This window comes from Lactobacillus acidophilus (assembly GCF_034298135.1).
Lineage (GTDB): Bacteria > Bacillota > Bacilli > Lactobacillales > Lactobacillaceae > Lactobacillus > Lactobacillus acidophilus.
In genome coordinates this window covers 692,057-749,727 of sequence record NZ_CP139575.1, presented here as the reverse complement: position 1 = coordinate 749,727, position 57,671 = coordinate 692,057, and the positions used below count along the sequence as shown (strand labels likewise).

Sequence of the window (57,671 nt, the reverse complement as noted above, 5' to 3'; positions counted from 1 at the left end):
CACCTGTATATGGCATCTGCGCACCAATTTCCGCAATCGTTAAACCGGCAGCTAAAGTAATGACACCACCGAAAATCCACGCAGAAATTGCCATGCTAGATGATCCGGCACTATCCAAGATAGAAGCTTGCTTAAAGAAAATTCCTGATCCGATGATAGTTCCGATTACAATTGAGATTGCTGAACCAAAACCTAACGACCGCTTCAGTTCATTGTTTTCTTTGCCCATATAAACCTCCTTAAAAAGCAAAAACCGAATTCATTTATTCAATAAGTTAATCAAATAAAGTGAATTCGGTTTCATTGTTTTTATTTTGTTAAACATACCAAAATCACTCAAGTAGATGGGAACAACTTGAGGAGAAACTTGATTCTAAAAAATAAAAGTATTCAGTATGCATAATAATTCCTCACTTAAATAAAATATTATTTTAATTAGAATATCATTTACATAACGATTCTACAAGAGTTAAGCAAAAAATAAATTACTAATCTTTTATTAACATCTTAATTTTGATTAGTTAAGATGTATTCAAATCGATCAAGGAGGAATATCAAATGTTCAACAAGCAATTTACTAACATGAATACTTGTTGTTGCGGAACGCGTCAATTACGTCCCGCTATTTGGTGTACATTAATTAGTTAAGATAAATTTAATTAATTAAAATCACTTTATTCAGGCATAATTGGCGCTGATTCATTTATTTGAATCTGGCGCCTTTTTTTCTACCTAAAAATCGATTTATTTTGAAAGGAGAATGAAAGTTTGTTAGTAAAAAATGTTTCTGAACTAATTGGGCATACACCACTACTAGAGTTACCCATCAAGATTCCTAATCATAATAAAATTTATGCCAAATTAGAAATGAATAATCCATGTGATAGTATTAAAGATCGCTTAGGTCAATTTTTAATTGAAGATGCTATTAACAAAGGAAAGATAAATAAAAAGACAACGATAGTAGAACCAACAGCCAGAAACACTGGTATAGGGTTAGCTTTAGCTGCACAAAAATATCATTTAAGAACTATCCTAGTAGTACCTGAAAAATTCAGTTTCGAAAAGCAAACTTTGATGCGAGCTCTAGGTGCCGACATTATAAATATTCCAGGCGAGCTAGGAATGATGGGGGCTTTAAAGAAAAGTTATGAAATCGCATCAGAACTTGCTAATGCTTATGTGCCAAATCAATTTGATAATTTGGCTAACCCTGAAGCTTACCGTAAAACAATCGTACCTAAAATAATACCAGATTTAAATGAAGTTAAAGTTGATGCATTCGTTGCAGGACCCGGAACTGGTGGGACCTTTGCTGGAATAGCTCAAGGTTTACATGATTTTTTCCAGATATAAAAAACATAGCGGTACAGCCAGAAGGATCAATTTTAGATGGAAAAACAGCTCATCCTCACAAGACTTAAGGAATTGGCGTTGAAAAAATCCCATCTTTTTTTAAAGAAACTAAAATTGCAGAAATACAAACAATTAGTGACACATCAGCCTTTGCACAAATTCGCTTTGCTGCTAAAAATATAGGCTTATTTATTGGAAGTTCTTCAGGAGCCGCTTTAGCAGCTAGTTTAAATATGGCCCAAAAATTACCCCAAAATTCAAAAATTGTGACGATCTTTCCTGACGCAAGTGATCGATATTTAAGTGAAGGTATTTATGATGAAGAGGAGATGATTAACTGTTAGCAAAAGTATAGGAATATTTGTCATAATATTTATTAGAAAGCTAAACATGGAAGTGAATATTATGGCAATTTTGAAAATTAAAAATGTCGCAGATCCTTTAGGAATAAACCACTAGAACTCTGTAAACATTAAAAAAGGTTAAGGCTAAGTACTTTACTACTTTATATAGCAGAATAAAAAAATGAAATTCAATACAACATTAATTCACGGTGGCTATAGTGAAGATGAGGTAACTGGTGCAGTTTCAACACCGATTTATCGTGCTTCAACATTTCATCAGCATAAACTAGGAAGTAAAGTTAAATGGGAATATTCTAGAATGGGTAATCCTACTAGAGCATCATTAGAAAAATTAATTGCTCAACTTGAACACAGTATAGCTGGTTTTGCATTTAGTTCCGGTTTAGCCGCAATTGCAACGGTTTTTGCACTATATTAAAAAGGTGATCATTTTATTGTAGGAAATGACGTTTATGGTGGAACTTTCCGGTTAATTAACCAAGTTTTAAAACGCTTTGGTATGGAATTTACCGTTGTAGATACTCAAAATCCACAAAACGTTGAAGAAGCAATTCAAGATAATACTGTAGCAATTTATTTTGAAACACCTACTAATCCATTAATGCGTATTACTGACATTCATACAATTGCCGATATTGCTAAAAAGCACCATCTTAGAACTATTATTGACAATACTTTTGCTACTCCTTATAATCAACAACCACTTACTTTAGGGGCAGACATTGTCATTCATTCTGCTACTAAATATTTAGGTGGACATAGTGATGTTGTAGCAGGCTTAGCTGTTACTAATGATCCTAAACTTGCTGAACAATTAGCATTTTTACAAAATTCAATCGGTAGTACTTTGGGACCTGATGATAGCTGGCTATTGCAACGTGGAATTAAGACACTTAATGCACGAATGCGTGTTCACCAAGAAAATGCAAATGCAGTAATTGATTTCTTACAAAATAATCCATATATTGCCAAAATTTATTATCCTGACTTAAAGAATTTTCCAGGTCACGAAATTGCTGCTAAACAAATGAAGAACTTTGGTGCTATGATTTCGTTTGAATTACAATCGGGTTTAGATGTCAAAAAATTTGTTGAGAATTTAGAGCTAATTGAGCTGGCAGAAAGCTTAGGTGGAATCGAAAGTTTAATTGAAGTTCCCGCTATCATGACTCACGGTTCAATTCCACGATCAATTCGCTTAAAAAATGGTATTAAGGATGAATTAATTCGTCTATCAGTGGGGATTGAAGATCCAGTAGACATTATTGACGATTTGAAACAAGCTTTAATAAATTTAGATAAGTAGGTGAAGGTAAATTATGGTAAAAGTTGAAAGTTTTACATTAGACCACACCAAAGTAAAAGCACCTTATGTTCGCTTGATTACCGTTGAATAGGGATATAAGGGTGATAAGATTTCTAATTATGATTTACGTTTAGTTCAACCTAACGAGAATGCTATTCTAACAGGGGTTTACATACAATTGAACATTTACTAGCCAGTTTGCTACGGGACAGAATAGACGATGTAATTGATTGCTCACCATTTGGCTGTCGGACTGGTTTTCACTTAATTATGTGGGGTGAACATTCAATGACCGAAGTAGCTAGGGCATTAAAATCATCTCTTGAAGAAATTCGCGATATGATTACTTGGGAAGATGTGCCTGGAACTACAATTAAGACTTGTGGTAACTATAAAGATCATTCCTTGTTCTCTGCGAAAGAATAGTCAAAAAAGATTTTGAGCGAAGGCATCTCTAATGATCCTTTTATCCGCAATGTTGTAGAGTAATTTAATATTTATAAAACACAAAAAAAGCAAAATTCATATTAAAGAATTTTGCTTTTTTATTTTATAGTTAAAAACTATTTTAACCCGAATTACGTAGGCCTGAAGCTACACCGTTAATAGTAATTGGAATAATGCTTTGGTAAACGCCTTGAATTTCATCTTCACGTCCACGCTTGATCATTTCAATTTGGATGTAGTTCAAGATATTAAAGTAAGGCATTCTATAATCTAAACTTTGTTTCAAAATAGGAGCTTCAGCTAAAAGGTCATCATGATCTTCAATTTGTAAGATAACTTTCTTAGTTAATTTCCATTCTTGATAAATAATATCAAAGACTTTCTTTGTCTCCTCATCATCGCAAAGACTAGCATATTCTCTAGCAATTTCCATATTTGATTTAGACAAAACCATATCAACATTTGAAAGTAATGAGTGGAAAAATGGCCAACCCTTATACATTTCCTGTAATTCTTTCAAATGAGTTGGATCGGCATTAATAAAGTTTGCAAAAGCTGAACCAACACCATACCAGCCAGGGAACATGATTCTACTTTGTGACCAGGAGAATACCCAAGGAATAGCTCTTAAACCTGAAAAGTCAGTTAATTTCTTTCTTGAAGCAGGGCGAGAACCAATATTTAAATTAGATATTTCTTTGATTGGAGTAGCTTGGAAAAAGTAATCAAGAAAGGCAGGATTTTCAAAGACAAGTTTACGGTAAATCTTATTGCTTTCTTCAACTATTTTATCCATCGAAGAACGGAAATCTGTGATGCGTTCTTCACTGACTGCTTGTTTTGAAACCATACGATCGATTGCAGCAGATGCAAGCATTTCCAAGTTGTAATAAGCAGTGTCCTTATTACCATACTTATTTTGAATTATTTCACCTTGCTCAGTCATACGAATACGATCATTAATTGATTTAAAAGGTTGAGCAGTAATTGCTTCATATGAAGGACCACCACCACGACCGACAGTACCGCCACGGCCGTGCATATAAGTAATCTTTACGCCTAGCTTTTCACCAATTGCAGTTAAATCTTTTTGTGCCTTGTAAAGATTCCAACACGATGCAAGATATCCACCATCCTTATTAGAATCAGAGTAACCAAGCATGATTTCTTGATAATTATTTTGAGAAACGAGCCATTTCTTGACGATAGGGAAGCTTAAGTATTGGGTGATAATCTCACGTGCATTAAGCAAATCTTCGACAGTTTCAAACAATGGTACCACTTGAATACGAGCTTTTTCACTATCTACAAGATTATATTCTTTTAACATAATTGCTTGTTCAAGCATGTCAGAAACACTTTCAGTGTGAGAAATGATGTGTTGTTTAATGACATCTTCACCTAAGCGATCCTTTAATTGACGTGCAGTTTTGTAGATTTTCAATTCTTTTTGCAATAATTCAGACTTTGGTTTGTTATTAGCATGCAAGTTACGTGGATCGTTTTCAAGTTCACTGAGCAAAAGCTCAACTTTTTCTTTTTCACTCAAGTCGCTGTAATTGTCACAAATACCGGCACTCTTAAGAAGCTCTGCAACACAAGATTCATTAACACTAGAATCTTGACGCATATCAATGGTTGCCAAATGGAAACCAAAGACATCAATTGCTTCCAAAATTTGTGTAAAGAAGCTATGAGTTACAGCTTGATCATGATCTTCGTCTAATGAAGCCTTGATAGTTTCCAAATCAGACTTAAATTCTTGAGGATTATTGTAAACAGGAATATTGTCTAGATTTTCAAGATCATGTGGTTTAATAAAGATATTTTTATCAATTATACCCAAAAGCTCTTTTTCTGTATGAACTAAACGACTTTCAATGTAATAGAAGGCTCGACGATACGGTTCGTCTGTTCTAAACGGTGAATCATCGTTAGAAAGTTTAGAAAGCTTTTCAACTGCTGCAGAGGGTTGCATATAGGAAGTTGATAAAGAAATAGCTCTATATAACTTCTTCAATTCCTTCATATAGTATTCAAAGATTACTTGACTTTGTAAAGTAGCACTTAATTCCAAAGTATCAGCAGTTACATATGGGTTACCATCACGGTCTCCACCGATCCACATTCCCATAGTAATAGGAGTGGCCTGATCAAGAGTTAAATTATGTTCTTTAGCAAGTTCTTTATAACGAGTAGTGAATTTAGTAATTGCAGGAATCAAAGCTTTAGGATAATAGGCTAGAACATTGGTAATTTCATTAGATACTTTTAACTTGTGTCCTCGAATAATATCTGTTTGCATTAAAATTTCGATGCAGGCACGAAGCTGCTCAGTCCATTCTCTTTGGTTAATGGTACCGTTCTTAACATCACGGTAACTGCGTAAAAGATGATGAATTTTATCAGTTAATTCAAGAACTGTCTTTCTTTGAATTTGAGTAGGGTGAGCCGTTAAAACAGGTACAACATTAACATTTTCAAGGATTCTTTTTGCATCATCTTTTTGAGCAACAAGATCAATAGTATCACTCAGTTTTCCTAAGTAATCTTGATCTGTGTTGTTAAAGACGTTAACCTTACTTGCTAATTCTACGTCTTCTGAGATGTTAATTAATAAAGGCAATGTAGCAAAATATCTAGCAACGACAATCATTTCACGGTTATTTAAACTAGAAATTTTTGATTCTAGTTGCTTTTGATCTTTACTGGCTGAGGTGTCGATTAGATCCTGAATCTTAGCGAATGCATCGTCACCGATTAATTGACGAGTAGATTCGTTAAGTAATTTGGTCAGGATTTTTACTTCTTCAGCGACAACAGCTTGATCGCTGCTGTTTTCTAATTTTGTAAAAGTCATAGGATCTTCCTTTCGTATTTGGTTAAGTCAACAATACCATAAACTCGATAGGAAAATAAATGAAAAAATATAGAGTTATAAAAAATGTATTAAATGCACTCGTATTACTGTATTTATACTAATTTTATTTTTTATAAAACATATGTTCTTTGAACACATATTCTGATATAATCAATTCAGAGTATAGCGAACAAATGATCAAATGTCTATATTTGTTGCTAAATTAAAAGTACAAGGAGAAAAATCATGAGAAAAGATAATGAAGTTTACACGGTCTTAAAGAATATAAGTGATGAAAATTATAGACCAGGACTGGTTCTATTTCAGGGTGCACCGGGATCTGGGAAAAGTCACAGTTTGGCACAAGTCATCGCAGAAGATATTCAAAAAGATGAAAAAGAACCTAAAACTTGGATTTATCTAACTACCGATAAAAAGAATCGTGATAATGAATATGAGCGAATTCAACAAATTGCTCCTGATTGTGCTGATAAGATCTTACTTCTTAAATCCAATCAAGATTTTCTCCTGAATTACTTTTCTCGAGAAACTAACAAAGCAAAAATTCCATGGAATAGACCTCAACAAGAAAAGGAATATATACTAGATAGTTTTGTTGGACAAATAGATCCAATAAAATGTCAGAATACTCATAAACTGATGACTAAAGTCGTTAGAGATTTTTATGATACAAAATCAGCAGCCCTCTATAATCGACAAGTAGTCGAAGCGGATCAAAACATTTCCATTCCAGTAAGTGATGAGTTTGTTACAAATGTAAACAGAATTAGTCATGCAATGTCTCAAGACTTAGGAGTTAAATTGAGTCAGGAAAGAAGAGATCGTAAAAAGAAGGATATTCCAACCACTATTTCACCAGAAGAAAAAAGCAAATTCTTTGCGGCACTTTTCCCTTGGTATAAAGAAGTTTTTCCTTCACTATCTATTCATAACGATCATTATCGTTGCATTATTATGACAGCTCATAAATATTTTTATCCCATTAAAACAATGGATGATAAAAGTAGAACTATTTTTGAGCTTTTAGCAAATCAGAAAGTTAACTTAGTTTTAGATGAGGCAGACCAAACAAAACAAATTTGGCTTGATGAAATAATTAATTCAATTGCTCCTCAAAATGGTGAAAATTATTTACATGAAGATATTTTTGTTTTGTTCCGGCGAATTTTTCAAAGCCTGAATAATAAAACTAACCAACTTCCTAGCGATTTAATCAATGATCGAGAAAGTCGAAGGAAGATTAGAAATCTTATCAAGAGATTTACCAAGCTTTCTAATAAGTATCATTTGAATTGTAATGTACAAATTGATCCTGAACTTGATAACAATACAAGTCACTTCATTTTTAATTACGGTGAACACAACGTAACTATCAACTTGAGTTATGAAAATGAACATTTAACGTTTGAATATGATCCTAAGCGAAAAATTAATGTCATTAAAAAACATAAAGAATCAGATGAAAAAGTTGTTTATTTAGACAATGTACTTGCTCAAACTAAAGGTGCTATATATTTCTTTATGAAAATAACAAGCGAATTAGCAGATAAATATCACAACTTTAAGAAAAAGCAAAATAAGAAATTAAAATATCAACGCTATTTGCTCTTGGATCTTCAAGATGAGCATTTATTTATTTTAAGGACATTAATCCCTGGCTCATATCGAGAAGAAAATTATTTACATGAATATCTATTGAATACATTTTTTGAGAATAGATTTGTTAAAGGAACCAAAATTAAACTAGGTGATAAGTTTTCTGACGATAACTCAATGTTTAATAAAGGATTTACATACTACAACATCATCAGTAATCCTGAAAAAGAAGCAATGTCTCATGTTTACTTATTCTCACAGCTTAAAACACCAGAAAAAATGTTAGCTCAAGCCACAATTAATTGGCGTGTTTTTATGATTAGTGCAACGGTTAATAATGATTCTTCATTTTCGAACTTTGATTATCATTGGCTAACTGATAAAGTACCAAGTATTCGCAGACTTAGTGACTCAGAAAATAAGTTGCTTAATGATGCAAATAATCTTCGCGTGTCTTTATATCAAAAAAAAGTTCAAGCTAAGATTAAAACAATAGATCTAGATCAATTGCAGGGAACTATTGAGAGTGCTTTTAAGAATTGGATACAGCAATGGCTTGATAAACCATTAAACCCTGTTACGCTTAATAAATTATTGCGAAGTTATTTAAAAGTGAATCCTGAAATTGATTTGTTGAGTAATTTAAATGAAGATGATCAAGCATTTATATTTTTGCGTCATTTAAAGACCTTAACTGCAATCATTAAGATGATTCAGCTCAATAAAGAAGATCCTACTCAACAATCCTTTGTAATTTATCGAAATGCTAAAACTGATACAAGTACTTTAAATTGGTTCAAAGAAGTGTTGGTAGAACTTGGGTTTGAAGATTATCAAGACGATATAGTTCCACTTGATGCAAGTTCTAAAAATCATAATTTACGATTGGTAAAAGATGCCTGGGAAAAAGGCAAGTTCAAAGTATTGTTAACTACTTTTGCTAGTTTAGATCGTGGGGCAAATCTTCAATATAGAATTTATTCTAAGTTTTGGCAAAAACAACGAGATAATTATGCTGTTTTAGATGACAGATTTATAAATAAAGAAAAACCTGTTAAGGATTTGGATGGTATTTACATTGAAAAACCAACACATATTTTTGCTTATGCTACACCAGGGCAATTGTTAACTAACCAAATATTGCACTTTATATTTGAACAGGATGAATTATTTTATGATGGTGAGCTATCTTACGAACAAAAGAGATTACGAATTGAGCATTTCTTTAATAAAAAGGTTAATAAGAGTTCGGATCTATCTTCTGTTCAAATTGCTTCTCTAGTAAGAATCGAACAAGCATTAGGAAGAATTAGTAGAGTAGACATCAAGAATAAAGTCCAAAATATTTTCTTTGATAAATCATTAGTTCCTCTGTTTGCAAAATTTGATCGTCAAAAAAGAGTTAATGGTCTTATGACTACTGTACTTAAGGAAATGCCTGATATGAAAAAATCTACTGCTAAAATTAGCAAAGAGAAAAGAATAAAACTTAATCAATGCTCACAAAAAATGCGATTCATAGTTAAAAAACGAGCATATGTCATTCGTCAATTATCTGAAGAAGCACAACAAGAATGGGTTCATTTTAGAGAATTAGTTGGGCAACATCCATTTTTGGATTCTGGAGATGACATTGATAATCCCGAAGATAAGCGTTTATTGACTAAATGTTACTGGGAATTCTCCAATCCTACTAATAATTATTACTTTGATCAAAGAGAAGATTATCTTTTGTTAAAGAATATTAGTGAAACTCGAGAAAATGACGATATGAAATTATTGAATTATACATACTATGATAGGGCATTACAAAAGATACTCGCCAAAAATTCTTGGATTAAAGACAAACTTATTGAAGAAGGGTATGAAACTAATCTGAGTGGCAAGCACCATTTCTTATTAACACCAGGAATCTTTAATAACTTCTATAAGGCAGCAATTAGTGAAAAAATCTTTGAATTAGTTGCTCAACATTTTGATTTAGATATTCATCCAATGGAAGAACTTGACCCTAATGAATTCGAAATGATGGATGGGTATTTAGTATCAAGAACAGGTAAGAAACTTTACTATGATATGAAGAATTATGATGATACTCGTTCCTCCGAATATCAAAATAAGACAGACTTTTTGAAGAAGGAGACTAATAAATTATCACAAATGAAGGGCAATAGTGCAGTCATTATTAATTTTTACAATTGGTCAGGGAACGATTATATTGCTCAGAAGATTAGTGATGATACCCAAGACGGAGCCATTTATATTTATCCAGCTTTGTTTAAAAACGACGGTAAATTAGATTTTAACGTTATTAATGATTTAAAGAATTTAGGAGACAGACAATAATGAATAAAATCACTGTTAATCAGCTAAAGCCTGTTGAGAAAATAAATGCAGATAAAATTTTGCAGGACTTTGATTTGTTTGCAATTAAAGTCGAAAAAGATACTTATCCCATTAGAGAAACATTCCTTAGTGTAAATAAAAGTAAAGACAAAATTTTACAAAGAATCGTTGCATTAGATTACTCAGAACAAGATAACAAAAAAATAGTATATTGTTTATGCCGAAAAAACACAGTTGATGTGGATAAACTAAACAAGGCATTGGTCGAATACAATAAGGATATATTTTATCCTCACAAACTAAATAAAGACGAGATTAAGCAAATGCCTCAAATTGCTCTTTTGCAACTTTTCTTCAATCAAATTATTGATCAAAACGTTTTAGAAGGTTCTAGTTTAACAGGTACACTTTATCTTCTTGGTAGCTCAAACTCACATAACGAAGGTAAAACACTAAATATTGATGAGTTCTCGCTGAACGACGATTTAGTTGCTAGAATCTCTACTCGCTGCTTTTCACAGATTAGAGTAATAGATTCTGATCGACTTGAAAATATGGTAGGTAAACCAAGATTAAAAATAAATAGAAAAACTAAACAAATAAGATTAGCGGGTAGAGGTTGGAAAAACGATGAAAATAAAAATTATTATCTTATTACGCCTCCAGTTAAAAATAGCAAACCAACAATAACTAAGTTTTTAAAACTAGCTGCACGAAATCACTATGCTACTTTCGTAAAATCAAAATCAGGGATGTTATATAGATTGCTAGATGTTTTCAATCAACAATTTGGACAATATTTTTCTCCATTAGCATTTAAAGAAATTGAAGTTCAAAGTCAGCAACTCAGTAAGTCTCAAGATACAGAAACCAAGAAGCTTAAAAAGAAAATAGAAGATTTTTCTGATGAACATCCTATAACGATAGTTGACGTAGACGGGGATAATCGGGATGCAGTTGAATACTTAACTAAGTCTTTAAAGAAAATAAATATAAAAGTAGTTAATTCTTCAGAAACTTCTTTAAAACTAAACATTATTCATAATACTGAACACTATGCTAAAAATAATTTAACTGATCTGTACCATCCTTCAGTAGATACTCAACACATAACTGTTGAAAATTTACTAATCGAATCTTTAAATGCCACTCTTTATTCAGCAGTTAAAGAATTGATAATTAAAAATGATCTAAAAGAAAAAAGCATTAGTTTGATAGATAATCAAGAAATGCCAACTCAGTTTACTTTCTTCAAACAATTCAGAAAAGATAACGACAAAAAGGTTCTTCAATTTAATTTTCTGCCTGATAATCGATTTGAAATAAAAGAACTTAAAAATGAAGATTTTGATAATAATCCGTTCTGTAGTTTATCTGATGAAGAAGTTAGATCAATTGAATTAGTGATAAAAGACGAAATAAATAAAAACTACTTCAAGGTTGAAAGAACCGATAAAAATACGTTGCCTAACGTAGAGTTTTATGAAGATATGATTGAATTTACCAATCATACTATAACACCAGCATTAGACAAGAAAGATTTATTAGAAGCAAGTCAAAGCTTAAATGATCAAAAATATGATCATTTTATTAAATTAGTAGAATCAGGTCATCAAGACCAATACTCCGCTTCTGATGTTGTTAGCTTATTAGAAAAAGCTAAGATTAGTAAAAAGACTAGATCCGAATTAGTGGCTATTCTAACAGAACAATATCATTTTATTATATCCGTAGACAGCAGAAGTGCTTGGGCACGTGATCACTATCTGAATGGTTTAACTGACATTAATTATTACCAAGAAAAAAGTTCTCTTTATTATAATGTTGGAGTAATTGGTAAAGGAATGAATATGTCAATAAATAAAGGAAGTATTGTTCGCAAAATTTCTCCAATTGATCTCTTAAATGATGAAGACGGCTTATCAAGTAAGGATATTTTTGATCTTATTGATACAATGTTGGTAACTTTTGTTAAATATACCGATTTAACTGTGCTACCATTTCCAGAGAAGTATCTAAATGAGTATTATCGTTTATTTGTAAAAAATTCAGATGAATAAAGTTGCAAAATAGACCGGATCGCCGCAGTAATGTTTTCATTAGCAAAAGGATCTCATATTGCTTGAGACATAATCCTGGTAAATATGGCTTAAAGTTAGATGAATATGGTTTTGTTGATTTACAAGATTTTTTAAATACAATGAATAAAATGCATCACTGAATTAATGATTCGCGGTCGTGGTGGTCAACACAGCAGACTCCACAATAACGCTCAAGTTAACCGTGCATTGGCAAACTTTATTTGGAGATAAAACAATATATTAGAAAAGAACTATTGTCGAAGTGGCAATAGTTCTTTTCTTTATCTATTCATACATATTAATGATTTTCTTCAGTTCTTTTAAATATGCATCCCTTAATTCAATAGGATGATTAATCCTTACATTTGATCCTAAACCAATTAAATAATTTACTAAATAATATAACTCGGAAGGATTATAGGATCCAGTGAGCAATGTTTTGCCGTTTTCTTCCGTAATTCTCATGGTAGGGTATAGATCAAGAGATGCTGCTTCCTTACCATTTTTCGTAAGTTCGCATGAATAAGGAATAGAGTAATATTTTTTGTAAAAAGAATCATGTAACACTTTTAGTTCTTTTTTGCTTTTACCAATTTTGGTTGTAACTTTGCAATAAGAAATTTGATCACAGCGGGCAATAAACCATTTTTGTTGATTCAAATTATATAAATTACAAAACCAATTGCCTTGCTGATAGAATATTTCGCTTATTTGAACATATTCTGATTGTTTAAAATATTGTTTTGAAGATAGTTTTAAAACAGTATTTTCACTAGCTGCAGAAATCAATATTTTGAAATAATTAACATTATGTAAAGTAGGTTGCTGATGATAAGATACTACGTTTTGCTGTTTTAAAATATTTTCTTGCCTACTTGTCGGTAATGATTTCATCAGTTTATGGTAAATTTGGTTATAAGCATTGCTAAAAGGAGTTGTTGTCATCTTATTTAAAGCCTTTAAGGCAAAGAAAATAGCATTGATTTCTTCTAACTCAAAATTAATTGGAACCCAAAGCCTATTTTGAGTTAGATGATATGCACCATAGCGCCCTTTTTCAACGTAAAAATTAAGACCGAGTTCTTCTAAGTTAGCAATATCACGTAATGCAGTTCGTTCAGAAATGTTGAACTCATTTTCTAGTTCTTTTAAATGAAACTCTTTGCGATAACTTAGATAAATTAACTCTTTATTTAATCGTTCACTTTTCTTCATATTTTTTCAATCCTATCATATTTTGTCAGATTTAAATCATATAATGATATTGAAACACGTCAAATAATATATTTAAAGGAGTTAACTATGAGATTTTTAAATGATGATAGTACAAATAATGATTTTTTAGACTTCGTAACTGATGATATTCATAATGCAGTTGTATCTACAGTCGATAAGTATGACCATCCATATGCTCAAGTTTGTGACATGTTATATCACACAGACGGAAAATTATATTTAATGACTAAAGAAGGAAATGAACTTTTCAATTGTATTAAACGTGCACCTGAGTTAGTTATCACTGCTTCTAAAGGAGATGGCACAATGGGAAGCGTTGGTATTGCGTTGAAAGGTAAAGCATACATTGTAGATCACAAATATCAATCTGAAATTTTTGCTACGAATCCATACCTCAATCAAATTTATGCTAGTCACTTGGAAGAGGCTAAAGAATACATGCATACAATCGAAGTTCAACTTGAAAGTGGTAGTATTTATGACATTAGATTGAATCCTATTTATCAACGAAAATTTCAATTTTAAAAGATATTGAAATTCTTGTATTCACTTTACGTATAGCTTCATGCATAAAAAGCAATTCTTTCTAACTCAAAATCAGATTATAGTATTAACTGAAATGAAACGAAAACAAAATAAAAGAAGAGAGGATTTATTAATATGGTATATTCAGAACTTAAAAATAGAGTTGCTGTAGTTACTGGTGGTTCAAAAGGTATTGGTACTGCAATCAGTGAACGCTTTGGTAAAGAAGGCATGAAAGTAGTTATTAACTACCACTCAGATGAAAAGGGTGCGCAAGAAGCTGCCGATGCTGTTAAGAAGAACGGCGGGGATGCAGTTATTGTTCAAGCTGATATTGGTTCAGAAGAAGGTGCACAAAAGTTAATTGATGCTGCGGTTAATAACTTTGGTGGTCTTGATATCTGGGTAAACAATGCTGGTATGGAAAACCAAGTTGCAACTAAAGACATGTCACTTGAAGATTGGAATAGAGTTATTAATGTTAACTTAACTGGTGTATTCTTGGGTACTAAGATGGCTCTTCGTTACTTCACTGATCATAACAAGAAGGGTAACATCATTAACATGTCTAGTGTTCACGAGCAAATTCCATGGCCAACCTTTGCTCACTATGCAGCAAGTAAAGGTGGTGTAAAGCTCTTTACTGAAACGGTTGCTATGGAATATGCTAAGCAAAACATCCGTGTTAATGCTATTGGGCCTGGTGCTATTAACACTCCAATTAATGCTAAGAAGTTTGCTGATCCTGAGCAAAAGGCAACTACTACTTCAATGATTCCAATGGGTAGAATTGGTGATCCAGAAGAAGTAGCTGCTGCAGCCGCATGGCTTGCATCAGATGAATCAAGTTACGTAACTGGTATTACCATGTTCGTTGATGGTGGTATGACTTTGTATCCATCATTCCAAGGCGGTCGTGGATAAAAAGCAAAACCTCATAATAAATTTCCCTAGTTAAATTAAAATCTAAAAGCTCGCATATTTGTGCGGGCTTTTCTTGTTTATTAAGTGCTGAGAAGACAATTCTATGTTCTTTAAAATAATTATTGACCAAAATATATATCAATTAATTAAAATCTACGTCCTAAAATATCCAAACTATATTTCTTTTCATCCATTAATGTAACGTTAGGCAAATGCCTCCATTGTTCAAAGCACTTGAACTTAAACAATTTTGGGCTCGGTAAATTATGACTAAAAATATAAGCCATGATAGCGGTAATTTTCATGCTGGACATTTTTATCAATATAAATACTAATTTCTGCAGTACGTTCATAAGCTAGACGTCCGTAAAAAGGTTCCAAAGCTACCCAGCCAATGATATTATTTTCATTTTTTATTACCCAAATAGGGTGAGTAGGAGTAAATGAATGAAACCATGATTTTCGTGATTCAACACTTACAGGTTCTAAATCTGCTGTAGCTAATCTTGACGGAATAATTTGATTATAAATATCAACAATGTTAGGAAGATCTTTTTCCTCTGCTTTAATGAACTTAACCATATATATTTCACCTCAAATTATTGCTAAATAAATATTAATTGCAATTATAATACTTTTCTCATGTACTTAATATGCTATACACTTTTCGTATAGTGGCTATAGACTTTTAGTAATTTTAATCTTTCTTCAATACCTATAAACTTGTTATTGCTTAATGACAAAACAATTTATAAAAACAGACGAGGTGTTTTATGGAAACTCGAATTTTAGGAGACGACTTAAAAGTTTCAGCTATTGGTTTAGGTTGCATGGGCTTTTCACACGCTTATGGTGCACCGATGGATGAAGAAGAAGCTATCAAAACAATTCAAGCAGCATATAATGCTGGTGAAAGATTCTTTGACACTGCTGAGATTTATCAAGGGGTTAACCCAGATGGATCAACTAATTACAATGAAGAATTGGTAGGAAAGGTTCTGCATGATGTACGAGACAACGTAGTAATCGCTACTAAGTTTGGTATTCACAATATTGAAGGTAAGAGTTCTACTCAAGAAATTGCTGTAGATTCTAGTCCTGAAGCAATTCGGAAATCAGTAGAAGGTTCTTTAAAGAGATTAAATACTGACCATATCGATTTATATTATCAACATCGTATTGATCCTAAGTTTTCTCCAGAAGAAGTAGCCCAAGTTATGGGTGAATTAATTAAAGAAGGGAAAATTACTCACTGGGGAATTTCGGAAGCTACACCAGATTACTTACGTCGTGCTAACAAAGTAACTAAAGTAACTGCTATTCAAAACAGATATTCAATGATGTATCGTGAATATGAAGAAATGTTTCCATTGTTGGAAGAATTGAATGTCGGATAAGTAGCATTTTCTCCATTGGCTAATAGATTACTTACTGGTGAATTCATGCAAAGTAAATTTCCAAAGGGAGATTTGCGTGCTAGAATGCCACAATTTACTGAGGAAGCAATTAAGAAAAATCAAGAATTAATTGAATTAGTAACCCGTATTGCTAATAAGCATAATGCAACTCCAGCACAAATCTCTTTGGCTTGGATGATTAATAAGAAACCTTACATTGTGCCAATTCCAGGTAGTCGTCATTTAAATAGAATAAAGGATAATTTAGCTGCCGGTGAAATTAAAATGACAGCTGAAGAAGTCAATGAAATTGATAAATTGTTAGATACTATTCCAATGTCTGATGTCTTTGGTGGTTCTAAGATTAAGAAATAATTTATTACCCAAACACGATTCTGCTTTGTAGAATCGTGTTTTGTTTTAATGAAATTATGTAACCATTTTCGCGCATTAGCAGTATTTCATCAATAAGGACATAAATCACTTCAAAGATCAACAGTTGCTTTTGTTAACCGCTTTCTTTATAATGGTTTCTTATTACGCCAAAAATTTATATTTTTGGATAGTATTCACTTTGTTTATAGCGATATAGATACTTAGTAATTTTTTTATGGTTATTATCGCAATATACTAAGAACATCGAGTTTACAAATAAAGAATACTAAAAAATTATTAATAAGGAGAATACGAGATATGAATATTATTATTGCATTGCTTCCAGCAATTGGTTGGGGAATTATTCCATTGATTGTAAGTAAGGTTAAAAATAGTCATCCAACTAATCAAATTTTAGGAGTAGGTGTCGGAGCAACTATCTTTGGAATTTTTGTTACAGTGCTTCAAAGACCTTCAATGAATTTATCAATTTTTTTACTTTCAATGATTTCTGGAGCATTCTGGGCCATTGGTCAAATTGGTCAATTTGTTTCATTTACTAAAATGGGTGTAAGTAAGACAATGCCAATTTCAACTGGTTTACAATTGATTGGTAACACAATTATCGGTGCACTCATTTTTGGTGAATGGAGTACTATTAATCAATATGTATTGGGAACACTTGCATTGATCTTGATTATAATTGGTGTTGTATTAACTACAGTTACTAGAAAAGCTTCATCACAAAAGACTAATAGTAAAGATTTATTATTCTTACTTTTAACTACTATTGGTTACTGGGTTTATTCAGCATTTCCAAAAGCAGTTTCAGCTAGTGCCCAATCAATGTTTTTACCACAAATGATTGGTATCTTAATTGGAGCAAGCTTATATGTAATCTTTACTAAGAGAGCCGTAGCTTTTAAACAAAAAGCGACTTGGTTTGATGTACTTGCAGGTTTTGCTTTTGGTATTGGTGCATATACTTATATCATTTCAGCTCAAATGAATGGTGTAACTAATGCGTTTATTTATAGTCAATTGAGTGTAATTATTTCGACCTTAGGCGGTATGACAATCTTGGGTGAACACAAATATGGTCGTGAACTTGTTTCAACTTTAATTGGTTTAGCATTGATCGTCGTTGGCGCAGTTTTATAAAAAAGAAAAATTAATTCAGTTAATAGCGTTAAGAAAAACAAGCCTTGACGCTATTTTTTGTTTATGCAATCTAGATATTAACAATATAATTATTATGTAAAGTATTATTTGGTAATCATTTTTACTATAACTTATACGTATAGCCCCATAGATATTTGGTAATTTTTTTATCGGTAATATCGAAATATACTAAGATCATCCAATCGATAACGAGAAAGAAAAAGAGGAGAAACAATAAATGGGACTAAAAGTTTTAATTGCATATTATTCATGGTTAGGCAACACTAAGAAATTAGCAGATCAAATCGCTGGAACAATTCCAGTTAACACAGAATTGGAATTAAGGGTTCCTGAAGGAACTTTTAATAATGATATGTATCAAACCTTTGATATTGCTGAGAAGCAATATCCGACAATTCAAAACCTTGATCTAGATCCTAATCAATACGATTTAATATTGGTAGGAAGTCCTGTATGGGGAGGAATACCCGCAACACCAATCATACATTCCTAGATAAAATCCAAGGTTTCAAAGGTAAGGTGGCAACTTTTTATACTGATGCTGGAACTGTTGGCAATTATGAACAAGTCTTCAAAGAATGGGCTCAAGGCCTTAAATGTTGTCAAAGTATTAAATAGGGCAGCAGATGTAGAAGATCTAATTAGAAAGTAGGTAAGTAAAAATGAAATTATGGAAGAAGGCTCTTTTAACAATAGGTTTAGTTTTTTCAGTAATTAGCTTAGCCGCATGTGCTAACTCTAATTCATCAAGTTCAAATAATTCTCAATCTAACGGCAAAGCTAAAACTACTAAAGTAGGAAAAGCAAGCAAAAGTAATACTTTGATTGTATATTTTTCATTAACGGGAACTACTCAAGATGCTGCTAAATACATTCAAAAACAAACTGGTACTAAAATGATTCGCTTGCAACCAGAAAAAGCATATGGTGATTATGATTCTGCTGCAAGACGTGGTGATCGTGAACGTAGAAACAATATTCACCCAACTTTAGCAACAAACATTCCTAACTTTTCTAAATACAAAACAGTGTTCATTGGTTACCCAACTTGGTGGCAGCGTCCGCCAATGCTTATTCATACCTTATTTGATAAGTACAATTTCCAAGGTAAGACTGTCGTTCCATTCACAACAAGTATGAGTACACCAATTGGACCTTCACAAGCTGTAATTAAACAATTAGCTCAAAAAGATGGTGCCACTTTCAAAAATGGGATTCGCTATGATAATAACAATAAGCAAGTTCGTTCATGGCTTAAGGGATTAGGCTACTAATTCTTTTATGCGGAGGATAAACACTATGAAAAAGAAAAAGGTATCTATATTAATGACATTATTAGCTACTACATCACTTCTTGCCGCATGTGGTCAAGTCGCATCCAATTCAAATGAAAATGGACAAAGCCGAGCTGTAGTGAGAAAATCAACCGATAGTCAATCAGAAATTATTAAGTACACAACTACGTATAATGGGAAGAAATATACTAAACAAGCCGTTGTTTATTTGCCTAAGAATTATAATGCAAAAGAAAAACACAATATACTATACTTTAAGTACTTCGTACCAATGGCAGGTGATTCTTGGACTGTAACCTCAGATGGTGGTAGTGCAGCTCCAAGAAGAACTGCTCAAGTTTTAGCAAATGCTGCTAAGAAGAATAGTAACCTTTCATTCAAAATTTTTGCAGGTGTAGGTTCTGGAGATGGCACCAGTGAATCAATGGAACCACAAATTAGAGCAATGTGGAACCTTCCACAATTTAACAGAAGTAACTTGGAATATTACACTCAACCTGGTGGTAATCACGATGCTCCAACAATGAGTAGAATTATTAACCACTACGGTAAAGAACTATTTAAGTAATTACTTTAATGAAAATTACTCAGCTAATAAAACTGAGTGATTTTTTGTGTTAAAAATAAAAGCATTTATATTGAACTTACTTATAATAAGTGATATTTTAAAATTAAATAATATTGCTATGAGGAAGTTTATCAATGAAAAAATATGATTACATTATTTTAGGTAGTGGCCCTGTCGCAATTCACTTGCTTGCTAAGCTTGAAAGAACGACAAATAAAGTTTTATTAATTGAAAAAGGCTTATGGGGTGGTACTTGCCCAAATACGGGATGCCAACCTAAAATTTTTATGGAAGGTACAGTTCGCCCTGTTTTAAATAGCTATTATTTAGCTGGAAAAGGAATCAAAGAAGCAGCTAAAATTGACTGGCCTACATTAGTGGCTAGAAAAAAGAAGATTTGGACAGCCTTTCACAAAAACGAACGTAAAAGCATGACTAGTGAACATACTGATACTGTTCAAGGAAAAGGTGTGATTACTGGACCACATACAGTAAAAGTTGGCGATCAAGAATATGAAGGTAAAAATATTGTGATTGGAACAGGTTTGGCTCCACGTGATCTTGATGTTCCAGGTAATGAATATGCAATTACCAACAATGAATTCTTTGATTTAGATAAATTACCTAAACGCGCAATCGTTATTGGTGGTGGTTACGTGGCAATGGAATTAGCTACTATTTTGCAAGCAGCTGGTGCAGAAGTAACCATCTTACAACATTCAGATCGATTGCTCCGTCCATTTGATCAAGAAATGGTTGGAACGTTGAAACGTATTATGGAAGACAGGGGTATCAAATTCCATTTGAATGCTCCAGTTAAAGAAATTGCTAAAGATGGTGATCAATACACAGTTACAACTGAGAATGGCGATACTTTTGATACTGATTTAGTCATTAATGCAGCAGGTAGAAAGCCTAATGTTGAAGGAATAGGCTTAGAAGATGTTGGTATCGAATTTGATCCAAATAAAGGTATTAAAGTTAATGAACATATGCAAACTAATATTCCAAGCATCTTTGCGGCAGGAGATGTAGCTGATAACGGTCAACCAAGCTTAACCCCAGTTGCGTGGGTAGATGCATATCATATTATTAATTTTGTTGAAAATGGTATTACTGATCCTATCCAATATCCACCTGTAGCTACTAACGCATTTACTTATCCAGAAATTGCTCAAGTCGGAATTTGTGAAGATGAAATGGAAGAAGGAGACTACATTAAAACCTTAGATTTAAGTGATATGTTCTTCTCAATGGGTGAAGGTGATTCTCATGCTAAGCTAAAGGTAATCCTTAATAAGAATGGTGAAGTACGTGGTGCTTCAGAATTAAGTATTCATGCTGCTGAAGACATCAATAACTTCGTTCCATTAGTTGGTAGAAAAGATCCTAAAAAATTTGTAGAAGAAAATTTAACCTTTGCCTTTCCAACTCCAGCAAATAATTTGGACACATTATTTCGTTAATTAAAGACAAAATAAAAACGAGGAAATCCCTCATTTTTATTTTACTCTTCACTATACGAATTACGTATAGCCTCATACCTAAGTAGCAATTCTCTTTTCTTCATCACCTGCATATACTAAAAGTGTAAACAGTTGAAAGGGAAGGGAAAGAAAAGAGAACAAGAAAATGAAACATAAGACCTTCAAAAAGATCCTTGTTGCAGGATTAGGATTTTTGGCAGCTGCTTCATTATTTAGTTTTGGTAAGCAACCAACCCAAGTGCAAGCTGCTAAAAAGTCATCAAGCAGTTTAATTATTTATTTCTCAAAGACTGGTAATACTGCTCGTGCAACCCGTCAAATTTAAAAAGAGACTGGCGGTAGATTATTAAGAATTACTTCTAAGAAAGCATATCCTAATGACTACGATGCCACTACTCGAGTAGCACAAAGCCAAATTCGTAGAAATATTCACCCAGCAATCAAGACCAAGTTTCCAAGTATTAAGAGATACAGACACATCTACATTGGTTATCCAACTTGGTGGGGTCAACCACCAATGATCATTCATACTTTGTTTGAGCGTTACAATTTCAAAGGTAAGACAATCACCCCATTCACAACTAGTGCTGAATCACCAATGTCAAGTTCAATGCCAGTAATAGGTCGTTTGGCTAAGAAAGACAAAGCTAAATTAACCAAAGGTTACAGATACACTACAAACAGTGGACTTCACAACTTCTTAGTCAACATCGGTGCCGTTAAAAGAAGTAAAAAGGCTAAGAGCTCCAAAGCTCCAACCCAAAGCCGAATTTCAGCTACCAATGTAACTACTCCGAATCCTACTGACAGCAAGAGTTTAGTTGTTTACTTCTCAATGTCTGGTCAAACCCAAAGAGTAGCTGAAGAAATTCAAAGATTGACTAATGCAAACATCTTTAGAATTCAAGCATCTGATCCTTATCCAACCACTTACGATGGTTATGCACAACGTGGTGACAATGAACGCAGAAACAATATTCATCCGGCAATCAGAGGGACCATTCCTAACTGGAATCAATACTTAACCATCTACGTTGGCTTCCCAACTTGGCGGCAGCAACCACCAATAATTATCCACACTTTGTTTGATAATTATTCATTCCGTGGTAAGACCATCGTTCCATTTACAACTAGTATGGAAACACCCATGAGCAGTTCAATGCCATACATCAGAAAAATGGCTAAGTCTAAGAATGCTAAACGTGTAATTAATGGTTTCAGATACGACAACAATAATGCTGAGCTTATAAGCTATCTCAGAAGAAACAAATTAATTAGATAATAAAATTAATAAAGGTACTTAACCTAATTTATATTATGCTGAGTACTTTTTTATATAGCCAAGTACTAAAAGGTATTTGGCCTTTTTGTATGTTACAATAAGAACAGAGGTTTAGGGAGGTGAAGAAAGTGCTAACTCGATCACATAGACTTTTTAGTATTGCTGTAGTAGAACTAGGATTAATTGCAACTGATACCTTTTTGACTAATCCAGTTTCTAATGTTGTCTTATTATTAGCAACTGGAGTTGGTGCTTCTTTGCCAGACATAGATGAATACAATAGTACAACTAGTAGAAAATCACCGATCAACTTTAGTCTTTTTTTACGTCATCGCGGTATTACTCATTCTCTTCTGGGCTGGATTATTTTCTCTACCATTCTATATTTTTGCATGAACCACTTTTCACCAATTGCATTATCAATGTCTAAATCACCTAATTATTGGGAAAGTATCTGGTTAGGACTAGTAATTGGATATTTACTTCATTTAATTGAAGATAGCTTCAGTCGACAAGGAGTTGCATGGTTAATGCCATTTTCTAAAAAGAAAAGGTACAGAAAATTTTTACATTATAAAGTTGGTGGAGCTTTTGAAAAAGCTATAACGCTTCTTGCTACATTAAGCATTGTACTAATGTCTATTTATTGGTTATTAATTCTCTTTAGATTACCTAAAATATAATTTATTGCTATTTTTTAAAGGAATACTAGTATAAATGAAAAGCAATTTTCTAGAAACATCTTATCCTGTATATTGTATTTACCATGATAAATATAAGTAGAGAAAGGAAAAAAGATGCGTAACAGAATAATTGCTTTTTTCAGTGTAATCGTTGTTATAGTTGCCGCAATCATCGGCTTTAACGTTTACCGTAATTCACAAAATCAAAATGAGTCTACATCTAACCCGACTAATAGTTCATCTTCAACTAATGTAAAGAAAAATGGTAAAGTACTAGTAGTTTACCTTTCAAGAACTAAAGGTGTATACGGTGGTGGTTTAACACGTGGGAACACCGCAAGAGTGGCTGACTTTATTCAAGAAAAAACTAAAGGTGATACTTACGAAATTATTCCTAAGTGGCACAAGGTGAACAAAAGCAAAATGCTCGTCCTGCTATCAAGAATGCTTTACCAAATGTAAAGAAGTATCAAACAGTATTTATCGGTGTACCAATTTGGTGGGGAGAATATCCAATGATTGTTCGCACATTCATCGATAATGTTAACTTGAATGGTAAAACTGTCATTCCATTTACTACTGCTGAAGGATCAGGCTTAGGTAACACTACCGATTAATGATTTTGGCAATCTTTTTCCTATCAGGCTGGTTGTCAGATAGATTACATTGGGCAAAACAACTGAAAAGCAGAACCAGTAAGATAGTTAATCACCAAGTTTCTGTTTGGATTCACCGTTTGAACTTTGTAGTCATTGCACTAATTTGGTTACATGTTAACGTAATTCCAAGAATTGCTAATGTCCCGTATTTTACGATTGTTTTTGACATTTACACTGTGATTTTTATAGCAATTTACTTCTACAAAAAATTCATTACTGATGCAGATATGAAAAACAGTGGCGAAGTCATTGTTAACGAATCTTTAACTACCAATATTCAAAAATTATCTTTAAAATTAAACAAATATGCTAAAGTATACAAGGCTGGAGATTTTTACTTTCTTTCATTTAGACAAAAGGGAAAATCGACTGAGTTTCATCCATTTTCTGTAGCTTCTAAACCAAAGAAAGATCAGTTAAATTTTATTGTTCATAAAGTAGGCGATTTTACTAAAAATATCGATCAATATTCTGTAGGGACAAAAGTTTATTTAGAGGGACTATATGGTTTATTCGATCAAGAGGTAAAAGATGCTTCAGGACCAATTATTTTATATACGTTAGGAACTGGAATTGCACCGTTATTAAGTCTAGCTCAAGAATATACTGATCAAAAAAAGCTTCATTTAATTTGGTCAACTAATAATCAAGAAGATTACTTTACTGAAGAAATGAAAACATTACAGAATAAGGGACTAAAAGTTGATAAAAAGCAACACCGTTATTCTATAGATGAACTGAAACAGATAATTTCTAATAGAGAATTATCTTAATGAGTCACCATGAGGATCGTGCAAAATTAGGTCGCGAATTTGGTGCAACTGATATTGTTTCTGAACGTGGCGACGAAGCAATTGAAAAAGTTTTGGAATTAACTAACGGTGTAGGTGTTGATGCAGTTCAAGAATGTGTAGGTGCGGTTAGGGCTATTGAACAGGCTGGTAAGATTGCTCGTCCGGGCGTGGTAATTGGTCGTGTGGGTGTTCCTCAAACAGAACCATCGTCAAATACTTTATTCTGGAAGAATACTGGTCTTCGCGGTGGTATTGCTAATGTTACTACCTATGACAAGAGCATTTTTGTAAAGGCTGTTCTTGAAGGTGATATTAACCCAAGCAAGGTATTTACTAAACGTTTTGACTTAGATCACATTCAAGAAGCATATGAAGCTATGGATAAACGTGAAGCTATTAAGTCACTAATCATTGTTGCTGATAAGTAAAATATTTTTTAAGTCACTATAATATGGCTTTTTTCTTTTTATCTAGTATACAAATTACGTATAGCCTCATGCTAATTTGGTAATTTTATTAAGCCATCAATACCTCTATACTATTTCCTGTAGTTAAGAATTAAAGAATAAAAATGAAAGGAAATAATAATGACAAAAAATGTAGCTATTATCGGAGCAAATGGTCAAATTGCGCGCTTAGTTGAAAAAATCATCGAAAATCGGCTACTTATAGTAAAGAAAGTATTGGCTTCGCGGATCCAGCTACTCAGGGTTCAGATAAACCAGTATATTAAAAATAAAGTTTAGTAGTTTTTTCCTCAATATTCTTGTATACATATCCTAAATATAGACACATCCCTAATAAAATTATAATTAGAGATGTGTTTTTTTATTTTATTGCATAAATACTGCTAAAATAGAGATGGAGGATTATAAGAATCGAGGCTTATCATGAAAAATTCAAATGGAAAACCCAAGAAATTATCCTTCATTTCCATATATTTCTTAGGTATTAATGCAGTAATTGGTTCAGGTACTTTTCTACTTCCTGCGCAAATATACCATGATATGAATCTAATGGCTATATTTGTTTTACTATGTACTGCGGTAACTGTGTCAATGATTGCTTTATGTTATGCTGATTTATCCAGCAGATTTAAAGGTTCAGGAGCTGCTTGGTTATATGCATACCACGCTTTTGGAAGGTTTACAGGCTATGAACTAGGTATATTTACATGGTTCCTAGGTTGCTGTACATTGGGTGCCGAAATCGTTGCACTTTTAACGACACTAAAGAGTTTTTGGCCAGCACTAAATAATTCAATAGTATATTATGCAATTGCTTTAGGGTTACTTTTATTATTCTCAATAATCAACTTTTTTGGTCGTTCTTTAGTAAAAGTGGTAAATAATATCTCAGCAGCTGCCAAAATGGTCACTTTGATTGTATTTATTGTCGTAGGTGCATTCTTTATTCGCCAAGCCAATTTTTCACCTGTTATTCCAGCAGCTGCAACCAAAGGAGCAGTTCCATTTTTACAACACTTTGGAGCTGCCTTTACGCCGATATTTTATTTATTTACAGGATTTTCATTTATTCCAATTGCGGCTCGTCAAATGAATAACCCAGAAAAAAATATTCCTAGAGTTCTAATAGCAGTTATGGTTAGTGTAACTATTCTAGATTGTCTAATGATGATTGTAGCTATTGGTCTTGTTGGTGATAAATTAGGTACATACTCTACACCTTTGGCTAGCGCATTAGAGCATGGTGTTGGTAAATGGGGATATTCATTTATTATTGTTGGTATGCTTATCTCTATATTTGGTGTTGCATTTTCTGCATCATTTAATGCACCATCTTTAATAGCTTCACTTTCAAATGAACATAAGCTTTTACCAGCATGGGTAGGCAAAAAGAATAAACATGATGCTCCATGGGTAGGAATTATAATGACCGCTGTTTTAACAGGGATATTTGTAACTCAATCATATCTTTTTTTAGTATCATGTACTGTTCTGGCTTCATTTATTCAATACGTACCATCTATTTTAGCTGTAATTAAATTTAAGCACAGTAATGAATTTCCTAATCATGGATTTTCATTACCGGGAAAATATACTATTCCAACTATTGCATTAATCGTTTCATGCTATATGGTAACTAATTTTACTCCGTTAACTTTGTTAGTAGGAGTGGTAGTTGCAGCAATTGGTGCTGTATTATACTTCTTTATTGATAGAAGCCCAGCTATGAAGAAAAAAGAAAAAATGCATCAGGAATTTTTGAATGAATTAAGACATAACGAAATTAAATTTTAAAAATAAAAACTATCGAAAAATCTTATTCGATAGTTTTTATTTACTTTGATTTTTAAAATGTAAGGTTAATGATGATATGAGAAAAAATGTTTTTTTAATAGCAGCTCTTATAATTGCACTATTTTTAAATGTGTGTATTAATTCGATACCTACCTTCAATATAAAAACAACTAAAAAAACGTTAATTACGTCAATACCAACTTTATTTTTTCATGGTGGTTCATCTTATCATGCTGAGAAACATATGGTAGAGGCAGCTAAGAAAGCTGTAGATAACATATCTTCTTTATCTCTGAAATATTTGGTAGCTAATCGAGCCAAATATCATCGTGTTGTTGAAATTAAAGGTAGGAATGCTCAGCATTCTAGGTTACACAATAATTCTCAAGTAGATAAAATATTAATCAAATTCTTGTGGGATAAATAATTGTATATCTAAAACCATGCTTTTCTAAACTAGCTACTCCTTGAATTGTAGTACCACCAGGTGAGCAGACTTGATCTCGTAAAATCGCTGGTGCAATTTTAGTCTCATAAGCTAAATTAGCTGAACCTTTTACCATATTTGCTGCTAAAGTGTTAGCCTGATCCCGTGACAATCCATTAAGTACACCTGCATCCCCAAGTGCATCAAGAAAGATATCTACAAAAGCAGGACCATAACCGCTAATCGTTCCCACATTGATCTAAAAAATCTATAATTATTTGACGTTTGCTTTGATTAATTTTTTCAGGCATAAATAGACCAATAGTTCCGGTATTAACTGCGACAGGAATATTAGCAATTAAGTCAGATAAGGTATTAACTAACTCGAAATCTAATTTTTCAGCTAACTTTGACACCCTTGGATTAACTGGATTTTCAGCAATAATATAATTTTCAGGATTATTCTTAAGACCTTTAATAATTGCACTACCCATGTGTCCCACACCAATCACAGCAATCGTTGTCATAGTATTATCTTTCTCCTTTTTAACTCTATCTTGGTATTAAATACTTTTAACTCTAATTAGAAACGTTTGTTTGTATAAATAAAAATATACCAAGCATATGATCAAATTGAAAGATAATCTTATAAAATTGCTGTTTAATCAACCTATGCGATCAATTTATAAGAAGCAGGAATAAACTAATTCATATTTAGTTGAGAAAGATTCGTCAAACTGGTGTGGTAGCTTATATTTTTCCAACCTAAGCAATTAAACAAACGATAAGAATAAGTATCCACTACGCAGTCCATACATATCAGCCGTTTCAAATCCAATACCATGAATAGATGGAATTTCTTTACGTGATTTTTGTTTATCTTGTTCTTGGGCTAATTCTAAATTATAAGCAAAATCATCTTTAAAATAAGTAGCTACATTTTTAATAGTTTGCGTTTTTTCAGTATAAAAACCAGCAGGAGTAATTAGTTTGCTCATCTTTTCACTTTTATATTTAAAATATTTTTAGGTAATAATCAGTACTTGGATAAAGAGAATGAAGAGCTTTATCTACATTTTTTCAATTAGTATTTTGAATTAAAATTATTTGACCAAATAATTTCCCAATCCACTAACCAGTGGGATCCATGTGATCATGTATATTGTCGTAAAGTTGATTTAAAGTTATTTTTTTCATATCTATTACTCATGTCCATATAAAAATTCTTATATTATCTCTAACTAACTTAATTATAGTATTTTTTAAGAAATGTTAAAGAAAGAGACACAATGTCACTAATACGCAAATATTGTGATATTATGAGCAATGTAATCAAACAAAGTTCGGGGACTTTGTAAAGCAACTTTTTACATTTGGAGGTTTTATTATTGGAGATTGTCAAAACTAAATCATTTAGATTAGCTGTTGCTATGACCTTAATGTGTTCTATTGCTGGAATTTATTTAGCAAAATTGCCATATGCTAACATAATTGGGGCATTGGTATTAGCACTTCTGTTAGGTATTCTCATGCAATTAGCACCAGAGAAGATGCGTAAAGAAGCTTCAAGTGGTATGAGTTTTATTTCAAATAAATTCTTAAGATTAGGAATTATCTTACTAGGATTTAGACTTGATTTAGAAAAACTAGCTGCTGCAGGAGTCAAAACCATTTTAGTTGCCGCTCTTGCTGTTGCAGGGACTATTACATTAACTTACTGGCTTAGTCGCAAATTTGGTGCAGAAGATGAATTGGCATTTTTATCAGCATGTGGATGTGGTGTCTGCGGTGCAGCAGCCGTAATGGGGGTTTCTCCTCAAATTACAGCTGCTAGTGAAGAGAGAAAAAGAGAGAATGAAGTTTTAGCAGTAGCGGTTGTCTGTGTGATGGGTACAGTTTTTACTTTATTAGAAATTGGACTTAAGCCAGTTCTTGGTTTAACTGATTCTCAATTCGGCATTGTTGCCGGTGGTTCTTTGCACGAAATTGCTCATGCGGTTGCTTCAGGTGGTGCATTTGGTAATATCAGTTTAGATAGTGCATTAATCATGAAACTATCTCGTGTAATTCTTTTAGCACCTGTGGCATTAATTATCGGCTATTTATACCAACGCCGCACAGCTAAGGTAAGTACAATTGACAGTACTACAAAGACTGGCAAATTGCCAATTCCTTGGTTCTTAGGAGGATTTATTTTAACCAGTGTTTTAGGTACTTACTTACCATTCTCTACTAGTTTATTAGATGCTTTAGTACAAGTAGCCTACATCTTTTTAGGAATGGCTATGGCCGCATTGGGCATTTCTGTAAACTTCAAAGTTATCTTTAAGCGAGGAGGAGCTGTATTTGGTGCTGCCGCAATTAGTTCTACTTGTTTATTGATTTTCATGATTATTATGAGTAAATTATTCTTTTAAATTAAGAATCTAAAATATAAAAAGAGGCGACATGATTATCGCCTCTTTTTATATCACCTAATATCTCTATATCTTAAACTCTCAACTCAACTTTTTTATATTAGTGTTTATTCACTAACATTCTCCCCAAAACATAAAAATTTTAGATATATTCATCACTTTCTAAGACATTTTACCAAAATATGATAGTATATTGTATCTTTTATTTTTAAATATTTTAGTTTACACTTGTATCTGTATTTAAAGTATCATCAAAGAAAATTATTAAATCCTTTGGATCAAATTTTGAATCAGAATATAAAGTCAAAAATTTTTTAATACTTGAACTATATTCAATATTATTTTCATATTTACTAATAGAATATACTTTTTCTAAACTAGTACGTGTAGCAGGGTAAATTGTGTTTTTAACCGGTAACCCTGATGCATTAGTTCTAATATCATTAAAAATATGTGATTCATTTGTATTATTCAATTGAATAAGTAAATTAGCAACCCTTTGAATCTCTTTCTCTTTATTATGTACTATTGGTAAAAGAAGTAAGGAAACTTCAGTAATGTCCATATCAGACTCAGTCCAAAACTTGTAATACAGCTTATTAAAGTTTTCACTTTTTTGTGACAATAACCAATTATAATAGATCTCTAAAATCTTAATAGTTTTTCTTACATTAAAAATATAAAAATTACTATAACTAAATTGCTGAAATTTTCTGGTTATGCCAAAAAACAATTTTCTGCAGCAATCCAAATCTTCAGCAGTTAATTTTTCAAATTGCTGGGTCATCTTTATTACTCCTATCTATATTATTTGTATTGCATTTACATTTATATAATAGATTTATAAGATAATATGATAATAAGATACTTCACATACTTATTATAAAATGATTTGATAATTTGTTAATTAAAATGTTACTTAAGAAGCATTATTCTTTCTTGCGAACTTTTGTTTGCGTATGTATAATAATTTAAGTAACAAAAAAACAACAAGTAACTGATACTTGTTGTTTTTAAATATTACTTTGATTTAGTATGTTTATTTTTTAGCCAATATACTACACCGAAGGGCACCATATTTTCTTGATGTTTTTCAATTCTAGCTATATTACTTCTATGGCTCCAGTAAATTAAGATTACAAGCAATCCACTGATAATGCTTAAGGCAATATCATGGAAGAAAAAAGAAGCAATAAAAATTAAAACTACTGAAATCAAACTGGTTAATGAAACCATACTTGTGATAAATAAAATAGGGATAAAGATTACTGCACAAATCAAAAAGAAGTGTACATTATATCCAAGCAAAAATCCTGCCGATGTTGCTACAGCTTTGCCACCTTTAAATTTTAAAAAGATAGGAAAAGCATGGCCTAAAATAGCAACTAATCCAAAGATCAAGCAAAGATAATGTGGTCCTAGATTAAAGATAACTGGTATTAAAGTTGCCAGCGTACCTTTGAAAAAATCAATTAAAAAAACTATGATTCCAGCAACTGGACCTAATACTCTAAATGTATTAGTTGTTCCGATGTTGCCTGACCCATATTTTCTAATATCTTTATAAAAAAAGATCTTTCCTACTACCACACCAGCCGGAAATGATCCTAGCAAGTATGCTAAAATAAACAACGATGCAAATTTTAAAGCAAACATATTTAACAACTCCTATTAATCTATCGCTATTTTAGCAAAGATTATCTTTTAAATATACGGTAGTTGTTGAATAAATGAACAAGTGGAGGAATTTTAGTGGCAAAAGCTAATACTTATGATGATTCTTCAATTCAAATTTTACATGGACTAGAAGCAGTCCGTAAAAGACCTGGTATGTATATCGGATCAACCGATATACATGGTCTTAATCAACTGGTTTATGAAATCGTCGATAATTCAGTCGATGAAGCTATGGCCGGTTTTGGTAAAGAAATTGATGTAACAATCCATAAAGACAATAGTATAACTATAAGAGACTTCGGGCGCGGTATGCCAACAGGTATGCACAAATCAGGAAAACCCACTATAGAAGTTATTCTGACTGTACTTCATGCCGGAGGTAAATTTACTGAACAAAATTACAAAACTTCAGGTGGTTTACACGGGGTAGGTTCATCTGTAGTTAATGCTTTATCCAGTTATATGAAAGTACGTGTAGTACGTGATGGGAAAGCATATGAAGAAGAATTCCAAAATGGTGGGCATCCAGTAGGTACACTTAAATGTCTAGGAAAAACAAGTGATCCAACTGGTACAACTATTACTTTTAAACCCGATGATACAGTTTTTTCTACAACTAAGTATAAGTACGAAACAATTCAAGAGCGAATTCGTGAATCTGCCTTTTTGCTTAAGGGCGTTAAGTTTGTATTAACGGATGAACGTACTCCTGAACATCATGATGTTTTCCAATACGACGACGGAATAAAATCATTTGTATCATATCTTAATGAAGGCAAAGGAACCATTAGTAATGTTTTCTATTTTGAAGGAAAACAAGACGGAATGGAAATTGAATTTTCTGGTCAATATAGTGATGGATATTCTGAGAATTTAGTATCATTTGTAAACAATGTACGTACTGGTGATGGTGGTACACATGAATCAGGTGCTCGCAGTGGCTTTACTCGTGCCTTTAATGATTATGCTAAAAAACAAGGTCTTCTTGGAAAAAAAGATAAAAACATTGATGGTTCAGACTATCGCGAAGGGTTAAGTGCTGTTTTATCAATTAAAATTCCTGAAGAATTACTTGAATTTGAAGGACAAACAAAAGGAAAATTAGGTACTCCTCAAGCACGTTCTGCAGTAGATTCATTAGTGTATGAAAAGATGTCATATTACTTAATGGAAAATGGTGAATTAGCCCAGGAACTGGTTAAGAAGGCTCAAAGAGCAAGGGATGCACGTGAAGCAGCTAAAAAAGCTAGAGACGAAAGTAGAAATGGTAAAAAGAGACGGAAAAAAGAAGTCCTTTCAGGTAAACTAACCCCTGCACAATCCCGTAACCCTAAGAAAAATGAATTATTCTTAGTCGAAGGTGATTCAGCTGGTGGATCTGCTAAGCAAGGACGTGATAGACGCTTCCAAGCTATCCTGCCACTTCGAGGCAAAGTCCTTAATACACAAAAAGCTAAATTGCAAGACATCTTCAAGAATGAAGAAATTAATACTATGATTTATACCATTGGTGCTGGCGTAGGAACAGAATTTAATGTTGATGATTCTAACTACGATAAAGTTATTATTATGACTGATGCAGATGATGATGGTGCACATATTCAAATCTTGCTTTTAACTTTCTTCTATCGCTACATGCGTCCAATGATTGAACAAGGCAAAGTGTACATTGCTTTACCTCCACTTTATCGTCTACAAAAAGGGCGCGGAAAAAATGTTGAAATTCAATATGCTTGGACAGATGAAGAACTGGCGGAAGACGAAAAGAAGATGGGCCGAGGATATTCTCTTCAAAGATTCAAAGGTTTGGGTGAAATGAACGCTGAACAACTTTGGCAAACTACGATGAATCCTGAATCTAGAATGTTAATCAGAGTAAAAATTGATGATGCAGCTCTTGCGGAACGTCGTGTTACTACTTTAATGGGTGACAAGGTTGCTGCAAGAAGAAAATGGATCGAAGAAAATGTTAAATTTAGAATGGGCGAAGATAGCTCCATTCTAGAATCCGAAGATGAATAATAAATAATAAAAGAAGGGTTTTAATTTAATGGCAATAATAGAACGTATTCGTGAAATGCCACTTGAGCAAGTTATGGGTGAACGTTTTGGACGATATTCAAAATATATTATTCAAGAACGTGCATTACCTGATATCCGTGATGGATTAAAACCTGTTCAACGTCGTATTCTTTATGCGATGTATCAAGATGGAAATACTTATGACAAACCATTTAAAAAAGCAGCTAAGGCCGTAGGTAACATTATGGGTAACTATCACCCACACGGTGATAGTTCTATTTATGGAGCACTAGTCCACTTATCGCAAGACTGGAAAATGCGTGAGCCCTTAGTTGAAATGCACGGTAATAATGGCTCAATGGACGGTGATGGTCCGGCAGCTATGCGTTATACGGAATCTCGTTTAAGCAAAATTTCTAATATGCTTTTACAAGATATCGATAAAGATACTGTCAATATGGTATTAAATTTCGATGATACGGAGTATGAACCTACCGTTTTACCGGCTCGTTTTCCTAATTTATTAGTTAATGGGTCAACAGGAATTTCTTCTGGATATGCTACAGAAATTCCACCTCATAATTTAGGTGAAGTTATTGATGCTACAATTTACTTATTAAAGCATCCTAATGCTTCACTTGAAGACTTAATGAATTATGTTAAAGGTCCTGATTTTCCAACTGGCGCCATTATTATGGGAACCAAAGGAATTAAAGAAGCCTATAAAACTGGTCGTGGCCGTATTCAAGTACGTGCCAAAACTAATATTCAAGACATTCGTGGTCATAGACAAGAAATTGTTGTTACAGAAATACCATTTGAAGTAAATAAATCTCTTTTAGTTAAAAAGATTGATGAAATTCGTTTAAATAAAGAAATTGATGGTATTGCTGAAGTCCGTGATGAAACTGACCGACATGGCTTATCAATTGTAATTGAACTTAAAAAAGATGCCGATTCTCAAAATATTCTAAATTATTTATTTAAAAATACTGATCTTCAAGTATCTTATAACTTCAATATGGTTGCTATAGACCATATGACACCGGTTCAAGTTGGTTTGAAGCGGATATTAGCATCTTACTTGGAACATGAAGAAGCAGTTGTAACTAAGCGAACTAAGTTTGACCTGAATAAGGCTGAAGCTAGATTAGAAATTATTCAAGGCTTAATTCATGCTATGGATATTTTGGATAAAGTAATTAAAACTATTCGTGCTTCTAAAAACAAATCTGATGCTAAAAAGAATTTGATTGCTAGCTATGACTTTACAGAAAATCAAGCAGAAGCTATTGTTTCTTTACAACTTTACAGATTAACTAACACTGATGTTGATGCATTAATTGCTGAACAAACCAAATTAAATAAATTAGCAGAAAAGTATCGCAAACTTTTATCCGATCGTAAGACTCTTGAAAAAGAGATTATCAAGGAACTATCTACAGTTAAAAAAGAATTTGATAATCCTCGCCGCACACAAATTTCAGAACAAAGTGCTAAAGTTGAAATTGATGAAAAAGCATTAGTAGCAGATGAAAAAGTACGTGTATTAATCAGTCGAGATGGTTATTTGAAGCGCTCATCAATTAGATCATATCAATCAACTGATGATGCCGATAATGGGTTACCTGATGGTGACAAGGTAATTTATGAAAACACTTTGTCTACATTAACTAATTTGTATCTGTTTACTAATCGAGGAAATGTGATTTATAGACCAGTTCATGAGTTAGTTGAAACTAAATGGAAAGAAACAGGACAACATCTTTCCCAAGAAATTGGCTTGAGCAGTGATGAGAAAATTATTCGTGTGTTTGCATTTGATGATTTAAATACTAACTCTAATTTCTTACTTGCAACCAATGATGGCTATATTAAACAATTAGAGTTAGCTAACTTACAACCAACTAGAACTTATAGATCTCGTGCAATGAGTGCTATAAATTTAAAATCAAACAACAGTTTACTAGTTGGTGTAGATCTAATTGCTCCAAATGCTGATAAAGAAATAACTTTATTTACCAATCGTGCATATGCAGTTAGATATAATATTAATGAGGTGCCATCTTCTGGAGCTAAAGCTGCTGGTGTTAAATCAGTCAACTTAAAAGATGATGATTACATTGTAGGTTATGTATTAGTAGATAATAAATATGTCGACTTAATTAAGGTCGGATTAATCACACAACGTGGTGCATATAAACAATTCGATCTCAATTTAGTTAATAAAGTTTCCAGAGCTAAACGTGGTGTTCTAGTTTTACGTGAGTTAAAAACTAAGCCACATAGAATTGTGGCAATAATGCCATATGCCCAAAATCATATATTAGATATTACTACTTCAAGTGATCGTCATATTGAAATTAAAACAAATGAACATCCTATGGGTGATCGTTATTCAAATGGTTCATTTGTAGTAGATACAACTACTGATGGTGTTCCTATAAGAATAGAAATGAGTCGACCAATTAGTAATTAATATTTTATAAGTATTTTTATATTTAATAAAAATAAAGGTAGTGTCAAGACGTATGTTTTGACACTATTTATTTTTGGATAGATAATTATTATGTTATGGGACACGGCTAATTATAAAAAGAAAGAAGATAATCATTATGCCTAAAACTGATACTATACTTTCAGCCAAATCCTTGCGTTATTTTTTACAATTAATTGATACTATGAATTATACTCAAGCTGCTCAAATTTTGGGTATAACTCAACCTGCACTAACCCAACAAGTTAAAAAATTAGAACATGCTATTGGTGCTCCATTATTTGGCCAAATGGGAAAGAAACTGTATTTAACTGAAGCAGGAAAAAAAATGGAATCTGCTGCAGTTGAATTACTTAATACTATTAATGGAGTTGTAAGTGATATCCAAGAATATACCCAAGCTGATAAAGGGCACATATCTATTGGTATCTTAAATACATTACAAGTAGATATATTTTACCGTTTTTTGCGCTACTTTAATCAAAAATATCCTGATGTAACTTTTACCGTTGATTGTTATGATCGTAAGGAGTTATGGCGTAGATTAGATACTAATATGATTGACATGGCGCTTATGTATTTGCCTGATAACACTAAAAAAGAGGAGACTAACTTACGTCATCAATATAATCATCAAACTATTTATGATGATCGTCTAGTTGTATTGACACATAAAACAACTGTTGAAGCTGGTAAAAGTTACCCCGTATCTCGTTTTTTAAATAGAAAATGGGTATCTTATCCTGATGATTTCTACTTAACACCATTAATGTATGAATATTTTGGAAAGAAACACAAGCCAAATATTCCAATTAAAATTGCTTCTACTGAAGAGCTTATTAAAATGTCTGAAGAAACAGATTATGATACATTTGTTACCGAATCATATTATGATGCACATCATAATGCTATAGATTTAACACCAGTTTACTTAGACGAAGAACATAAATTCCACATTTCATACGTCTACAGAAAAGGAAAATTAGAGATTCCTAGAATGCAAAATCTACTAAAAGAATGGGAAAAATTCTTGGATAAATACGTTAATTCTAGTAGACTATTAGAAGAAGTAAAACAAAAAGAAAATTAGAAAAAGGGGCAATTTATTTAATGGAAAAAGAATTTGTTTTCGGACACCAAAATCCAGATACTGATGCCATTGGTACTGCTATTGCATTTTCATACTTACAAAACAAATTAGGGTACAATACTGAAGCTGTTGCACTAGGTGAACCTAATGACGAAACTGCATATGCTCTTAAAAAATTTGGTTTTGAAGCACCACGTGTTATTAAAGAAGCTGCACCAGAAGTTGATTCAGTAATGTTAGTTGACCACAATGAACCACAACAAAGCGTATCAGACATTGATAAAGTTAAGGTTACTCATGTTGTGGATCACCACAGAATTATGAACTTTAATACTGCAGATCCTTTGTACTATCGTGCAGAACCTGTGGGTTGTACCTCAACTATTGTTTGGAAAATGTTTAATGAAAATGATATTGAAATTCCTGAAAAAATTGCTGGTATAATGCTTTCAGCTATTATTTCAGATACCTTGCTTCTTAAGTCACCAACAACTACTGATGATGATAAAGAAGCGGTTGAAGCTTTAGCAAAAATTGCAGGCGTAGATTACAAGGATTACGGTTTAGCAATGCTTAAAGCTGGTACTAACATTAATGATAAATCAGAAGAAGAATTAATTGACTTAGATGCTAAGAGCTTCGAATTAAATGGTCATAACGTCCGTGTTGCACAAATTAATGTTGTTGATTTGCCAGAAGCATTAGAACGTAAAGATGCATTCTTAAAAGCCATGGAGAAAGCATCAAATGACAATGATTATGACATGTTTATGCTTTTAATTACTAATATCCTTGACTCAGATTCTGAAGCTCTAGTTGTAGGTTCAGATGAAACTAAGTCATTCTTTGAAAAAGCATTTGATAAGAAACTTGATGATTCAGAAGTTAAGTTACCAGGAGTGGTATCACGTAAGAAGCAAGTTGTTCCACCACTTACTGATGCTTTTAATGCTTAATTATAATCAGCGAATAAGAAGTAGTGTAATTAAACTACTTCTTATTTTTGTTTTCTCCTAATATTAATTGAAATAAACAATATACACTTTATGTTAAAATTAAAAGGTTAATTATATATTTAGAAAAGAGATTATTAATGAATTACCCACAATTAAATTTAGATAAAGTAGATGGGCCTAAGGCGATCCTAAAAACTAGCTATGGTGACATTGAGATTCAATTATTTCCTGAACAAGCACCTATGACTGTCGAAAATTTTGTTCGTTTAGCACAAAAGGGATACTATGATGGAACAACATTTCATCGTGTAATTAGTGATTTTATGATTCAAGGTGGCGATCCCCAGGGCGATGGAACAGGTGGTACAAGTATCTGGAATCATCCTTTTGAAGATGAATTTTCACGCGAATTGTTCAACTTACGTGGAGCATTATCCATGGCAAATTCTGGTCCTAACACTAATGGAAGTCAATTTTTTATTGTTCAAAATAAAAATATGCCTAAGCGCTATATTAAACAAATGGAACCAGCTGGTTATCCTAAAGAAATAATTAACGCATATAAACAGGGTGGAACTCCATGGCTTGATGGACGTCACACAGTTTTCGGTCAAGTAATTTCTGGCATGGATATCGTTGATAAAATTGCTAAAGCTAAGAAAAATAAATTAGATAAGCCGCTTGAAGACATTAAAATCGATAGTATAAAGATTAATAAATCTATTTTTAATGATTAAAGTATAAAAAATAGCTGTTGACTTCTTAATCAACAGCTATTTTATTTTGAATCCATTTCTTTTAAAAGAACAATTAAGGACTTACAAATCCGTTCAGCCTTAACAGTAGGTAACTTGCGTAATTCATTTGTAACTTTTTGAACAAAAATTGGCGTATTATTAGTAGGATTTTCAGATCTAATCTTTTTAACTCGATAAGCGTTATTAACAATATCAGGAGTAGTAGTATTCAAAGCACGTGCAATTGAATCAAGCTTCTGAATACTAATATTTTGATCCTTAGTCCTTTCCAAACGTGAAATAAAGTTCACAGATAAATCACTTAATTCAGCTAGATCTTCTTGCGTAAGTTTTGTTCACGTCTTCTACGAGAAATCTCTTCTCCTAAATTAATATTCACAAAGCATTCGATCCTTTCAAAGTACTTATATTCTTATAATTATAGACTATAAAACATTTTAGGTAAAATGAATAAACTATTTTAATATTATAAACTTGCCATTATATTAAATATTAATATTATTTTATTTTATATACTTATGAAGTGTGATTTACCAGTCTTGTATGCAATTCTACCTCAAAAAATTAAATAATTTGACTATTTATCAAAAAATGATACTAAAACTTTATAAAAATAAAATTAACTATATTTTTTTATAAAGTTTATAATAAATTTGATTGTATATTTTATAAAGATTGGGGATTGAAATGAGTTTAAAAGACATTATTAATAGCAATCGGCCTTCAGAATCACGTCAGTTAGCCTGTGCTTTAACTTTTTGTGGAGGCTTCATTGATGCTTACACATATATTCAAAGGGGGCACACACTGTCTGCTGGACAAACAGGAAATGTTATATTCTTTAGTTCGGCATTAGCAGATCATAATATACCCGGCATGATTAATAGAGCTAGTACATTTATTGCTTTTTCTTTAGGATTACTATTAGTAGGCTTATTTCATAAATATGTAAAAAGTCATTATTGGCGAGTATTCTGTTTATTTCCCATTTTAGTAATTTGCATTGTAGTTGGTTTTTTGCCCAAAAGTGTACCCAATTATTATATTGTTCCAGCAATTGCTTTTGGTTTAGCAGTTCAAAATGCATCTTTTAGTAAAATTGAAGGAATGGGATACAATAATGTTTTTACAACTGGTAATTTAAAAAAATCTGTAGTTGCATGGAGTGCATTTTTCTTTGGGGAAGATAAAAGTAAATATACTGCTGCAGTAAACTATATGATGCTAGTTATTTCATTTGGACTCGGAGCAATTGTATCAGCATTGCTACAAAAAATTTGGGTATTAAAAACTATTTGGATTGCAGTCATATTTTTAGCAATAATTAATTGTATTTATATTATTGCAATAAGAAAACATAAAAAGTTAGACTTATCCGGAAAAAATGATGCTTAAATAAATTCATATTAATCCTAGAACTATTATTTAAATTCTAGGATTTTATTTTTTCTAAATTAAGAAAAAGAGAATAGGTAAAGGTTAACAAATTATTTCTAAATACATCTGCGCATAATTTGTATTATGTAAAGTAAAATGATAAAAATCAACAATAGATGAAATACCTTTAAAATTAGCCCGCAGATTTTGAGCTTTTATTATTTTGATTAATTATGTTTTTAGTTTAAAGATTTACATTCTTAACTTATTCTATTTCGGTTGTTTAACTTTAGCTAGTTGTACTTCCATATTATCTTTATTGTCTTTTAGTTTAAAAATTAAATGCTGAGATCGCAATTCTATGATCAAGTCCATTTATTTTGATCAACAACTACTAATCAATTTAGGCTAACTCTATTTTGATTTTATATTTAGTTAAAGTAACTAATTCTGGTAATGAATAATTGTATGTAAAAGCATCTGAAATCGTCGATCCATAAATCCATCAAATTCTAATAATTAGGACTTATTCAGATACTTATTTGTAAAATAGCATTTTATAAATACTACGGCAATATGCTTTTTAGCAAGCAATAATTGATGCTTGACGGCTGATTTTAAACATACATTTTGAAGACCTTATGCATTAACTAACTTGCATAATAGAGAACTCTGAATTTGCTGATTAAATTATTATTGATATTAAGGGCTCAAATGAAATTTAGTGATATTCCATCATTCAAGCAAACTCAGCAAAACACATAATTTTACTGAATATTTTTATTGTTGCTTTCTATAAAATTATTATTTTAATGCTAGCTAGATGAACCTCTCTCGAAAATCATTGAATTTTCGGCTTTTTAGTATCTAGATATTTTTTAGCTTAAACTATTTATATCTAATTATTTATCTGACACATTCAAGCCAAATTTTCTTTTCAATTAACTTTTATAACCTTACAATCCATTTTTAGCATACATTTGTTCGTGTGTTTAATATTCCTTCCCTGCTATTTGTACTTATCGGCTTATATCCTCCAAAATTTTATTATATTCTTAACCTATTTAGCTGATTACTTATAGCAATGATCTCAAACCGGTATTTTTTATTCTTTAAATTTAAAGATCACCAAATAAAATGCTTCTTAATGCAAAAAGCACAGTATTTTAGTTGATATAGCCTATATATTTTAGTTTTATAACACATAATTTGCTAGTTTTGACGTTATATTTAACTAAATCTCCCCTCCTCTATGACTAGGGAGCAGGAAAGTAGCCAATAAAAAGAGCTCAAAACTCCTACAAACAAAGTTTCAAGCCTAATTTCTAATCCAGTTATATATCTTCAATTTTAATAAGACTGGTTATTTCATGCACATCGGCATTATTTAATGCCTGTATCAGGCCATTATTAGTTAGAGGATAAACAACGATACATTGACCATGATTTGCTGCATAACACTGTAAAAATAAGCGTGTACTACGCCCATTACCTTCTCTAAAAGGGTACATATAATTTAGTAAATCCATCAATTGAGCATAATCTTCAGCATCTAGTTTCTTCTTTTTCCTTTGTGTAGTTAATACATGATCAACATCTTCTTCAGCATAGTTAAAGTGATTGCAATCAAAAAACTGTATTGCCTTTATAGAAATTACCTTGTCGATACTCGCCTGCTCAATCATATAATGGCGTAAATAAAAACTCATTTATTTTAGCAAATGCACTGATATTTTTGACTTTAACTCCTCGCTTTAAAAGAAATAGCTCTCTTTGCGCGGTGATTTCGAATTCTTTTTTAGCGAGTTCCTGTGCATCCCTATAGATGATTATTCTGCACCACAAAGCGAACTTGTTTATACAAAACCAAATCAGATATTTTAACTCCTTGAATTATTTGCTCTTGATCGTCTATCTTTAATTCTTCATCGCTCATTCTTCTGCACTTTCTTTACTTATAGATTAATTAAAGACACTTATGCGTAATAACACAAGTGTCTTTATTGGTTTATATCTTAACTAAATATCCAGCCCAGAATAAACATGTAGACAACCAGCCAAATTACCACTAGGGCAAACGAAATAGCAATGACAGCTGCTTGAGGCATCTTAGATCTAGTAGATATAATTTTGTAGAAAAACATTGCCGAAACTACACCCACTATGCTTGAAGCAATGTTGTAAATATAATCGACTTTAAAAGCAACTATTAAGAGAAACAGTAGACAAATCACACCCCATGCAATTCCTGTCCATTTTGTAGAAATTAAGCGACCGTATCTAACCAAAATAAATATTACTAGAGCAATAATAATTGCTTGTACCCAGATAGGGACTAATGGACCGTAGCTTTCCATAATATACTTCTCCTTATATTTCCTATTCCTTTACCAAATGAATTTCACGATCAAACAACTTGTGCATCCCTTCATTGAAGTTGTGTGCGATAAAGACAATCGTTGCCTTACTATTAACCAAATTCTTCAATATATCCATTGTAGCATTCTGATCAATGGCACTAGTACCTTCATCAATCAGAATAATGTCACTGTCATGCACTTTAGCTTTAGCTAAAACAATCTTCTGTCTTTGACCACCTGAGATATTTAACTTATCCAAATCTAACTTTTCATTTAAACCATCCTTGAATTTATCAATATCTGTATCAAAATTAACTTCTTTAACCGCGGCTTTAACTTTGCTATCAAGCTGATCGTTAAACATTGTAATATTATCTTCAATTGTGGCTGGGAAAACTACTGGATCTTGTGGTATATAACCAATCTTACTTAAATCAGGAGTAATCTCATTACCATTCTGATCTTTATAAACTACATTACCTTCACTAGGCTTCAATTCTCCCAGAATCAATTTAAACAATGTAGATTTACCAGCACCTGAATCACCGGTTAATAAAATCTTTTCACCTTGCTTAATTTGCAAGTCTGGGAAAGCTAAGCTCTCACCATTTGGAAACTGCAATTTAAGATTATGAGTTTCAATTGAAGCAGGTACAACGCCTTGCTTTTCTTTTGGTACCATAACACTACTTGCTGACTGATCAACTTCTTCAATCAATTTAGTCGTACCTTTCATTGCACCACGACCAGATGTAACCAAATTAATACCTTGATTAAGGTAAAAGCGGAAGTTTCCTACAATTATTAAAGCACCAATAGTTATAGTACCTTGTTTAACCAAAACTCCAGCTAGAATGAATAGTATTAAGCCGAACAATGCTGAAACGATCCCATTAACAGCTTCAAGCAATTTAATATAGCTAGTTTGCTCGACGTTGGCATCTTCTAATTTCTTTGAAGCATTTGCAGTAACTGAGAATAACTTAGCACCAGCCAAAAATTGTCTAATCTGTTCTAAGCCTGATAACCAATCATTTAATGTATCTAGATAAACTTGATTACTATCAGAGATCATTTGATTGGCTTTTTGTAATGGTTTTTCTGTTAATCTAGGTAGAAGCAATGATACAGCTACCATTATGCAAATCACGATTAATAACTGCCAACTTAACAGAATCAAATAAATTAATACACTAATAATCAAGACGGTACCATAAATCACACCGAATAAATTGTCAAAGTAATTTTCATTAATAAGTGTTAGATCATTAGTTAATCGGTTTTGCATATCTGCAACAGAATGTTGCTTTTGATCATCATAATAGTGCTTAACTATCTTAGCTCTAACTTGTTGATTTAGATCTTGTTGTAAATAATTATCAGTATTTTGCACTATTGGTATTAGGAAGTTCAAAATAAGCATGATGAAAAAGCATATAATAGCTAGCAAGATAAAATCATGCCAATTTCTTGCCAGTAGGATATTTGTTAAGGTTTGAGTCAAGTAGGTACTAAAAATAGCCATAGCAGGTACTACTATTGATCCTAAGACAAATAAAGCAAATCTAAAGGGATGAATATAAACAAATTGCTTTAAATTCATTTTTCTGCTGCTCCTTTCTTACTCTTCAATTGAATTATCTGATCAAATTTTGCCTGTAATTCTGGGGTAAAGTTATGTGCAATTAATAAGATTGTTTGGTCTGTTTGAAGGAGTTTATCAATAATTTCTTCAGTTGTAGTTTGGTCAATAGCACTAGTTACCTCGTCCATTAAGACAAATGGCTGTTCATGAATTTCACTTCTAGCTAGTACGACCTTTTGTCTTTGACCACCTGATAGATTCTCTTTCTTTAAATCTATTTCAGTATCAATTCCCGCTGGCATTTTAGCTAAATCAGGCCGTAATTGAACTGACTGAGTAACTTCAGCTATCTTGTTTGTCAGTTTATCATTAAACATCACGATATTATCTTTAATACTTGCAGGAAAGACAACTGGATCTTGAGGTAAGTATCCAACTTTTGCTTTATCCAAAGAAATAGCTTGACCGTTCTGATCAAAGAAAGTTATCTGCCCAGCTTCAGGCTTAAGCTTACCTAGCAACATCCTAAACAAAGAAGATTTACCTGTACCTGAGTCACCAACCAATAGAACTTTTTGCCCTTTCTTGATTGTAAAGTCAGGGTAAGAAATCTCTTCTCCTTCTTTATACTTGGCTTTTAACCCAGATACAGCAACACCATAGGCATCTGTTTTCTTAGAAATACCTTTGGCTTTACGTAACTCAGCGGTTTGTTCACGTAATGCCTTAGTTGACTTCACCTTGGTTAAAGCATTGGTGATATCCCAAATACCTGAGAAAATAGTAAAAGCAAAACTGCTAGCAACCGCAAAATCACCAAATGAAATAATATGCATCAAGAATAATATACCAGCCACGACTGACATCCCTATTTGTGATAAAGCATTACCCAATCCATTGATAATTTCAGAAATTGCCCGGTATTTATAGTTTTGCTTATTTGCCTTAACATAATTGCCACTAACTTTCTGCATTTGTCTAGCTAATCTGCCATAAGCAGTATAACGACGTAATTCTTGGAGACCACCCAACCAATGTTCAATCGCATTCAGCAATTTACTGTGCTCTTGGTTTACCTTATCCATTGTTATAGAGGTCTTTTTCTCCATTATCTTAGGTAAAGATAAAGTAATAGCGGCTAAGATTGCTGTAGTTACAATCAAAATCCAGTTCATGCTTATCAACAAAGCAATTGCAATGGTAATTTCCAAGATACCACTTAAAATAGTGACCCAAGTGGCTGCATAGTTTGTTGTAAGTAACTTAAGATTGGCAGTTAGTTCATTCTGCATATCAGCAAGCTTAGCATCCCCTTCACCATAGTAATGGTGCATAATGTCTTTCCTAATCATATGTAAATAATCTTGCGTTTGTCTGGTAAAAACCACAGTTGCAATTGGCAGAAGCAAGGCAGTAATAATTTCTAGTCCTGCTTGAATAAATTGCCAATAAATATATGTATCTAGTTTTCCTGCAGTAATTCCGTTTAAAGCATATTTAAGAAAGTACTGCGAAAAACTACCAGAAAATGCATATAACACGTAAAGCGTAATGATTAAGATTGAACGCGGTATATTACTTTTAAAAAGCTCTCTTATTGTCATAGGCTTTTCCTCCAAGTAGTCCTTTTAAAATACTTAAATTTTTATTTATATTTTAATATTACCCCCCTATTTTTAATTTACAATCTATTTTTACTATGTGGTCATTTTTTCTAACTAAGATGCAATTGTTTGATACTAAGAGCAGCTCATGCTATAATATGGTCAATTTTTAAATAGGAGATGTATTCTAAGTGTTTACTCATAAAAACTTAGGTTTAAGCTTACGGTTAAATTACTTTCTTTTAACCGTTAAGCGCTACTTACAGCTCAACCCCAAATTCTGAAAGTTTGGGGTTTGTTAACTACAATTGAATAGATAACTTTTCCCTGACTTTCAGAAATACTTGCTTTGTCACAGTATTATTAAAGGAACGGGAAAATGTTTAAAATTAAAGATCATAATGTAAATTTACTGTTAATTGGACGCATAGCTACTAATGTCGCAGACTCGTTGTTCTACATAACTATTTTGTGGTACTTTAAGACTGTTTTTCATTCACCAATGATCCTATCGTTAGTCTTCATTGCAGATTCAACTATCGACATGTGTGCGTTCATATTTGGACCATTGATTGATAGAATATACATTAAAAATCTGCTTAAATACGTAACATTAGGTCAAGTTGCTTTAAGTATAATTGCTACAATCTTGTTTTATTTTAAAAACTTAGAGCAATTAATACTTGTTCTGTTGCTACTAACGTATGTACTATCTACTATTGGATCAACATTAATTTATCCAGCTGAAGAAAAAATCTTGCCAGCTATAATCAACAAAGATAAATTAACTAAGGTTAATGGTTTATTTCAGTTAACCTATCGCATTTTAGATTTATTTCTTGACGCATTAGCAACAGTAATAGTAACTTGCTTTTCATTAAATACGGCAATGATCATTAGTACATTTGTTTTTGCTATTGCTATTGGCTTTTATGCTAAGTTATATCTACCAAGAAATTTAATGTTATCTGAAAAAAATAATGATTACTTCACCGGTAAGTATTTACAAGATTTACTTAAAGGCTGGCATGTACTAAAAGATGAGGGTCAAATCTTGCTTTTAATCATCCCTCTTGCGGTAACTAATTTGTTTTATGGTATTGCTTCAATAGGGATGCCATATTTTGCCAGTCAATATTTGACCAAATCTGCAATTAGCTATGGTGGATTGGAATTCTTCTCTTCCATTGGCGGTTTATTAGGAAGCATAGCTATTACCAAAGTAAGTACCTTAAAATATAAATTGGAACATCTGGTTGTCATCTGTTTAGGTTTAGCTGGAATTTCTGTAGTTCTAGAAGCCCTTGCTGCTACCTGCATACCCTGGTTAATACTTGTCTTTGCATTAAGTAATGCTTTTTGGCTTAGTATCATGAATATTAACTTTGAAGTTATAATTCAAGAAAGCTTCAGTCCACACATACTTGGTAGAATCGAGACAATTAACAGCAGTATTATTAACTGTATGATTCCTATAGGATCTTTTTTGGGTGGGATAATCGTACAGAGATTTAATGGTAGTCTTGCCATACTATTACAAGGCATTGCAGAAATTACCACTGCAATGTTCTACTTACTTGTTTTTAATAAAAAATAAATTAAGAAGGGATGCTTACTATTAATTTTAGTAGGCATCCCTTTTACTATCTAATATTAAATTTTTGATAATAACCTGCATTTTCAAAAGCATAAGGCTTATCAGTACTTTTAAATATACTCGCCGGCAATGAAAATGGGCGTCGTGAAAGTCTTCTTCAATTACAGGCTATCACTCAACATCAGTTAGAATATTTAATGAATACTTTCGAATAATGCATCCCTCATACTAGGAAAAATTACGTTCAAAGTTGTAAACGTCTTTAATGAACTTATCTACTATCGTTAATTCATTCTCAGAGTATTTTTCCATAAAGTATTGCGATATTCTTTGATTAATCTGCTCATGCATCTTGTCATGAACAATCGCGATCTCTTTACCTGAATCTAAAAGATGATAGTATATCTTCTTACGATCGCCTTGCTTTTGCAGAGAAGATATTAAATCATACTGCATTAGTTTTTTAGCTGCTCTAGTAATTCCACCGCGAGTGACTTGAAGCTGTTCAGACAATTCTATTCCTGTTTTATCGTCACTTTCTAAGCTAGACAATATATGTAAGGCAATAATAGACAGGCTAGGAACAATGTCACGCAAACTTTCATCTGATAAATGCTCTTCGATCCAGAGCTGCTCCTTAGATCCATGACGTCCTTCATTCTCTGCTTTAATATCTTCAATCGTCTTGTAGATATTATCTATAGTAGTATTTTTGTTCATATTGACTTTCTCCATAATAACTTAAGTCAATTATATACTACCAATTTAGAATTCTTTAGCCTTTTTCTCTGCTTCGTTCATTGCAGCATTAACAATATCGTCACGTTTAGTTGGATCAGCATCTACTCCTTCAATATAAACACTATTTATGTTATCAATACCATAAAATTTCATAGTATTGTCTAAATATATACTACCTAAATCTGGTAAAGTTGGTTTAATACCCTCACCATGATACAAACCACCTGCAGCTTGAATATGCATTTCCTTTTTGCCTTTCAATAAACCTACGGCTCCCTTTTCTGTATACTTGAAGGTCTTGTGTGCAACAGCAGTTAAATCCAAGTATTGCTTTAATTCTGCTGGTAAGAAGTGATTGTACATTGGATTAATGAAGATGTACTTATCATCACTTCATAAACTCATCAAGCCATTCTGCATGACGATTTAAAAGGTTCTTTTCTTCATTGGTCATTGGCTCATTAAATTTTGCTTGCGCCAAGCTTCCATTGTCACATCGTTTAATGGTGGAACGCCTTCGCCTGCATAAAGATCACGGATAATAACCTCATCATTATGATGTGTTTACTTATATATATCAATAAATTTCTTGCCTACCATAAGTGACAAACTCTTACTAGTATGTGGATGTGCTTTGATTACTAATAGTTTACTCATTATTATCATTCTCCTTTTTGTTGCTTATCAACCATTTGTAAATATTATATGCTAATTTCGTTGCTTGTTAACAATAAAGATAGATTTTTATTTTGAAATTCTATAAGAAATACACAGCTTATGTATCAATAATATTTCAAATGTTTCTATCTCATTAACACTTCGTTAACATTTAATCTCCAGCATTGTCTTTTTCTTATTATATCTGTATTCTATAAAGTATAGATTTTATATAAAGTGAGAGATATAGTTATTAACTCTCTCCACCAATTATGGAGGAATTAATTTGTTTAAAAAGAAAACTATTATCAAATTGGCATGTACAACAATGCTACTAAACTCAGGAATAGCTCTTATGCCACGCGTAATCTCAACTAGTCAAACAGTTCAGGCTTCATCAACCTCTGTTGCTGCCAAAGTATTAGGAATAGATGTTGCTAGCTACCAAAGTGCAGATTTAACCGCTCACGCTAAAGCGGGTTCACAATTCGCTATCGTAAAAGTTAGTGAAGGTACCAGCTATCGCAATCCTAAAGGAGCTAGCCAAATTAAATCAGCAATTGCCAATGATATGATGCCAATGGGGTATCATTTCGCTACATTTAGTTCTAATGCATCCACAGCCAAGAAAGAAGCACAATATGCTATCTCTTCCGCACAAGCATTAGGTTTACCTAAAGGCTCGTATCTTGCTTGTGACTATGAAACTGGACAAGGTAATATTATCACCAATGGTAAAACAGTAACTGCTAAAGCAATTATCGCCTTCATGGATCAAATTAAGGCAGCTGGCTACCAACCTCTTCTTTATGCTAGTTCATCAGTCCTTCAAAATAATATCGATACCCCATCCGTTGTTAAAAAGTATCCTAACTCTTTGTGGGTCGCAGCTTATGCTATTTCTGGTAGGGTTGATAAACCTAACTTTAAGTATTTTCCATCCATGGATGGTGTAGCAATTTGGCAATTTACCGATAATTGGAAAGGTATGTCAACTGATGGTAATATTACCATCTTACCACTTTCCATCTCTGGCTCTGCCGTTTCTCAAGCTCCTACTAATTCAAATGTTGAACATACTGGTACAGTAATGTACAAGTCATATGTTTATGATTCTAGTGGTAACCGTACGGGCGAAAGTTATAAAGCATACACATCAATTAAATATTATGGTAATAAAACTAAATTAAACGGTAAGTCTGTAATTAGGATTGGTGAAAATAAGTATGTTATGGCAAGTAATGTTTTAGGGAATGCACGTACTTTTAAACAAGATGCTGATGTTTATAGAAACGATGGCACAATTAACCCTGAATGGAAGACATACAAACAAGGCTCACCAGTTAAAACTTATGGTCCCAAGCATTCAATTAACAATGAATCTTATTATCGAGTAGGTAAAAATGCCTATGTAAAAGCTAATAGTTTTAAATAATAGATTATAAAAAGCGCTACGTTAAATAGCGCTTTTTATATGCTTTTATATCGTGATAAAATTAATTGAACTAAATAATAATGGAGAATAATACTATGAAATTACTAAAAAAATTAACGCTAATTTTAAGTCTTAGTGCAGTAATGATTACCTTATCTTCTTGTAGTAACATAGCTAATTGGGAATTATCAATGCGTTCCAAAATTGGAGCGTTACCATTAACAGTATCAACTTATGATTCTAACGGTCAAAAGATCGATCAAATTAAGGCTAAATCAGTCGATATTCATACTGATAAAAAGATGTCCCAAAAAGACGACAAAGGTAATGAAGGCTCTAGTGTTATCGATGTAGATTATGGTAACAATAGAATGATTCATGTAGGTTCTACCTTAATTGCATATGAAGGCATAAAAAACTATATTGATACTTATAATAAGCATACCAATATTAATGACCAAAATCATTCCATACCACTGTTGAATACAATGTATCAAAATTTTAAAAATGCTTGGAGTGGTGATTCCAAGGTAGTAATGATTAGAAGTCAGCTTGGTATGCCTGTTGCAGTATTTACCGGTAGAAATGTTTCTATTCATAAAAGTGATATGAAAAATGCTACGCAATTTGTGATAGATGGTCATAGATTATTTGTTTATCGTGCAGACTATACAATATATCCTATTGCCAGTTTAAAAAATTAATATAACCAAAAAAGTGTCCCAATCATGAGACACTTTTTAATTTAGTTTATTTAAAAAAACTAGAGCTTCTTCCCTATCTTTAAAATGATAAACTTTCACATCGGGATGCATAGCTAACATATTCATAATTTTAGGCTTTTGCCTTTGGGGAAATACTCTAATATAATCCATAAAAGCTTTATCTTCATGTTTTTCAATCCATGGCATATCAGGGCGTTTCTTTCCTCGTCTTTGACGAACACCTTTCAAACAGGCATGTACATCATAATCTAAAAAGAACACAGTATCACATGCACTGAGTCTTTCATCAAACATATACTTACTATAATTACCATCCATTATCCAAGTATCAGTTTGCATTTTAGATTTTAATCGGGAAGTAAATTCTTCTGGTGATACAGTAGTTTTATCAGATTTCCAAAATAATTGATCTAAATATACAATTGGCAAATTAGTCTTTTTTTGAAGTCTTCTTGAAAAGGTGCTTTTCCCGGCTCCCGGAGAGCCAATAACCATAACCTTTTTCATTTTATTCTTTAATTAAAGTATTAAAGGCCTCATTAGTAGCCACAATATCATTCATTAATTGGTTAACCCAATCATTGAGTTTATCATTATCGTAATTTTCTAATCCACCTTCAGTATCACCAATATCAGCAATCCCATTATTAAAATCTACTAACTCGGTAATTAAAGCTTCAGCAAAACTTTGAGTTGCTCCTGCAAAATTATCAGCAAAATTATTAACATCCCCATAGGCATCAGTGATATCAGTAAATGTATCTACCATTTTACCAAAAGTATCACTTAAATTATTAACATCTTCTTGAGTAGGGACTGTTAATTCCTCTTCATTTCTTAATTGTTCGTCCAAACGAACACCAATATCATTTAATACTAAGTGTCCATCATACAAACGATTTAATAATTTAATTCCACTAGGATTTTTTGCTTGAAAATTTACATCAATTTCTTCCATAAACGTACCTCGTAATAATATATTCTTAATTTATTGTACAATTTTTATTAGTAAATTACGATAAACATACTAATATCTTATACAATATTATTAAATTTCAATAAATTGTTATTTTTATCTTGATCGTTACTAAAAAACAGATTAAAATAAAAAGTTGAAAGGTAATGTTGTACCATACAAACAGCATATATTTATCTTTGCTGATTAATCTGCTTTATGTAGATTATCCGGATTGAAAATAGACAATCAAAGTTACTATAACTGAAATGCTATAAAGCGTTGCTAGTATCTCAGTTATAGTAACATGATTTTTCTAGGTTTTATTTCCTAATAAATTGTATTTTATGATAATTACTATAGATATTGTTGTTAATATGAGGCGTTAAGAAATTTAATTTAGGTCATTTATCACCTATCTAACAAGATAGGTGATTTTTTGATTGTATTAATCTGGAAATGTAAATAATATCTAAAAGGAGTCATATATGGAGACAGCTAAATACCTAGAATTAATCGATATCGAGCTGAAAAATATGCCAGATTATGTTAAGCAATATAACCTAGGCACTCATCATTCATTAGCTACTACGTATCAATATTTAACAGAAATACGCCGTTTTTTTAATTGGTTACGTGCAGAAGGAATATCTACTGCTGCAGATAATCGAAATATTTCCACGACTACATTAGAAAATTTACGGCGTAATGATATTATGTTGTATATTGATCACCTAGGCCACACTAAGAATAAACAAGGTCGTTTAAATTCACCTACAACAATTAATAGATCAATTAATGCCTTAAGATCATTATTTAAGTTTTTAACTATTACGGCCGACAATAATAATGGGATGCCTTACTTTGACAGAAATGTAATGCTTAAAATTAACTCATTAAATGATACTCAGACTTTGAATTATCGTGCTCACGTACTCGAATCTCATATGTACACAGGAGATCTAAAATTTAAGTTTTTAGAATTTATAGATCATGATTATGAAAATAAATGTAATAAGCATGCCAAACCTGGATTCAAAAGAAACAAAGAAAGAGATATGGCTATTATTGCATTAATATTAGGAACCGGTATTCGTGTATCTGAATGTGCTGGCGTCGATCTACAAGATTTGAATCTAAAAGAAGCCGTCTTAGATGTTACTCGTAAAGGTGGACAAAAAGATAGTGTCCCAATTGCAGAATGGACATTAAGCTATATTAAGCAATATAAAGATATCCGGACTGATCGTTATATGGCTGATCAAAAACAGACTGCATTTTTTCTCACTAGATGGCATAATCAAACTCGAAGAATAACTGCGAATGCTATTGAAAAAATGGTTAATAAATATTCCGCTTCTTTTGGGCATCCCTTAACCCCACATAAATTAAGACATACGCTTGCTTCAGAATTATATGAAGTTACAAAAGATCAAGTTTTAGTTGCACAACAACTTGGACAAAAAGGCACTACTGCTACCGACTTATATACACATGTCGATCAAAGAAAACAACGTGATGCCTTAAACCAAATTTCAAATAGCCATAATGAAAATCGTAAATAGTAATCCATATTTATACATAAAAAAGAAGCTATAGTACTAGCTTCTTTTTTTATGTATTTATTTTGAAAAATCTAATTTATCTATATCTATCATCCATGCAATAGCAATAGACTTTTCACCCAAGTGTGTAGCAATAACTGGACTAAATTCTGCTATATCAACCGGTTTATTTGGGAAGTTTTCATTAATGAATTGTTTTATTTCTTCAGCTTGCTTATGATCATTAGAATGGAACACGAATAGACGTAATTTATCCCTATATGGTAATTCTGCCGTCTTCTCAAGTGCTAACTTCTCAACTTTAGATACTGCTCGTTTCATTGATCTAATCTTGTCAAATGCAACAATCTTACCTTCATCATTGAAAGTCAAAATTGGTTTAATTTGTAACATAGTACCTATAAAAGCACTAGCATTACTTAATCGTCCTCCACGACTAAGGTTTTTTAGATCGTCTACTACAAAAGTTCTTGTATAGTATCACGAATTTTATCTAAATTGTTAATAATTGCTTCTGGTTCTAATCCCTTCTTGATCATCTTAGCTGCAGCTAGTACCAAATATCCTTGTAGTTTAACTGTCATCTTAGAATCATATGGATATAAATTATATTCTGGATTATTATGTGCCATATTTACCAAGTTTTGGTAGAAACCAGAAATACCGCTAGATAAGGTAATAGCGATAATTGCTTCATACCCTTCATCATGAAGTTTATTAAATAGTTCTAGCATTTGACCCATGCTAGGTTGTGAAGTTTTAGGAAAAGCAGCACCTTGTCTTTGCATTTCAAAAAGTTGCTCAGACGTAATATTAACGCCTTCCAAATATTCTTTATCTCCAACAATAACGGGGATTGGAACTACATTAATATTATTGTCTTTTACTTCTTGTTCAGTTAAGACACTAGTACTATCAGTGACTAATGCGATTTTCAATTTATTAATCCTTCCCATTTATCAAGTTTATATATAGAAGAATTATAGCATAAAATCATTTGCTGTATGCTATAATTCTATCTTCCAAGGGATGCAGAATTATGTGCGATCTCTGTCAATTGTCTAATGAATACTGATTTAGCATCTTGATCGAGACACATAAATAACAAGTTTTCAATCTGTTTAAGTGATTGCTTTAGAATTTGAGCTTTTTGTAATCCATCTGAATTTAGATTAATAATTTTGCTCGAATCTTTTTCAGAACGAATCACTTTTATAAGAGATTGGGTCTTTTTTTGTTGGAGTTGTCGACTTAAGGTAGAAAGTGAAATGTTAAGGGCATCTGCCAACTTCCCCATTGCTAAAGGCTCATTGTTGGTTTCATCAAAAAATAAAAGGATTCTAGTTTGTGAGATATTTAAGCCACATTCGTAATTTATTTCCTTTTTGATTTGCTCTGCAATCGTGCTAAAAAATAATACATCCATATACGTTTCCTTTTCCAAAAAGTAGATTAAACTATATTTGTATTTTATCATTTAATAAGGTATTTGATAATAGCATTCAATAATTAAGTTGATTGCTATATTTTATCTATTAAATAAAGAAATGATTGCTAAATTTAAAAAATTAATAGTAACAACGATGCATTTAAAGTAAAAAAATACAATTGATTTTAGAATATACAAAAATATTGTTATAATATTAAACGTATTTTGAGGTGATATACATGGCATTTGACGGATTATTTATCCATAGTTTACTACAAGATTTGACCCCTACATTAGTAGATGGTCGATTATCAAAAATTTACCAACCATTTGAACAAGATCTAATATTAACTTTTAGAAAAAATAGAAAGAATTATCAATTATTAATTTCAGCCAACGCTCAATATCCTAGAATGTATTTAACTGAGCAGACTATTGCTAATCCAGACAAAGCACCTATTTTTGTTATGGTTTTAAGAAAGTATTTGGAAGGTTCAGTCTTACAATCTATTGAACAAATTGGTGTGAACCGAATTATAAACCTTCATTTCAGTAATCGAAACGAATTAGGTGATCAAGTAAAATTAGTATTATCCGTTGAATTAATGGGACGACATAGTAATGTAATTCTCTATGATCAACAGAATGGTCATATTATTGATCTATTGAAGCGAATAAATCCTGATGAAAATAGAGCTCGTATTTTATTACCTAAGGCAAAATATGAGCTTCCCCCTCTTAAACCTGGTATAAATGGTTTAGTAGTAACTGAAAATCAATTTAAAAAGTTAAGCAATGAAAAAAGCATTCCAGATTTAGTGAAATCAATGGATGGTTTAGACAGAGACGATCGTGAAGAATTAACTGGTTATCTTGAAGATGATTTTAGCTATTCTTCATTTAAGACTTTCTTTGATCAGTTTAATAATCCAAGAGCTTTCGTTTTAAAAACTCCAAGAAATAAACGTAAGATTTTCTGTTATCTTCCCTATCATTTAGATTTAGAGAAAGAAAATTCTAATCCTGATTTAAATAAAGGTTTAGATGAATTTTATGAATACCAAGCAACACGTGATTGGGTTAAACAACGTGCTAGTCAGGTTGAACGTGTCGTCAAAAACGAACAGAACAAACTAAGTAAGAAGATTAAGAAATTAGAAAAGCAATTAAACTTAGCAGAAAATTCTGAGGGCTATCGTATCAAGGGTGAAATATTAAATGCTAATTTAGGACAAGTAAAACCAGGAATGACTGAGGTTTCCTTACCTAACTATTATGAAAATAATAAACCTATAAGCATTAAACTTGATCCAGCTTTATCTCCGGCTCGAAATGCACAAAAATATTTCACTCGCTATAAAAAATTACGTGATTCTATCAAACACGTTAACGAACAAATTAAAATCGCTAAAGAAAATCTTCGCTATTTTGATTCTATCCAAACAGCTATTGATAATGCTGATCCACAAGATATTGATCAAATAACTGACGAATTGATTAATCAAGGTTATATTAGAAAGCAACAAAAAAATAGACGTAAGAAGAAAATTACTGAACGCAATCTAAATGAATTCCAGCTTTCTTCTGGAAAACATGTCTTAGTGGGTAAAAATAATTACCAAAATGACTGGCTTACTCTAAAAAAAGCTAATAAATTAGATTATTGGTTCCACGTTAAAAATATGCCTGGTTCACATGTTATTTTGCGAGATGATCAACCTACCGATCAAGATATTAAAGAAGCTGCAGAGATTGCTGCATTTTTCTCTAAAGCCAAAAATTCTGCCCACGTTCAAGTTGACTACGTTCAAGATAAGCGTGTAAAGAAGCCTAATGGGGCTAAGCCAGGATTCGTAATTTACACAGGACAGAATTCAATCGAAGTTACACCTAAAGAAGACGAAATTATGGCTAAAAAAATCAATAAATAAAAAAACATACCTCAAAAGGTATGCTTTCAAAAAGAAGTTAAACTCATAACGAGTTTAACTTCTTTTTTATATTAAATTGGTTGAGTCGTTAATGCTAATGACTCTAATACATCTAGAATTAACTCTGCTGTTTCAATACTTGAAAATACCGGTATATGTGTATACAGTGCCTGATCTCTAATCCTCAATGCATCTTCACTGGCAGCGTCCGACAGATTAGTAATATTTACCACCATTACTATCTTATGTTGGCGAATTTTTTCAAGTAAATTACGAGGATTATTATGTACTTTTTCAACTATACCAGTGGTGATACCGGCTTCTGCAAAAATATTTGCTGTACCTTCAGTGGCTACCAATTTAAAGCCTAAACGGTCAAATCTTCTAGCCAATTGAGTAACTTTTTCTTTATCTTCATCTCTAACAGAAATAAAGATTGTACCATAGCTTGGTATATGCAAGTCACTTGCTTCATACCCCTTATATAATGCTTTAGCTAGTTGTGTATCACGACCCATAACCGAACCGGACGATTTCATATTAGAATCAAATGTATTTCCGCTTGTATAATTCAAAAATGAAAATACCGGCATCTTGATATGAATAAAATTACTAGTTTGCCATAGGCCGTCGGGATACCCCATATCTATTAAATTTTTACCTATTAACACTTCAGTAGCACATGCCGTGATATCTTTATTCAAAGATTTAGATAAAAATGCTACATTGTGGCCTGCATAAGGTTTAATTTGTAAAAGATACAAATCATCATTTACAAATAAGTAATGTAAATTAAAAATACCTCTAGTTTTTAGCCGTT

General features: G+C 32.2%; 45 protein-coding genes and 11 pseudogenes (2 of these 56 running past the window's edge). 36 read left to right on the top strand and 20 right to left on the bottom strand.

Annotated features, from left to right (window positions below; all coding sequences use genetic code 11):
• Window positions 1–229 carry the 5' portion of an APC family permease gene (locus SO785_RS03305; protein ID WP_021874087.1) on the bottom strand. Its footprint begins 1,091 nt before the window's first position, so the window shows 229 of its 1,320 coding nt (coding positions 1–229); it begins with the start codon at window positions 227–229; its stop codon lies off the left edge, out of view.
• Window positions 230–768: 539 nt separating this feature from the next.
• Here SO785_RS03305 and SO785_RS03300 point away from each other — a divergent pair.
• From SO785_RS03300 to SO785_RS03290, 3 pseudogenes are all read left to right on the top strand, one after another.
• Window positions 769–1,700 (top strand): annotated as a pseudogene (locus SO785_RS03300) (PLP-dependent cysteine synthase family protein).
• Between the two features lie 181 nt (window positions 1,701–1,881).
• A pseudogene (locus tag SO785_RS03295) lies at window positions 1,882–3,027 on the top strand (trans-sulfuration enzyme family protein).
• A gap of 13 nt (window positions 3,028–3,040) precedes the next feature.
• Window positions 3,041–3,516 (top strand): annotated as a pseudogene (locus SO785_RS03290) (S-ribosylhomocysteine lyase).
• Between the two features lie 79 nt (window positions 3,517–3,595).
• Here SO785_RS03290 and ppc read toward each other — a convergent pair.
• Entirely contained in the window at window positions 3,596–6,334 is a 2,739-nt protein-coding gene (ppc, locus tag SO785_RS03285) for a phosphoenolpyruvate carboxylase (RefSeq protein ID WP_003547424.1), read from the bottom strand.
• A 246-nt stretch (window positions 6,335–6,580) separates the two neighbouring features.
• Between ppc and SO785_RS03280 the strand changes: the two genes are divergently transcribed.
• From SO785_RS03280 to SO785_RS09600, 4 genes are read left to right on the top strand one after another with little or no spacing between them, the layout of a single operon-like run.
• Window positions 6,581–10,297 carry a P-loop NTPase family protein gene (locus SO785_RS03280; RefSeq protein ID WP_015613364.1) on the top strand — a complete coding sequence of 1,239 codons (3,717 nt, stop codon included), beginning with the start codon at window positions 6,581–6,583 and terminating at the stop codon, window positions 10,295–10,297.
• On the top strand, window positions 10,297–12,357 hold the full coding sequence (locus SO785_RS03275; RefSeq protein WP_011254337.1) for an ATPase: 2,061 nt from the start codon (window positions 10,297–10,299) through the stop codon (window positions 12,355–12,357). Before SO785_RS03280 ends, SO785_RS03275 begins: the two co-directional genes overlap by 1 nt.
• 2 nt (window positions 12,358–12,359) lie before the next feature.
• Complete coding sequence (locus SO785_RS03270) at window positions 12,360–12,518, top strand: RNA 2'-phosphotransferase (RefSeq protein WP_011254338.1); 159 nt, start codon at window positions 12,360–12,362, stop codon at window positions 12,516–12,518.
• Between the two features lie 4 nt (window positions 12,519–12,522).
• The gene (locus SO785_RS09600) at window positions 12,523–12,609 is read left to right on the top strand and encodes a hydrolase (protein WP_021721338.1); all 87 of its coding nucleotides are present in this window, start codon (window positions 12,523–12,525) and stop codon (window positions 12,607–12,609) included.
• Window positions 12,610–12,663: 54 nt separating this feature from the next.
• On the opposite strand, the gene SO785_RS03265 is transcribed toward SO785_RS09600, so the two are convergent.
• Window positions 12,664–13,593: a helix-turn-helix transcriptional regulator gene (locus SO785_RS03265; protein WP_003547431.1), complete on the bottom strand. Its 930-nt coding sequence runs from the start codon at window positions 13,591–13,593 to the stop codon at window positions 12,664–12,666.
• Between the two features lie 87 nt (window positions 13,594–13,680).
• On the opposite strand from SO785_RS03265, the gene SO785_RS03260 reads away from it, so the two are divergent.
• The gene (locus SO785_RS03260) at window positions 13,681–14,139 is read left to right on the top strand and encodes a hypothetical protein (protein WP_003547433.1); all 459 of its coding nucleotides are present in this window, start codon (window positions 13,681–13,683) and stop codon (window positions 14,137–14,139) included.
• A 135-nt stretch (window positions 14,140–14,274) separates the two neighbouring features.
• Window positions 14,275–15,063, top strand: a complete 789-nt coding sequence (locus SO785_RS03255; protein WP_003547434.1) for an SDR family oxidoreductase — start codon at window positions 14,275–14,277, stop codon at window positions 15,061–15,063.
• Window positions 15,064–15,209: 146 nt separating this feature from the next.
• Here the strand turns inward: SO785_RS03255 and SO785_RS03250 are convergent.
• Window positions 15,210–15,645: pseudogene (locus SO785_RS03250) on the bottom strand (N-acetyltransferase family protein).
• A 191-nt stretch (window positions 15,646–15,836) separates the two neighbouring features.
• On the opposite strand from SO785_RS03250, the pseudogene SO785_RS03245 reads away from it, so the two are divergent.
• The 15 genes and pseudogenes from SO785_RS03245 to SO785_RS03175 all read left to right on the top strand — a co-directional run.
• Window positions 15,837–16,835: pseudogene (locus SO785_RS03245) on the top strand (aldo/keto reductase).
• 318 nt (window positions 16,836–17,153) lie between these two features.
• The gene (locus SO785_RS03240; protein ID WP_011254341.1) at window positions 17,154–17,996 is read left to right on the top strand and encodes a GRP family sugar transporter; all 843 of its coding nucleotides are present in this window, start codon (window positions 17,154–17,156) and stop codon (window positions 17,994–17,996) included.
• Between the two features lie 238 nt (window positions 17,997–18,234).
• Window positions 18,235–18,510: a flavodoxin family protein gene (locus SO785_RS03235; RefSeq protein ID WP_003547439.1), complete on the top strand. Its 276-nt coding sequence runs from the start codon at window positions 18,235–18,237 to the stop codon at window positions 18,508–18,510.
• A 169-nt stretch (window positions 18,511–18,679) separates the two neighbouring features.
• Window positions 18,680–19,291, top strand: coding sequence for a flavodoxin (locus SO785_RS03230; protein ID WP_003547441.1), 612 nt, complete (start codon window positions 18,680–18,682; stop codon window positions 19,289–19,291).
• Window positions 19,292–19,316: 25 nt separating this feature from the next.
• Window positions 19,317–19,880, top strand: coding sequence for a hypothetical protein (locus SO785_RS03225; protein WP_003547443.1), 564 nt, complete (start codon window positions 19,317–19,319; stop codon window positions 19,878–19,880).
• Between the two features lie 134 nt (window positions 19,881–20,014).
• Complete coding sequence (locus SO785_RS03220; RefSeq protein WP_003547445.1) at window positions 20,015–21,346, top strand: dihydrolipoyl dehydrogenase family protein; 1,332 nt, start codon at window positions 20,015–20,017, stop codon at window positions 21,344–21,346.
• A gap of 166 nt (window positions 21,347–21,512) precedes the next feature.
• Complete coding sequence (locus SO785_RS03215) at window positions 21,513–21,692, top strand: hypothetical protein (RefSeq protein ID WP_003547446.1); 180 nt, start codon at window positions 21,513–21,515, stop codon at window positions 21,690–21,692.
• A 27-nt stretch (window positions 21,693–21,719) separates the two neighbouring features.
• A complete protein-coding gene (locus tag SO785_RS03210) occupies window positions 21,720–22,649 on the top strand; it encodes a flavodoxin (protein WP_307777204.1) in 930 nt (309 codons plus the stop codon).
• 128 nt (window positions 22,650–22,777) lie between these two features.
• Window positions 22,778–23,332: a metal-dependent hydrolase gene (locus SO785_RS03205; protein WP_011254344.1), complete on the top strand. Its 555-nt coding sequence runs from the start codon at window positions 22,778–22,780 to the stop codon at window positions 23,330–23,332.
• 114 nt (window positions 23,333–23,446) lie between these two features.
• The gene (locus SO785_RS03200; protein ID WP_003547449.1) at window positions 23,447–23,794 is read left to right on the top strand and encodes an NADPH-dependent FMN reductase family protein; all 348 of its coding nucleotides are present in this window, start codon (window positions 23,447–23,449) and stop codon (window positions 23,792–23,794) included.
• Window positions 23,731–23,949, top strand: coding sequence for a flavodoxin (locus SO785_RS03195; RefSeq protein WP_003547450.1), 219 nt, complete (start codon window positions 23,731–23,733; stop codon window positions 23,947–23,949). Before SO785_RS03200 ends, SO785_RS03195 begins: the two co-directional genes overlap by 64 nt.
• 32 nt (window positions 23,950–23,981) lie before the next feature.
• Window positions 23,982–24,764, top strand: coding sequence for a ferredoxin reductase domain-containing protein (locus SO785_RS03190; protein WP_225852588.1), 783 nt, complete (start codon window positions 23,982–23,984; stop codon window positions 24,762–24,764).
• Window positions 24,752–25,213 (top strand): annotated as a pseudogene (locus SO785_RS03185) (zinc-binding dehydrogenase); the annotation flags it as partial. The gene SO785_RS03190 and the pseudogene SO785_RS03185, both read left to right, overlap by 13 nt.
• Window positions 25,214–25,675: 462 nt before the next feature.
• Complete coding sequence (locus SO785_RS03180) at window positions 25,676–27,046, top strand: APC family permease (protein ID WP_003547458.1); 1,371 nt, start codon at window positions 25,676–25,678, stop codon at window positions 27,044–27,046.
• Window positions 27,047–27,314: 268 nt separating this feature from the next.
• A pseudogene (locus SO785_RS03175) lies at window positions 27,315–27,473 on the top strand (alpha/beta hydrolase); the annotation flags it as partial.
• Here the strand turns inward: SO785_RS03175 and SO785_RS03170 are convergent.
• Both SO785_RS03170 and SO785_RS03165 read right to left on the bottom strand, forming a co-directional pair.
• Window positions 27,451–28,000: pseudogene (locus SO785_RS03170) on the bottom strand (pyrroline-5-carboxylate reductase family protein). The pseudogenes SO785_RS03175 and SO785_RS03170 overlap by 23 nt on opposite strands.
• Before the next feature lie 246 nt (window positions 28,001–28,246).
• Window positions 28,247–28,471, bottom strand: a complete 225-nt coding sequence (locus SO785_RS03165) for a hypothetical protein (protein ID WP_003547466.1) — start codon at window positions 28,469–28,471, stop codon at window positions 28,247–28,249.
• Window positions 28,472–28,861: 390 nt separating this feature from the next.
• On the opposite strand from SO785_RS03165, the gene SO785_RS03160 reads away from it, so the two are divergent.
• Window positions 28,862–29,890, top strand: a complete 1,029-nt coding sequence (locus SO785_RS03160) for a YeiH family protein (RefSeq protein ID WP_003547468.1) — start codon at window positions 28,862–28,864, stop codon at window positions 29,888–29,890.
• Between the two features lie 217 nt (window positions 29,891–30,107).
• On the opposite strand, the gene SO785_RS03155 is transcribed toward SO785_RS03160, so the two are convergent.
• Together SO785_RS03155 and plsY are read right to left on the bottom strand one after the other, a co-directional pair.
• Window positions 30,108–30,677 (bottom strand): hypothetical protein, encoded by a 570-nt coding sequence (locus SO785_RS03155; protein ID WP_003547471.1) that lies wholly within the window; start codon window positions 30,675–30,677, stop codon window positions 30,108–30,110.
• A gap of 233 nt (window positions 30,678–30,910) precedes the next feature.
• Window positions 30,911–31,546, bottom strand: coding sequence for a glycerol-3-phosphate 1-O-acyltransferase PlsY (gene plsY / locus SO785_RS03150; protein WP_003547474.1), 636 nt, complete (start codon window positions 31,544–31,546; stop codon window positions 30,911–30,913).
• Between the two features lie 96 nt (window positions 31,547–31,642).
• On the opposite strand from plsY, the gene parE reads away from it, so the two are divergent.
• From parE to SO785_RS03125, 5 genes are all read left to right on the top strand, one after another.
• The gene (parE, locus tag SO785_RS03145) at window positions 31,643–33,589 is read left to right on the top strand and encodes a DNA topoisomerase IV subunit B (protein ID WP_003547476.1); all 1,947 of its coding nucleotides are present in this window, start codon (window positions 31,643–31,645) and stop codon (window positions 33,587–33,589) included.
• Between the two features lie 28 nt (window positions 33,590–33,617).
• Complete coding sequence (gene parC / locus SO785_RS03140; protein ID WP_003547478.1) at window positions 33,618–36,068, top strand: DNA topoisomerase IV subunit A; 2,451 nt, start codon at window positions 33,618–33,620, stop codon at window positions 36,066–36,068.
• A 136-nt stretch (window positions 36,069–36,204) separates the two neighbouring features.
• Window positions 36,205–37,176, top strand: a complete 972-nt coding sequence (locus SO785_RS03135; RefSeq protein WP_021874088.1) for a LysR family transcriptional regulator — start codon at window positions 36,205–36,207, stop codon at window positions 37,174–37,176.
• A gap of 20 nt (window positions 37,177–37,196) precedes the next feature.
• Window positions 37,197–38,132 (top strand): manganese-dependent inorganic pyrophosphatase, encoded by a 936-nt coding sequence (locus SO785_RS03130; RefSeq protein ID WP_003547481.1) that lies wholly within the window; start codon window positions 37,197–37,199, stop codon window positions 38,130–38,132.
• A 137-nt stretch (window positions 38,133–38,269) separates the two neighbouring features.
• Window positions 38,270–38,869 carry a peptidylprolyl isomerase gene (locus SO785_RS03125; protein WP_003547484.1) on the top strand — a complete coding sequence of 200 codons (600 nt, stop codon included), beginning with the start codon at window positions 38,270–38,272 and terminating at the stop codon, window positions 38,867–38,869.
• Window positions 38,870–38,910: 41 nt separating this feature from the next.
• Here the strand turns inward: SO785_RS03125 and SO785_RS03120 are convergent.
• Window positions 38,911–39,269 (bottom strand): annotated as a pseudogene (locus SO785_RS03120) (helix-turn-helix domain-containing protein).
• A gap of 308 nt (window positions 39,270–39,577) precedes the next feature.
• Between SO785_RS03120 and SO785_RS03115 the strand changes: the two are divergent.
• Window positions 39,578–40,285, top strand: coding sequence for a YoaK family protein (locus SO785_RS03115; protein WP_003547489.1), 708 nt, complete (start codon window positions 39,578–39,580; stop codon window positions 40,283–40,285).
• A 1,316-nt stretch (window positions 40,286–41,601) separates the two neighbouring features.
• On the opposite strand, the gene SO785_RS03110 is transcribed toward SO785_RS03115, so the two are convergent.
• The 4 genes from SO785_RS03110 to SO785_RS03095 form a co-directional block, all read right to left on the bottom strand.
• Entirely contained in the window at window positions 41,602–41,976 is a 375-nt protein-coding gene (locus SO785_RS03110) for a Fic family protein (protein ID WP_011254347.1), read from the bottom strand.
• Between the two features lie 306 nt (window positions 41,977–42,282).
• Window positions 42,283–42,624 (bottom strand): hypothetical protein, encoded by a 342-nt coding sequence (locus SO785_RS03105; RefSeq protein WP_003547494.1) that lies wholly within the window; start codon window positions 42,622–42,624, stop codon window positions 42,283–42,285.
• A 22-nt stretch (window positions 42,625–42,646) separates the two neighbouring features.
• Complete coding sequence (locus SO785_RS03100; protein WP_003547496.1) at window positions 42,647–44,230, bottom strand: ATP-binding cassette domain-containing protein; 1,584 nt, start codon at window positions 44,228–44,230, stop codon at window positions 42,647–42,649.
• Window positions 44,227–45,816, bottom strand: a complete 1,590-nt coding sequence (locus SO785_RS03095; protein WP_003547498.1) for an ATP-binding cassette domain-containing protein — start codon at window positions 45,814–45,816, stop codon at window positions 44,227–44,229. Before SO785_RS03095 ends, SO785_RS03100 begins: the two co-directional genes overlap by 4 nt.
• A 379-nt stretch (window positions 45,817–46,195) precedes the next feature.
• Between SO785_RS03095 and SO785_RS03090 the strand changes: the two genes are divergently transcribed.
• Window positions 46,196–47,413, top strand: a complete 1,218-nt coding sequence (locus SO785_RS03090) for an MFS transporter (protein WP_003547500.1) — start codon at window positions 46,196–46,198, stop codon at window positions 47,411–47,413.
• Window positions 47,414–47,641: 228 nt separating this feature from the next.
• Here SO785_RS03090 and SO785_RS03085 read toward each other — a convergent pair whose 3' ends face one another.
• Window positions 47,642–48,148 carry a MarR family transcriptional regulator gene (locus SO785_RS03085; RefSeq protein ID WP_003547502.1) on the bottom strand — a complete coding sequence of 169 codons (507 nt, stop codon included), beginning with the start codon at window positions 48,146–48,148 and terminating at the stop codon, window positions 47,642–47,644.
• Between the two features lie 30 nt (window positions 48,149–48,178).
• Window positions 48,179–48,811: pseudogene (locus SO785_RS03080) on the bottom strand (FMN-dependent NADH-azoreductase).
• 286 nt (window positions 48,812–49,097) lie between these two features.
• Between SO785_RS03080 and SO785_RS03075 the strand changes: the two are divergent.
• Together SO785_RS03075 and SO785_RS03070 are read left to right on the top strand one after the other, a co-directional pair.
• Entirely contained in the window at window positions 49,098–50,246 is a 1,149-nt protein-coding gene (locus SO785_RS03075; protein WP_011254350.1) for a GH25 family lysozyme, read from the top strand.
• Window positions 50,247–50,341: 95 nt separating this feature from the next.
• Window positions 50,342–50,950 carry a DUF5052 family protein gene (locus tag SO785_RS03070; RefSeq protein ID WP_011254351.1) on the top strand — a complete coding sequence of 203 codons (609 nt, stop codon included), beginning with the start codon at window positions 50,342–50,344 and terminating at the stop codon, window positions 50,948–50,950.
• Between the two features lie 36 nt (window positions 50,951–50,986).
• Here SO785_RS03070 and SO785_RS03065 read toward each other — a convergent pair whose 3' ends face one another.
• Both SO785_RS03065 and SO785_RS03060 read right to left on the bottom strand, forming a co-directional pair.
• Window positions 50,987–51,478 carry a P-loop NTPase family protein gene (locus tag SO785_RS03065; protein ID WP_003547510.1) on the bottom strand — a complete coding sequence of 164 codons (492 nt, stop codon included), beginning with the start codon at window positions 51,476–51,478 and terminating at the stop codon, window positions 50,987–50,989.
• Window position 51,479: 1 nt separating this feature from the next.
• Window positions 51,480–51,929, bottom strand: a complete 450-nt coding sequence (locus SO785_RS03060; protein WP_003547511.1) for a hypothetical protein — start codon at window positions 51,927–51,929, stop codon at window positions 51,480–51,482.
• 485 nt (window positions 51,930–52,414) lie between these two features.
• Between SO785_RS03060 and xerS the strand changes: the two genes are divergently transcribed.
• The gene (gene xerS, locus SO785_RS03055) at window positions 52,415–53,491 is read left to right on the top strand and encodes a tyrosine recombinase XerS (protein ID WP_003547513.1); all 1,077 of its coding nucleotides are present in this window, start codon (window positions 52,415–52,417) and stop codon (window positions 53,489–53,491) included.
• 57 nt (window positions 53,492–53,548) lie between these two features.
• On the opposite strand, the pseudogene SO785_RS03050 reads toward xerS, so the two are convergent.
• Window positions 53,549–54,429: pseudogene (locus SO785_RS03050) on the bottom strand (DegV family protein).
• A gap of 77 nt (window positions 54,430–54,506) precedes the next feature.
• Window positions 54,507–54,917 carry a MarR family winged helix-turn-helix transcriptional regulator gene (locus SO785_RS03045; RefSeq protein WP_011254354.1) on the bottom strand — a complete coding sequence of 137 codons (411 nt, stop codon included), beginning with the start codon at window positions 54,915–54,917 and terminating at the stop codon, window positions 54,507–54,509.
• 242 nt (window positions 54,918–55,159) lie between these two features.
• Between SO785_RS03045 and SO785_RS03040 the strand changes: the two genes are divergently transcribed.
• Entirely contained in the window at window positions 55,160–56,851 is a 1,692-nt protein-coding gene (locus tag SO785_RS03040) for an Rqc2 family fibronectin-binding protein (RefSeq protein ID WP_003547519.1), read from the top strand.
• 71 nt (window positions 56,852–56,922) lie between these two features.
• On the opposite strand, the gene SO785_RS03035 is transcribed toward SO785_RS03040, so the two are convergent.
• Window positions 56,923–57,671, bottom strand: partial view of a carbamoyl phosphate synthase large subunit gene (locus SO785_RS03035; protein WP_011254355.1) — the 3' end only. It continues 2,437 nt past the right edge of the window; the window shows 749 of its 3,186 coding nt (coding positions 2,438–3,186); its start codon lies beyond the right edge, outside the window — the gene reads right to left on this strand; it ends in the stop codon at window positions 56,923–56,925.

Bases quoted from the DNA above. Each gene is read 5' to 3' on its own strand.
- SO785_RS03200 (WP_003547449.1), top strand. From the start codon at position 23,447: ATGCGTAACAGAATAATTGCTTTTTTCAGTGTAATCGTTGTTATAGTT.
- SO785_RS03070 (WP_011254351.1), top strand. From the start codon at position 50,342: ATGAAATTACTAAAAAAATTAACGCTAATTTTAAGTCTTAGTGCAGTA.
- SO785_RS03240 (WP_011254341.1), top strand. From the start codon at position 17,154: ATGAATATTATTATTGCATTGCTTCCAGCAATTGGTTGGGGAATTATT.
- SO785_RS03040 (WP_003547519.1), top strand. From the start codon at position 55,160: ATGGCATTTGACGGATTATTTATCCATAGTTTACTACAAGATTTGACC.
- SO785_RS03275 (WP_011254337.1), top strand. From the start codon at position 10,297: ATGAATAAAATCACTGTTAATCAGCTAAAGCCTGTTGAGAAAATAAAT.
- SO785_RS03065 (WP_003547510.1), bottom strand. From the start codon at position 51,478: ATGAAAAAGGTTATGGTTATTGGCTCTCCGGGAGCCGGGAAAAGCACC.
- SO785_RS03255 (WP_003547434.1), top strand. From the start codon at position 14,275: ATGGTATATTCAGAACTTAAAAATAGAGTTGCTGTAGTTACTGGTGGT.
- SO785_RS03045 (WP_011254354.1), bottom strand. From the start codon at position 54,917: ATGGATGTATTATTTTTTAGCACGATTGCAGAGCAAATCAAAAAGGAA.
- SO785_RS03135 (WP_021874088.1), top strand. From the start codon at position 36,205: ATGCCTAAAACTGATACTATACTTTCAGCCAAATCCTTGCGTTATTTT.
- SO785_RS03220 (WP_003547445.1), top strand. From the start codon at position 20,015: ATGAAAAAATATGATTACATTATTTTAGGTAGTGGCCCTGTCGCAATT.
- SO785_RS03215 (WP_003547446.1), top strand. From the start codon at position 21,513: ATGAAACATAAGACCTTCAAAAAGATCCTTGTTGCAGGATTAGGATTT.
- SO785_RS03230 (WP_003547441.1), top strand. From the start codon at position 18,680: ATGAAATTATGGAAGAAGGCTCTTTTAACAATAGGTTTAGTTTTTTCA.
- SO785_RS03225 (WP_003547443.1), top strand. From the start codon at position 19,317: ATGAAAAAGAAAAAGGTATCTATATTAATGACATTATTAGCTACTACA.
- SO785_RS03100 (WP_003547496.1), bottom strand. From the start codon at position 44,230: ATGAATTTAAAGCAATTTGTTTATATTCATCCCTTTAGATTTGCTTTA.
- xerS (WP_003547513.1), top strand. From the start codon at position 52,415: ATGGAGACAGCTAAATACCTAGAATTAATCGATATCGAGCTGAAAAAT.
- SO785_RS03060 (WP_003547511.1), bottom strand. From the start codon at position 51,929: ATGGAAGAAATTGATGTAAATTTTCAAGCAAAAAATCCTAGTGGAATT.
- SO785_RS03155 (WP_003547471.1), bottom strand. From the start codon at position 30,677: ATGACCCAGCAATTTGAAAAATTAACTGCTGAAGATTTGGATTGCTGC.
- SO785_RS03090 (WP_003547500.1), top strand. From the start codon at position 46,196: ATGTTTAAAATTAAAGATCATAATGTAAATTTACTGTTAATTGGACGC.
- SO785_RS03095 (WP_003547498.1), bottom strand. From the start codon at position 45,816: ATGACAATAAGAGAGCTTTTTAAAAGTAATATACCGCGTTCAATCTTA.
- SO785_RS03235 (WP_003547439.1), top strand. From the start codon at position 18,235: ATGGGACTAAAAGTTTTAATTGCATATTATTCATGGTTAGGCAACACT.
- SO785_RS03165 (WP_003547466.1), bottom strand. From the start codon at position 28,471: ATGAGCAAACTAATTACTCCTGCTGGTTTTTATACTGAAAAAACGCAA.
- SO785_RS03130 (WP_003547481.1), top strand. From the start codon at position 37,197: ATGGAAAAAGAATTTGTTTTCGGACACCAAAATCCAGATACTGATGCC.
- SO785_RS03125 (WP_003547484.1), top strand. From the start codon at position 38,270: ATGAATTACCCACAATTAAATTTAGATAAAGTAGATGGGCCTAAGGCG.
- SO785_RS03110 (WP_011254347.1), bottom strand. From the start codon at position 41,976: ATGAGTTTTTATTTACGCCATTATATGATTGAGCAGGCGAGTATCGAC.
- SO785_RS03180 (WP_003547458.1), top strand. From the start codon at position 25,676: ATGAAAAATTCAAATGGAAAACCCAAGAAATTATCCTTCATTTCCATA.
- parC (WP_003547478.1), top strand. From the start codon at position 33,618: ATGGCAATAATAGAACGTATTCGTGAAATGCCACTTGAGCAAGTTATG.
- plsY (WP_003547474.1), bottom strand. From the start codon at position 31,546: ATGTTTGCTTTAAAATTTGCATCGTTGTTTATTTTAGCATACTTGCTA.
- SO785_RS03085 (WP_003547502.1), bottom strand. From the start codon at position 48,148: ATGGAGAAAGTCAATATGAACAAAAATACTACTATAGATAATATCTAC.
- SO785_RS03260 (WP_003547433.1), top strand. From the start codon at position 13,681: ATGAGATTTTTAAATGATGATAGTACAAATAATGATTTTTTAGACTTC.
- SO785_RS03105 (WP_003547494.1), bottom strand. From the start codon at position 42,624: ATGGAAAGCTACGGTCCATTAGTCCCTATCTGGGTACAAGCAATTATT.
- ppc (WP_003547424.1), bottom strand. From the start codon at position 6,334: ATGACTTTTACAAAATTAGAAAACAGCAGCGATCAAGCTGTTGTCGCT.
- SO785_RS03115 (WP_003547489.1), top strand. From the start codon at position 39,578: ATGAGTTTAAAAGACATTATTAATAGCAATCGGCCTTCAGAATCACGT.
- SO785_RS09600 (WP_021721338.1), top strand. From the start codon at position 12,523: ATGATTCGCGGTCGTGGTGGTCAACACAGCAGACTCCACAATAACGCT.
- SO785_RS03265 (WP_003547431.1), bottom strand. From the start codon at position 13,593: ATGAAGAAAAGTGAACGATTAAATAAAGAGTTAATTTATCTAAGTTAT.
- SO785_RS03280 (WP_015613364.1), top strand. From the start codon at position 6,581: ATGAGAAAAGATAATGAAGTTTACACGGTCTTAAAGAATATAAGTGAT.